This window comes from Streptomyces sp. NPDC048650 (genome assembly GCF_043199095.1).
Classification (GTDB): domain Bacteria; phylum Actinomycetota; class Actinomycetes; order Streptomycetales; family Streptomycetaceae; genus Streptomyces.
Genome location: NZ_JBICVM010000009.1, coordinates 282087 through 334209 on the forward strand (window position 1 = coordinate 282087; position 52123 = coordinate 334209).

General features: G+C 73.0%; 18 protein-coding genes. 14 read left to right on the plus strand and 4 right to left on the minus strand.

What is annotated here, in order from left to right; genetic code table 11:
- Positions 1–6: 6 nt before the first annotated feature.
- From ACGFML_RS25895 to ACGFML_RS25910, 4 genes are all read left to right on the plus strand, one after another.
- Positions 7–228 (plus strand): hypothetical protein, encoded by a 222-nt coding sequence (locus ACGFML_RS25895; protein ID WP_393547498.1) that lies wholly within the window; start codon positions 7–9, stop codon positions 226–228.
- 265 nt (positions 229–493) lie between these two features.
- Positions 494–874 carry a VOC family protein gene (locus tag ACGFML_RS25900; RefSeq protein ID WP_393547500.1) on the plus strand — a complete coding sequence of 127 codons (381 nt, stop codon included), beginning with the start codon at positions 494–496 and terminating at the stop codon, positions 872–874.
- A 423-nt stretch (positions 875–1297) separates the two neighbouring features.
- A complete protein-coding gene (locus tag ACGFML_RS25905) occupies positions 1298–1852 on the plus strand; it encodes a hypothetical protein (RefSeq protein ID WP_393547502.1) in 555 nt (184 codons plus the stop codon).
- Positions 1853–1871: 19 nt separating this feature from the next.
- Positions 1872–2846, plus strand: a complete 975-nt coding sequence (locus ACGFML_RS25910) for a ribosome-inactivating family protein (protein ID WP_393547504.1) — start codon at positions 1872–1874, stop codon at positions 2844–2846.
- Between the two features lie 140 nt (positions 2847–2986).
- Here the strand turns inward: ACGFML_RS25910 and ACGFML_RS25915 are convergent, their stop codons facing one another.
- Positions 2987–4390 carry a (2,3-dihydroxybenzoyl)adenylate synthase gene (locus tag ACGFML_RS25915; RefSeq protein WP_393547540.1) on the minus strand — a complete coding sequence of 468 codons (1404 nt, stop codon included), beginning with the start codon at positions 4388–4390 and terminating at the stop codon, positions 2987–2989.
- Positions 4391–4940: 550 nt separating this feature from the next.
- Positions 4941–5318: a VOC family protein gene (locus ACGFML_RS25920; RefSeq protein WP_393547506.1), complete on the minus strand. Its 378-nt coding sequence runs from the start codon at positions 5316–5318 to the stop codon at positions 4941–4943.
- A gap of 85 nt (positions 5319–5403) precedes the next feature.
- Between ACGFML_RS25920 and ACGFML_RS25925 the strand changes: the two genes are divergently transcribed.
- Positions 5404–5862 (plus strand): MarR family winged helix-turn-helix transcriptional regulator, encoded by a 459-nt coding sequence (locus ACGFML_RS25925; protein WP_393547508.1) that lies wholly within the window; start codon positions 5404–5406, stop codon positions 5860–5862.
- Between the two features lie 207 nt (positions 5863–6069).
- Complete coding sequence (locus ACGFML_RS25930; protein WP_393547542.1) at positions 6070–6279, plus strand: DUF1330 domain-containing protein; 210 nt, start codon at positions 6070–6072, stop codon at positions 6277–6279.
- A 69-nt stretch (positions 6280–6348) separates the two neighbouring features.
- Here the strand turns inward: ACGFML_RS25930 and ACGFML_RS25935 are convergent, their stop codons facing one another.
- Both ACGFML_RS25935 and ACGFML_RS25940 read right to left on the minus strand, forming a co-directional pair.
- Positions 6349–8169, minus strand: a complete 1821-nt coding sequence (locus ACGFML_RS25935) for an ABC transporter ATP-binding protein (protein WP_393547510.1) — start codon at positions 8167–8169, stop codon at positions 6349–6351.
- The gene (locus ACGFML_RS25940; protein ID WP_393547512.1) at positions 8147–9955 is read right to left on the minus strand and encodes an ABC transporter ATP-binding protein; all 1809 of its coding nucleotides are present in this window, start codon (positions 9953–9955) and stop codon (positions 8147–8149) included. Before ACGFML_RS25940 ends, ACGFML_RS25935 begins: the two co-directional genes overlap by 23 nt.
- Before the next feature lie 397 nt (positions 9956–10352).
- Here ACGFML_RS25940 and ACGFML_RS25945 point away from each other — a divergent pair, with 397 nt between their 5' ends.
- The 8 genes from ACGFML_RS25945 to ACGFML_RS25980 form a co-directional block, all read left to right on the plus strand.
- Positions 10353–11384 (plus strand): GDP-mannose 4,6-dehydratase, encoded by a 1032-nt coding sequence (locus ACGFML_RS25945; protein ID WP_393547514.1) that lies wholly within the window; start codon positions 10353–10355, stop codon positions 11382–11384.
- Between the two features lie 212 nt (positions 11385–11596).
- On the plus strand, positions 11597–12352 hold the full coding sequence (locus tag ACGFML_RS25950; RefSeq protein WP_393547516.1) for a thioesterase II family protein: 756 nt from the start codon (positions 11597–11599) through the stop codon (positions 12350–12352).
- A gap of 148 nt (positions 12353–12500) precedes the next feature.
- Positions 12501–15392 (plus strand): AAA family ATPase, encoded by a 2892-nt coding sequence (locus tag ACGFML_RS25955; RefSeq protein WP_393547518.1) that lies wholly within the window; start codon positions 12501–12503, stop codon positions 15390–15392.
- Positions 15393–15406: 14 nt separating this feature from the next.
- Positions 15407–18226, plus strand: a complete 2820-nt coding sequence (locus ACGFML_RS25960; RefSeq protein WP_393547520.1) for an AAA family ATPase — start codon at positions 15407–15409, stop codon at positions 18224–18226.
- Complete coding sequence (locus ACGFML_RS25965; RefSeq protein ID WP_393547522.1) at positions 18216–20975, plus strand: ATP-binding protein; 2760 nt, start codon at positions 18216–18218, stop codon at positions 20973–20975. The genes ACGFML_RS25960 and ACGFML_RS25965 overlap by 11 nt, the downstream gene beginning before the upstream one ends.
- A 549-nt stretch (positions 20976–21524) precedes the next feature.
- Positions 21525–22154, plus strand: a complete 630-nt coding sequence (locus tag ACGFML_RS25970) for a LuxR C-terminal-related transcriptional regulator (protein WP_393547524.1) — start codon at positions 21525–21527, stop codon at positions 22152–22154.
- Between the two features lie 364 nt (positions 22155–22518).
- Positions 22519–51066 carry a type I polyketide synthase gene (locus ACGFML_RS25975; RefSeq protein WP_393547525.1) on the plus strand — a complete coding sequence of 9516 codons (28548 nt, stop codon included), beginning with the start codon at positions 22519–22521 and terminating at the stop codon, positions 51064–51066.
- A gap of 11 nt (positions 51067–51077) precedes the next feature.
- Positions 51078–52123 (plus strand): beta-ketoacyl synthase N-terminal-like domain-containing protein (locus ACGFML_RS25980; protein WP_393547527.1); only part of this gene is annotated, 1046 nt, incomplete at its 3' end.

Genomic DNA, 52123 nt, shown 5'->3' on the forward strand with positions numbered 1-52123 from the left:
CACATCATGACCAAATCACTGAAAGCCGGACGAGATGACTCCTGGGAAGGTGTCGTCATCGATAAGTCCCGAGGCATGCTCGACGGCTCGAACATGTACCACTTCGTCGAAGTTCGCCTTGCCGACGGCGAATCCGCGAAGGCCCGGATCGGCCGCCAGCTCTGGAAGTCGATCGCGGTCGGCGACCGGATCGTCAAGGTGCCGGGCGCCGACCCGGCCAAGGGGTAGCCCTCCGACCAAGCCGGCCGCCGCCTGCGGCGCAGCCGCAACGGCGGCCGGCTTGGTCGGCTTCGACCTGCAGACCTGCAGACCTGCAGACCTGCAGACCTACAAGCAACGAACACTGTTGGACGCTGCATCAACCGACTCAATCCGTGGCGCAACCTGGCCAGGCGAACCGACAAACAGTCGCGGGATCGTTTTCACTGCTGGGAGCCCATGAGGTTCGTGGGTGGCCTCCCCGGCACTTCCCAGGCTGAAAGCAGGTTTCGTCATGGCATGTCGTATCAGTGAGCTCGTGCTCGGTTGCCGGGACCCCGAGGTGCTGGCGCGGTTCTGGTGCGAGGTCCTGGACTTCGTCGTGCTCGATCGCGAGGACGACGGCACGCTGGAGATCGGGCCGCGCGAAGGGTTCGGCGGTCCGCAGCCGACGATCATCCTCAGTCGCAGGGATGAGCCGGAGAAGGGGAAGTCCCGGCTGCACATCGACGTCAACGCCACCGACCGCGATCAGGACGCCGAGCTCGAACGCCTTCTGAAGCTCGGTGCCCGCCCGGCCGACATCGGCCAGACGGGGGAGGAGCAGTGGCACGTCCTGGCCGACCCCGAAGGCAATGAGTTCTGCCTCCTCAAGGCCCGCCTCAACCCACTTTGATGCTCATCGGTCACACCTCGGTACCAGGTCCCAGGGGCTGCCTCGAAGTCCCGTGTGACGGGCGTGTCGTGATCGTGAAGTGAGGAGCGAAGTAAGTGAGGTCTCCCGTAGAGGTTCGCCGACCGAGAAGAACCTGAACACCGGAGACCTCGTGGCCACCCGGCCTCGCGCTTTCGATGAGACGGGCTGTCCGGCGGACGGGCAGCCCAGCGAACAGTGCCTCTGGTCAGCGGGCATGAGGATTGTCGAGGCCGTCGTCCCGCTTCGGCCTGATGCCTCGCATTCGTGAAGGCTCGCGTTGAGTGGTCGTCAAGGGAACGTTGATGGCGGTTCCCTAGCGTTTCTGGTGCATCGATCCGCGATCAACACCGAGGTGGCGTACGCATGCTGTTCCCCACGCGAGGCAAAGGCACGATCTCTTCCTTGTACGCCGGGGTGAACTCGCCCCGGCGGCGGACCGCGGTCATGGCCGGGGTGCTCGTGAGTGTGTCCGTGGTGGCGCTGGGGACGGCTTCCGCGGCGTCGCAGGGGTCGGGGGAGTCGGCGAAGACCGCTGTGCAGGCGGCTCCGGCGACCGACTCGGCGCGTGAGCACTGGCAGCCGCCGAAGGTCCGGAGCGAGGGCCCCGAGGACCCGAAGCCAGGGCAGATCAACACCGACTACCTGATCAGTGAGGTGTCCCCGGCGCAGTTCAGGGGCTATTGGTACCAGTCGCACATCAAGGGGGTCAGTGTCACGTGGGTGGCGCCCTCGGGACGGGATCCGTACAACGGCTGGGACTGGATCGAGATCCAGGACAGCAACGGCAAGCGCGTCACGTGGGACTGGGCCTGTGGCAACGCCAACTGCGGCGCGTACGGCTCGACCCTGATCGATGCGAACCTGACAAAGGGCGCGGAGTACAAGGCCCTCTACTACAGCGACGGGGGCCGCGTCACCAAGGGCACCCTGCAGGCCGAGTTCGCGTTCTGGGCCTGACATGGGAGACACAGCAGAGATGACGCGAAGGGTTGACCGGGCCGAACGGTCCGAACGCGGGCCGATCCGACGGCGGTTGGTCAGCGCGGCTGTGGTGATTTCGGTGCTGGCGGGCACGCTGGGCGCGGGAGAGGCGGTCACCTACGGGGCACCGGCCCGGCCCGGACAGGACCGGAGCGCCCAAGCCCGGCCCCAGGAGCAGGCGCAGCCGGGGGCGGTGACGGACGACGAGGATTTCGCCGACCTCTATACCCGTACGGTCGCGAACGTCCGCAGCGCGATGCTGGGAGAGCAGAGCGTCCGGCGACCCGGTGCCGGCCACCTGATCCAGAACCCGGACCCCGACGCCTTCCAGTCGGTCTACATCGGACGGTTCACCGAGGACGAGTTCATCCTGGGCGGCATGGTCCGAGCAGTCTTCCGCCGGTCCGACAGCTATCTGCTGGGGTTCTACGTGGAGAACCGGGACGCGAGCAGCCGGGTCTTCTACACGTTCACCGAGCAGGTGAACGGCCGCACGAGGGACATGATCCCGGGCAACGTGTACCCGGGCGTCCGCAGGGAGCACTTCGGCTGGGGCGTCACCTACCAGGGTCTCCCCGCCACCACCATCAGCCGAAGCCGCCTGCGGGAGGCGGTGCGCGCCATCTACCATCACGACCCGAACACGAGCACCCACACGCTGGAGGCCGGAGTCCAGGCGCTGGCCGTGTCCCTGGCCGAAGGGGCGAGGTTCCAGGCGATTCCCGCGCAGATCGCCCAGGCGATCCGTGGCAGGACGTCCTGGGTCGTGGGCAGCCACGCGGACGAGATCAGGAACTGGGACCAGCGGTCCAGGGTCGTCTTCCAGGCACGCGCCACCGACCCGAGCGGTTATGGCGAGGTGTGGCAGCAGCGCCGTGCATACGACTGGAATGGCGCCCGTGTGCTGCTGACCGCGCTGGATCTGGCCCGCCGGCTCTACCTGATCAAGCCGCCGACGAGGAAGGGCTGACCTGCACGGCACCACACGCGGCGCTCGCCGGGAGCGGCTGCCGCCGTGCTCCACCGCGTGTCGGAGGATGCACTGCTGCCACTGCTGCCACGCGACGTTCCCGGCGGTGATGGTGAAGGCCCGCGGCCGGCCCTGCCCCGTCACAGGCCGGATGGATCTTCTGGGTCGGCCGGCCGCGGGACGTCGTTGAGGCTGCCGGTCACCATCAGGTTGCCGTCCGGTGTACGCCGCGCGAGGTTGCCGGTGCGGAAGTAGCCGTCGGTGGTGAAGGAGCGTGCGTTGTGGTCGGGCGCCCGGTAGTAGCCACGCAGGGTATAGGGACCGCGGGCGAGGAGTTCGCCGGACTCCCCGTCGGGCACGTTCTTGCCGTCGGCGTCGACGATGCGGATTTCGTCGTCGGGCGAGAGCGGGCGGCCCTGCGTGCTGAGCACGGTCTCGTCCGGATCGGCGGGCCGGGTGAGGGTGAGCGGCCCTTCGGGTATGGCGAAGACCTGCTGCAGGCGACAGCCCAATTCGGGGCCTATCCGTTGGGCGGTCGCCCGGTGCAAGGGCGCGCCGCCGATCTGCACGAGGCGCAGACTGCTCAAGTCGGCCTGCAAGTCGGCCGGCGAGTCGGTCTGGGCCGTGGGAAGTGCGTCGAGCCAGAGCTGGGCGGCGGCGGGTGCCAACGACGTGATGGTGACCTGCTCTCGTCCGATGGCCGCAAGGCATTCGGCGGGTTCCGGGTTCTCGGTCAGGACGACGGTGCCGCCGACGGAGAGGGTGCCGACGATGCCGGGGCAGCCGAAGGTGACGTTGGAGTCGGCGGGCAGCGCGGCGAGATACACGTCGTTCTCGGTGAGCGACACCAGCTCGGCGGCGGCTTGCGCCTGGTAGGCGTAGTCGTTGTGGGTGCGTGGAATGAGCCTGGGTGCCGCGGTGGTGCCACCGGAGGGCAGGAAGAACGCCACCTGGTCGGCGCTCCGCGCAGGCATCGGCCCGGGCGGGGCGTCGATGGAGCTCAGCGGGAAGTAGTGGCAGCCCGACCGGTCCGTCGAAAGGCCGCCGTACGGGGACACGGCGTCCGGCGCCTCAAAGGTGAACACCCGCCGCAGGAAAGGCCCTTGGGTTGCGATGTCCGCGGCCATCGCTGTGTGGTCGAAGCCCTGGTATGTCGAGGGGCCGACATAGCCTGTGGCCTCGGTGACCCGTACGAGGTGGGACACCTCGAACGCGCGGTGCGAGACCGGGCAGAACACGGGGACCGCGCCGAGGCGCATCAGCGCGAACACGGTGATGACGAACTCGGGAACGTTCGGTAGCTGGACGACGACCCGTTGTCCCGGCCTCAGGCCGCGCAGCCGGAATCCGGCGGCCATGCGGTCGACGCGCCGGCTCAGGGCCGCGTAGGTGATGCGGGTGCCGCCGTGCACGAGCGCGGTCCGCTGTCCGTATTGCAGGGCCCAGCCGCGCAGCAGGTTGTCCAGCGTATTGCCACGCCAGTGCCCGGCCGCCCAATAGCGGTCGACGAACTCCTCGGGCCAGGACGTGCAGCCGTCGAGCATGGATGCCACTCGCTTCCTTCCGTACCTGTCTCTGAACCGGCAGCTGACCGATGCCCGCTGCCGGGTCGCAGGGCCCATCCCGGTCGATGTCGCGTCCCGACCCCATATCGCCCCCTTCTCGACGCCGGGGCAGCACCGCCGTTTGACCTGGTCAAGCCAATCTGTCGACACCCGTCATACGCAATGTGCTTTCCCGACCATGCGCGCTGAACTCCCTTAGCAGAAGGCCCAATGAACGCCGCTGAACAGGAGGAAGGGTTCGGGAACGTCGCCTGTTCCTCCTCTTTCGATGGGATGTGGAGGCAGGAGGTCGGGCGATGTCGGACGACGTACGGTCACGCCCCACTGCGTGTGCGCAACAGGAGGGCGGCCCGGCTGCGGCAGGGCGCCCAGTGGTTGCTGATGATGCGGGCGAGGCGGTCGTGTCGGCGGCATCCGTGCCGATGACGCCCAGGCCGCTGCTTCGTACGGGGAGCGGAAGCGCACCGGCCGCAGTCCCGGGTACGCCGAGGCGAGGGCCGCCCCGGCCTGCGCCTCACCGGGCCCGCGGTCAGCTCCCGTGCGCGGTGATGGCGTAGCCCTCGGGGCCGAGGAAGGTGAACATCCTGCCGAACGGGCCGTCCTCCGGTGCCTTGACGATGGGGGTCCCGGCGGCCTGGAGGCGGTCATGGAGCCCCTGGGCGTCGTTGGTCCTGAACCACAGGGCGACGCCGAGGCCGGGCCGCTCCACGCTGTCGAGGTCGACGCCCGGCAGGGGCTCGCGGACGGCGAACGCGACCGGCTCGGTGATGAACACCACGGCGCCGGGGGGTGAGGCGGGGGCCCGGCGCAGCCCGAGCTGCGTCTCGAAGAAGGCGGCGGCCGTGTCGACGTCACGCACCTGCAGTGCGACGAAGTCGGGCCCGGTGACGGAGACGGCGGTGGTCATGGGGTGCTCCTCAAACGTGCTCGATGTCAGGACTTTGACATGGGTGACGGTAGGCACCCCCGCTCGCCTATGTCAAACTCCTGACATGAGTGAGCGAGCAACGACCGACCCGATCCCGGCCGGCGACGTGACCGAGCGGCTGGGGTACCGCCTCAAACGCGCCGCGGCAGCCCTGCGGGGCGCGATGGACGGGGCCCTGCGCGAGTACGGACTGACCGTGCCGCAATACGCCTGCCTCGAACTCCTCGACCAGCGACCCGGGCTGTCCAACGCCGAACTGGCCCGCGGCGCCTTCGTCACCCGGCAGTCCATGAACGTCGTCCTGCGCGGACTGCAGGACGCCGGCCTGATCATCCGCGCGACCAGCACCGACCATGGCCGCGCCCTGCCCGCCCACCTCACCGAGGAGGGCCACCGCCGCCTCGCCGCGGCACGCTCTGCCGTCTACGCCATCGACCAGCGGATGACCGACGCCGTCCCGCCGAAACGCCTCGCCACCCTTCTCGCCGACCTGGACCGCATGACGGAGACATTCGGTGGGTGAACCGGTCCGCGCTCGATGAGCGGGCGCCGTAGCAGGGCAGCGGTGGTCAATGGCCTCTACCGTGACCTCCGTACACCCGGTGCCCAAAGGAACGGGGAACCCATGCCCGCTTATGTCATCGTCAACGTCGATGTGCTCGACGAGGAGGCCGGACCGGCCTATGCCTCCATGTCCCAGAAGTCCGTCCTCGGCTACGGCGGCCGTTAGCTGGTCGCGGGCTCCACGCCCAAGCCCGTCGAAGGAACCTGGGACTCCTCCCGGTTCGTGGTCATCGAGTTTCCCGACATGGACCGGATCCGGGAGTGGTACGACTCCCCCGAGTACCGGCGGGCCCGGGAGATACGAGAGGGCAAGGCTCGGGTGGGGATGCTGTTCGTCGAGGGCGCGCCGCCCGAGGGCTTCTCCCTCCCCGCCTAGGTGTGCTGTTCCGGCACGTCGGTGCGGTGGACAAAGAGGGGTGCCGGGAAAGGCTCGCCGTGCCCCCGGTCAGCGGGGTGCGGCAGCCTCCCGTTCGGTGGCCTCCGGTCCGGTGGCGCCCACTGCCGAGTGCAGCCGGGCGTAGGCCCCCTTGGCGGCGATGAGCTGGTCGTGGGTGCCGCGCTCGACGATGCGGCCGCTTTCCATGACGAGGATGAGGTCGGCGTCGCGGATGGTGGAAAGCCGGTGGGCGATGACGAAGCTGGTGCGGCCCGCGCGCAGCGAGTGCATCGCGCGCTGGATGAGGGCCTCCGTGCGGGTGTCGACGGAGCTGGTCGCCTCGTCGAGGAGCAGGATCGAGGGCCGGGTCAGGAAGGCGCGGGCGATGGTGAGGAGTTGCTTCTCGCCCGCGCTGACGTTGGCCGACTCCTCGTCCAGGACCGTGTCGTAGCCGTCGGGCAGGGTGCGGATGAAGTGGTCGGCACAGGTGGCGCGCGCGGCGGCGACGATGTCCTCGCGGGTGGCGTCGGGGCGTCCGTAGGCGATGTTCTCGGCGATGGTGCCGGAGAAGAGCCAGGCGTCCTGGAGCACCAGGCCGATGTGGGAGCGCAGCTCTTCGCGGGTCAGGGTTTTGATGTCGATGCCGTCCAGGAGGATGGTCCCCTCGTCGGTTTCGTAGAACCGCATGAGGAGGTTGCCCAGAGTGGTCTTTCCCGCGCCGGTCGGACCGACGACGGCCACGGTCCGACCGGGCTCGACGGTGAGGGAGAGGTCCTCGATGAGGGGCGTGCCGGGGGAGTAGCGGAAGCAGACTCTCTCGAACCGGACGTGTCCGCGGCCCTTTCGGAGCCGCGCGGGGCGGTCCGGGGCGGGGGACTGTTCGTCGGCGTCCAGGAGTTCGTGGATCCGCGTCGCCGAGGCGAGGGCGGACAGAAGGCGGGCGGCGATGCCGGCGACCTCGACGATCGGCTGACTGAACTGCCGGGAGTAGAGGATGAACGCCTGGACGTCGCCGATGGACAGGGCTCCGCTGACGACGCGCAGCGCGCCGACGACCGCCACGACGATGTAGCCGAGGTGGGAGACGAACATCATCGACGGCTCGATGGCGCCGGAGACGAACTGGGCCCGCGCTCCGGCGTGGTACAGGGCTTGGTTGTGCTCGTCGAAGGCCCGCTCGGCCTGTTCGCGCCGCCCGAAGCCCTTGACCAGCGAGTGCCCGGTGTAGACCTCCTCGACATGGGCGCTGAGCTCTCCGGTGGCGGACCACTGCTGGGTGAACCGCGGCTGTGCGCGCCTGCTGATCCGGGCGGCGAGCACGGCCGACACCGGAACGCAGGTCAGCATGATCAGCGCCAGCAGCGGAGAGATGACGAACATCGACACCAGCATGGTCAGCACGGAGAACACCGCTGTGATCAGCTGGCTGAGGGTCTGCTGGAGGGTCTGCTGGAGGTTGTCGACGTCATTGGTCACCCGACTGAGCACGTCGCCCGCCGGGTGGCTGTCGAAGTACCGCATCGGCAGGCGGGCGAGCTTGGCCTCCACGGACCGGCGCAGTGTGAAGACCACACGCTGGACGACGGACGCCACCAGCCACCCCTGGAGGAGGGTGAGGAAGGAGGCGGCGCCGAAGAGCGCAAGCGCGACCAGCAGTACCCGGGCGATTCCGTCGAAGTCGGCTCCCCCGGATCCGGGCGCGTGCCGGACGCCGTCGAAAACGAGGTCCGTGGCCCTGCCCAGGAGCATCGGGCCCGCCGCGTTGAGCGCGACGCCACCGATGCCGAGGAGGATCGCCACGGTCACCGCGACACGGTGCGGGCGCAGTAGTTCCAGCGTACGGCGGACGGTCGTGCGCCGCCCGCGGCTAGTGCTGTTCTCCGCGACCATGGACGGCCTCCTGACGGGTCGTTGCGGCTGCGGCGTCCGGGGCGGAGCCGCCGTAGTGGCCGGTGGTCGCGGTGAGTTGGGAACGGGCGATCTCCTGATACGTGGTACTGGTACCGAGCAGTTCCTCGTGCGTTCCGGTGGCGACCACCCGCCCCGCGTCCAGGACCACGATGCGCTGCGCATGCCGGACGGTGCTGACGCGCTGGGCGACGGTGAGAACCGTCGCCCGGGAGAGCTCCGGCTCCAGGGCGGCCCGCAGCGCGGCGTCCGTGGCGTAGTCCAGCGCGGAGAAGCAGTCGTCGAAGAGATAGATGTCCGGCCGGCGCAGCAGGGTGCGGGCGATCGCCAGCCGCTGCCGCTGTCCGCCGGACACATTGGTGCCGCCCTGGGTGATGGGCGAGTTCAGCCCCTCGGGCATGCGCTGGACGAAGTCGCGGGCCTGGGCGATGTCCAGCACGCGCCAGAGCTCGTCGTCACCGGCGTCCGGGTCGCCGAAGCGCAGATTGCCGGCGACGGTGCCGGAGAAGAGGTACGGCCGCTGCGGTACGAAGCCGACGGTACGGCGCAGCACCGCCGGGTCCAGGGTGCGGACGTCGACGCCGCCCACGTGGACGGAGCCGCCGGTGGCGTCGAAGTGCCGCAGTACGAGATTGAGCAGGGTGGTCTTGCCGCTGCCGGTGCTGCCGAGGATCGCCACCGTCTCGCCGGGCCGGACGCTCAGATCGATCCCGCTCAGCACCGGCTCCTTAGCTCCCGGATAACGGAACTCGGTGCCGCGCAGGGTCAGTTCACCGGCCTTGGGTACGGCGCGTACGGGCTCGGGCGGCGCCGCTACGCTCGGCTCGGTCGCCAGCACCTGTTGGATGCGCTCGGCGGAGACCCTCGCCCGCGGCATCGCCAGACACACGAGGGTGACCATCACCACCGACATCAGGACCAATGACAGGTAGCTCAGAAACGCACTGAGCGCGCCGAACGGCATCGATCCGGCCTCGATACGGTGGGCTCCGAGCCACAGCACGGCCACCATGAAGGCGTTCAGGGCCAACAGCACGACGGGAACGATGGTGGCCAGCAGCCGGCCGACACGCAGCGAGATGTCACGCAATTCGGAATTGATGCGGCCGAATCGCGTGCCTTCGTGGGTGTCGCGCACAAAAGCACGTACGACGCGGACTCCGGTAATGCGTTCGCGTAGCAGCCCGTTGATGCGGTCCAGGTATTTCTGCATACGGGCATAGAACGGATCGGTGCGGCTCAGAATGAGTCCGAAGGACATTCCGAGGACCACCACCAGTGCCACCAGGAGCAGGGCGAGCTGAATGTCCTGCTGGAGTGCGAGCGCGACGCTCCCCACGCACATCAGGGGCGCCGATACGGCGACACCGAACGCGGAGAGCGCCAGCATCTGCACCTGCTGCACATCGTTGACGGTCCGCGTCATCAGTGACGGAGTGCCGAACTGCCCGACCTCGCGGGCCGAGAAGTCCAGCACCCGGCGGAAGACGGCCGAGCGCATGTCGCGGCCCATCACCATGGCCGTGCGGGCCCCCAGTGACACCGCGCCCACGGACGCCCCGAACTGGAGGAGCGCGAGGGCCAGCATGGCCGGACCGGTCCGGGTGATGTAGCCGCTGTCGGCCTTGACCACGCCGTTGTCGATGATCGCGGCGCCCAGTGTGGGCAGTGCCAACGTGGCCAGGATCTGCACCAGTTGCAGCAGCCCCAGCAGCGCGACGGAGCGCCGGTGGGGCCGCAGGTGGATTCGCAGAAGTCTGAGCAGCACCGGATGTCGCTCCAGGAGATGGGCAGGCCCGGTCGGCAGCGGGGAAGTGAGCGCCGGCCGGGCCCGGAGGGGCTCACCCCGACAGTGCAGCGCACCGCACACCGGAAAATCCCTAGTGTCCCGCCGGCAGGGGTGCGGTGGCCGTACCGGATCCGGCGGCGGCAGGTGTTTTCAACAAGCAGGAAGGGCGCGGTGGTGGGGACTCGGGAATTCCCTAGTGTGCCCGGAATTCCTTGACGTCGCGACCGGCCGCTTGGGAGCGTGCGATTACCCAGCGTCCGGTCCGCGGCGTTTTCGATGCCCTTCGTTCGCCGAGCGGCCGAGTAGCCAAGAGGTCAAGTAGCCAATACGGCTGTGCGTTTGGGCGGCCTGTTCTATGCGAAGGAGAGGACTGAAAATGTCCAAGCGTGCGCTGATCACAGGAATTACCGGGCAGGACGGCTCCTATCTGGCCGAGCACCTGCTCTCGGAGGGATACCAGGTATGGGGTCTGATGCGGGGCCAGGCGAACCCCCGCAAGTCGCGGGTCAGCCGGCTCGTGTCCGAACTGTCCTTCGTCGACGGCGACTTGATGGATCAGGCCAGCCTGGTCTCCGCTGTCGACAAGGTGCAGCCCGATGAGATCTACAACCTCGGTGCGATCTCCTTCGTCCCGATGTCCTGGCAGCAGGCCGAGCTCGTCACCGAGATCAACGGCATGGGCGTCCTGCGTATGCTCGAGGCGATCCGCATGGTCAGCGGCCTGAACGGCTCGCGCAGCGGTGGCAGTGGCCAGATGCGCTTCTATCAGGCGTCCTCGTCGGAGATGTTCGGCAAGGTCGCCGAGACGCCGCAGTGCGAGACCACCATCTTCCGGCCGCGCAGCCCCTACGGCGTGGCGAAGACCTATGGGCACTTCATCACCCGCAACTACCGCGAGTCCTTCGGCATGTACGCGGTCTCCGGCATGCTGTTCAACCACGAATCACCGCGCCGCGGCACGGAGTTCGTGACCCGGAAGATCTCCCTCGCGGTGGCCCGCATCAAGCTCGGCCACCAGGACAAGCTGTCCCTGGGCAACCTCGACGCCGTACGCGACTGGGGCTTTGCCGGCGACTACGTCCGTGCCATGAACCTGATGCTCCAGCAGGACGAGCCGGGCGACTATGTGATCGGCACCGGCCAGATGCACTCGGTCCGCGACGCCGTCCGCATCGCCTTCGATCACGTGGGCCTGAACTGGGAGGACTACGTCAGCATCGACCCCTCGCTGGTGCGCCCGGCCGAGGTGGAGATCTTGTGCGCGGACGCCGAGCGCGCCCGCGCCCAGCTGGGTTGGAAACCCAGCGTCGGCTTCCCCGAGCTGATGCGCATGATGGTCGACTCCGACCTGCGCCAGACGTCCCGCGAGCGGGAGTACGGGGACCTGCTGCTGGACGCCAGCTGGTAGCCGGACACACGGGATACCCCGGCGGGCGGATTCGGGCGTATCCCGTACGGCTCCGGCACGGCGGGTGCGCTGTCACCCGGAGCACGGACACTAGGTGATTTCCCCCCTTCCTCCTTGTGGAATGGGGGTGTGGACCAACAGGGGCCCGGTGATCGGCCGCCGCATCCCGGCGGACCGGTCCCGTGCCATCGCGAGGAGGAGGAACGGGCACCATGACGACGAACGCGGTGGAAGGGCTCTGGGCCCGGTGCTACCACCCGGCGCCGGAGCGCCCGCGCCAGCTCGTCTGCTTTCCGCACGCGGGCGGTTCCGCCTCCTTCTTCCACCCCGTGTCGGCGCAGCTGTCGTCCGTGGCGGAGGTGCTGTCGGTGCAGTACCCCGGCCGCCAGGACCGGCGCACCGAGACCAGCCCCGGCGACATCGGGACCATGGCCGATCAGGTGTACGCGGCGCTCCGGGACCGGCTCATGTCGCGACCGACGGCGTTCTTCGGGCACAGCATGGGCGCGATGGTCGCGTTCGAGGTGGCCCGGCGGCTGGAGGCCGACGGTGGCGAGCTGACGCACCTCTTCGCCTCGGCGCGGCGCGCGCCCTCGCGTTACCGCACGGAGAGCGTGCACCGGCGCGACGACGACGGGATCGTCGCCGAGCTGAAGCTGCTCTCCGGTACGGACGCCTCGCTGCTGGGCGACGAGGAGCTGCTGCGCATGGTCCTCCCGGCGATCCGCAGCGACTACACCGCGGTGGAGACCTACCGTTGCGACCCCGGGGCGGCGGTCAACGCGCCGATCACCGCGTTGACCGGTGACAGCGACCCCAAGACCACGCTGGAGGAGGCCGGGGACTGGCGCGCGCACACCACGGGCGCCTTCGACCTCCGGGTCTACCCGGGCGGTCACTTCTACCTCAGCTCCCAGGCTCCCGCCGTCCTTGCGCTGCTGCGCGGACACCTCACCTCTGGCCAATAGTTCACGCACTGAGGTGCAGCTTTCGATCACGTAGCTTGTTCGATCGTGTACTGTAAGACACGTCGGTCATCACCCTTTAGAGTGATTTACGACACGATATGGTGACGTTCCGTCACCTCTGTTGTATGTCCGAGGTGCGAGGAGCTCTATGGTGCGAGATCGGAGCGTCACTTCCTTCTCGAACAGCACCTTGGTCGGCCGGACCGACGACATGGATACGCTCAACCGCCTCGCCCACGCGGCGCGTTGGGGGCATACGGCCTCGGCGGTCGTGACCGGCCCGACCGGAATGGGCAAGTCCACCCTGCTGCGTGCCTTCCTCGACGGGGGCGCCTGCCGGCACGCGACGGTTCTGCACGGCCTCTGCGAGGAGGGTTCCTCGGGCGACCCCTTGAGCGGTGTGCGCGGCCTGCTGGGCCCCACCGTGCAGGGCGCTTCCCTCGAAGGCGGCGCCCTCCTCGCCCTCACCCCCGGCGCGCTGGCCGGTGAGCCGCCGCACGCCCGCGCCGTCCAGCGCGCGTTCCACGGCCTGTACCGCCTCGCGGCGAACGAGCTGAGCCGCCGCCCGCTCGTCCTCGCGCTGGACGACGTCCACCACTGCGACGAACTCTCCCTGCGCTGGCTGGACTTCCTGCTGCGCCGGGCCGACGGCCTCCCCCTGCTCATCGTCCTCACCCAGCAGACCGAGGCCGCCGCCCACGCTCGCGGCGCCCCGGCCCACCGCGCCCTTGCGGACCTCACCGCCGGCCGCCGCACCACGACGCTGCGCCTGCGACCGCTGGCCGAGAAGGATGTCGCCGAGGCCGTACGGCAGTTCCTCCCGGCACCCGCCACCCCCGCCTTCGCCATCCGCGCCTGGTCCGTGACGGGCGGCAACCCCCGCCTCCTGGGCCGCCTGCTGCGCGCGCTGCGGGCCGAGGGCGCCGGTTCGGGCGTGGGCGACGCCGACCGGATCGCCGAGACCGGCGGCCGCGTCCTGGCCGCCTGGGCGCGCGAACTCCTGGACCGTCGGCCGTCCTGGGTCGGCGAGGTCGCGCGGGCGGTGGCGGTGCTCGGTGAGCGGGGCGCCGACCACGTCGGCTCCCTGGCCGCCGTCCCCGCCGATGTCGTCGAGGACGCACTGACGGTGCTGCGCGAGGCCGGACTGCTGACGTCCGGCGGCGGACACCTGGCGGACGGCGCGGTGCGCGCGGCGGTGCTGGCACCGCTGGACGGCCGGGCGCTGTCCGGCCTGCGCACGCGGGCGGCCCTGATCCTGAGCGACGCGGGGCGGCCCGCCGAAGAGGTCGCCGACCACCTCCTGCCGCTGCCCTCGATATCCGAACCATGGATGCCCGGCGTCCTGCTGGAGGCCGCCGTCCTGGCGGAGGCGCGCGGCGCCCCGGAGACCGCGGCCCGCTACCTGTACCGGTTACTGGAAGTGGACCCCGACAGCGTGGAGGTCCGCGTCCGGCTGGCCGGGGCACTGGCCGAGACCGACCCGGCCGAGGCCATCGGCCTGCTCCGCGGAGCGCTGGAGCCCAGCGTCGACATCCGCACCCGGGCGAGGATCGCCGCGCAGTTCGGGACGACCTGCCTGGCCGCGCGCGAGAACTCCGCCGCCCTGGGCATGCTCGAAGGCGTCCTGGACGCCCTCGACGCCGAACTCGGCCCCGACCCCCTGCCCGCCGACCGGGAACTGCGCACGCTCGTCGAGTCGGTGCTGATGATCGTCGGCTCACACAGCCGCAGCACGATCGCCGCGACACGCAAGCGGGCCGCGGCGATGACCGTGCCCGCGGGCGACACTCCCGCCCAGTGCCAGAAGCTGGCGGCGACGGCCGTACTGACGGCACTCGACGGCCAGGCCCCCGAACCGGCGGTGGAGTACGCCTTGCGCGCGGCCCGCTCCCACCAACTTCCCCTGAAGAGCTTGTCCCTGATCAACTCCGCCTTCGTCCTGGACCTCGCCGACCGCACCGAGGACGCGATGGCCGCGTTGGACCGTCTCCTGCGCCACGGCCGGGAGAACTCCGCCCTACGCACCTACACCCTGGCCCTGTCCATCCGCGCCCTGCACCTGCACGGCCTGGGCGCACTCCCGGAGGCGCTCGCGGACGCCGGGACGGCGGTGCGGATCTGCGGTGCGGAACGATGGGGCGAGATGATGGTTCTGCCGCGCCTGGCCCTGGCGGGCGTACTGGTGGACCGGGGCGAGCCCGCGCGTGCCGAGGAGCTGCTGACCGGCACCGCACCCGCCTGGCGCGACCAGTACGTGTGGACCTACCACCGTTACCTCATGGCCCACGGCCGTTCCCGCCACGCCTTGGGGGACGCGGAGGGCGCACTGGCGCTGTTCCGCGAGTGCGGCAGGTCACTGGAGGAGGCCGAAGTGCGCCACGCGGCATACCTGCCCTGGTGGGCGGAGGCGGCCTGCGTGCTCGCGGAACTGGGCCGCGCCGAGGAGGCCCAGGAGCCCGCCGCGCACGGCACGCGGCTCGCGCGGCGCTGGGGCACCCCACGCGTCCTCGGCCTGGCCGCCCTGGCCCGCGGCGTGGCCACCCCCGGCGAGAGGGGCGTGGAGCTACTGGGCGAGGCGGTACGGGAACTGTCCGCCTCGCCGGCCCGCGTCGAACACGCCCGCGCCGAACTCGTCCTGGGACAGGCTCTGTTGGCGTCCGGCGAGCTACGCGCTGCGCGCGAGCACCTGCGCGCGGCGGCCGACCTCGCCCAGCGGTGCGGCGCCCTCGCGCTGAGCCAGAAGGCGCGGGGCGCCCTGTTGGCGGCGGGCGGCCGCATGCGGAAGATGACCGCCTCGCCCCTGGACCTGCTCACCAGCATGGAACGCAAGGTCGCCGGCCTGGCCGCCGGCGGCGCCAAGAACCGCTCGATCGCACAGTCGCTGTACGTCACCGTGCGCACCGTCGAGACGCATCTGACAAGCGTGTACCGCAAGTTGGACATATCCGATCGCGCCCAGCTCGCCCCGGTTCTCCGCTCCCCGGGCGTCTACGCGGAACGGGTGCCGCAGGAGGCGTCGCGGCGGCGCGGACAGCGCTGACGGCGGCCGGGGTGATGTCTGTGACAGGGCTGACGGACCAGCAGCTATACGCTGGGTTTATACGGGCGGGGCGTCGGCGCACCGACCCGGCCCTGCTCGAACGCGAGCCGGAGCAAGCGCAGTTGAGGCAGGTGGTGACCGCACTCGGCGAAGGCCGCCCCGCCGTCGTCTCCGTGACCGGCCGCCCCGGCTTCGGCCACAACGCCCTGCTGCGCTGGACCGCCCGCCTCGCAGAGGAGCGCTCGATACGCGTTCTGCGCGTCAGCGGCTCCCTGGCCGAACGCGACCTGCGCCACGGAGTCGTGGCCCAACTCCTCACCCCGCTGGGCGAGCTGGCCGAGCGCTCCCTGCGGGCCCTGCGCGGGCAGCGCGAGCCGGACGGCCTGCCGGGCCTGCCCGAACTCCTGCACACCACCCGCCGCACACCCACGCTCGTGACGGTGGAGGACGCGCAGTGGCTGGACGCGGCCTCCCTGCACTGGCTGCAGGCCCTGGTGCGCCGGCTGTCCACGGGCATCCCCCTCGCCCTGCTCATCGGTCGCACCGGCCTGGACCCGCACGGCCCCGAATGGCTGGCCGACGCCGCCCCCTCCGCGCGGCTGACCCGCCATCTCACCGTCCGGCCGCTGAGCCCTCGCGCGGTCGCCGACCTCGCCGAGCAGATCTGCGGCACCCCCTGCGACGAGGGGTTCGCCACCGCGGCCACCGAGGCGTCGCACGGCAGTCCCGCCATCCTGCACGCGGCCCTGCACTGCTTCACCGAGGCCGGCCACCGGCCGACCGCCGACCGCGTCCCGCAGCTGCGCGCCCTGGTCACCGGCATCATCGGCGACCGCGTGGGGCGCGCCCTGCGGGGGCTGTCCGACGAGGCCACCGCCGTCCTGCGCGCGCTGGCCGTCAGCGGCGACCTGCTGAACTTCCCCCTGAACTGCTCCCTGGCCGGGCTGCGCACCGTACGCGAATCCCGGTTGCGCGAGGCGCTGGAAGTGGCCGGCTTCACCACCCCCGACGGCTCCTACGAGCGCATCCGTATGCCCGTCGCCAGGGAGCGCATCCTGGAGGACACGCCCGCTGCCGAACGCGCCGCCCTGCATGCCCGCGCCGCCCACCTCGCCTACCGGGCCGTGGCCGACGACGAGGACATCGCCCGCCTCCTCCTCCAGGCACCGCCCATCGGGGAACCCTGGGCGGTCCACGCCCTGTGCGGCAGCTTCGGTGCCGCCCTGCGCCGCGGCGACCTCGCCCGCGCCACCACCTACCTGGATCGCGCCCTCGACGAGCCCCAAGCCCCCCTGCAGCGCGCACGCATCAGCCTCGACCTGGCCGGCGCCCAGGCCGTGGCCGCCCCCGAAGCCGGCGACCGCAGGCTCGCCACCCTCATCCACACGCCGGGCGAGGGCGAGCCATGGGCCCGACTGCGCGTCCGGGCCCTGGACATGCTCCTGGCCCGCGGCGACGACTCCTGGGGCCGCCGAGCCGCCGCCCAGGCCCTCGCCACCGCCCACGGCAGCGAGCGCGACGACCTCATCGCGCTGTACTGGTACGCCGCCGAGGCCGGGCCCGACGCCACCGATGTCCCCGTCCCCGGCGTCCCCGCCCTGTCCGAACGCCCGCTCGCCCCCGCCCAGGCCGGCATCCGTGCCTGGCAGCTCGCCGCGCGCGGCCGGGACCGCACAACGGCCGCGGAACTGGCCCGCCGCGCCCTGGAAGCGGGCAACGCCGCACCCGTGATGCCCCGCCTGGCCGCCGCCAAGGCACTGTGGCTCACCGACGCCGCCACCGAAGCCGAGGACCACCTCGCCGCGATGGTCGCCGAACTGCGCCGTCGCCACAGCCCCGCCCCTCTCGCCCGCGCCCTGCTCCTGTCCGCCGAACTGCACGTGCGCGGCGGCCGCCTGGACGCCGCCGAACGCGTCGTGGAGGACGCCCAACGGGCACTGCCCGCCGCTGCCTGGCACCCCTTGGCCGCCCCGCACCTCGTGACCATCCGCACCTTCATCGCCCTGGAGACCCGCCGCGGCGACGAGGCCCGTGCCCTGCTCGACACTCCCATGCCGCCGGGCATCGAACACGGCGTCCGCTGGTCCTACCTCCTGTACGCCCGCGCCCGCGTGGCCGCCGACGAAGGACGCTGGGCCGAGGCCCTCGAACTGTTCAAGGAGTGTGGACGCTGGCGGCTGCGGCAACAATGGGCCAACCCCATCATGCTGCCCTGGCGTTCCATGGCCGCCCGAGCCTGTCTCACCCTCGGCGACAAGGAACAGGCCCAGCGCCTGATCCGCGAGGAACTCACCCTCGCCCGCCACTGGGGCGCCCCCAGCGCAATGGGCCTGGCCCACCTGTGCGCCGGATCACTCGACCACCGGGAGTCGCCCGCCGACGCCGGTGCGTCCCTCCACGCGCCGCGCCGGCTGCCCACCCGGCTCGCCTACGCCGAGGTCCTGGCCGAACTCGCCGGCGAGGAAGTCACCAAGGGCGACCACGCCACCGCGACCCGCCTGCTGACCGAACTGTCCCGCCTCACCGTCACCCCGGCCGACAGCCGCCTGGCCGAACGCGTACGGCGGCTCACCGCCCGGTTGGAACAGCCCGCCACCCCCGACGACCCCACCGTCCCCGAGGAGTGGGCCGCCCTGTCGCCCGCCGAGCGGCAGACCGCCGAACTGGCGCGCCGCGGCCTGAGCAACCGAGAGATCGCCGAACAGCTCGGGGTGAGCCGGCGCACCGTCGAGCTCCGGCTGAGCGGTACGTACAAGAAGCTGGGCATCACCTCACGCAAGGAACTCCCCGCGCGGAGTCGTCCGACGGAAAGGGACGTAACCGATGGTGTATGAGCGGGAATCCGAACTGGCACGCATCGACACCGCAGTACGTCAGGCACAGGACGGTCGTTCCTCCGCCCTGCTGTTCACCGGCCCTGTGGGCATCGGCCGATCCACACTCCTCCAGGAGGCCGGAGCGCATTCGCCCGATGGTTTACGGGTCCTACGGGCCAACGCCGCAGCCATGGAGCAGGACTTCGCCTTCGGCATCGTCCACCAGCTCCTCGTCCCCCTCCTGGCCGGTGACCCCGACGACCAGGAGGCGGGAGATCCCGCCCGACCGCTCCCCACCTGCCGCCTCCCCGTCCCCGACGACCAGGACGCCCCCGTCTCCGAATCCGTCCTGCACGGCCTGCGGTCCCTGCTGGCCGAAGCCTGCACCACCGGCCCCGTACTCATCCTCGTCGACGACCTGCAGTGGGCCGACCTCCCCTCCCTGAGCTGGCTCGCCTACCTGGCCCGGCGCCCGCACGGGCTGCGTGCCGCCCTTGTGTGCACCCTGCGCGACGGCGACCCCCGCGCCCAGCACCCGCTCGTCCGCGACCTCGCGGACGCCGCCGACATCCTGCGTCCCGCCCCGCTCTCGCTCGACAGCACCCGGGCCCTGATCCATCACCACCTGGGCGAACCCGCCGACGACAGCTACGCCCACGCCTGCCACGACACCTGCGCAGGCAATCCCCTCTTCCTCCAGTCCGTCCTGCGCGACCTTGCCCAGAGCGGGCACCGCCCCATCGCCGAAAACGTCCACCAGGTCCGCGCGCAGCGCCCTGCCCAGCTCCGCGACCGCCTGGCCGGCTGCCTGTACGCCCAGCCCGGCCCCGTACGCGATCTGGCCGCGGCCATCGCCGCCTTCGGCGACCACTGCGAGCCCGAGCTCGTCCAGCGCCACGCGCGACTGGACGTCATCGGCCACCAGCAGGCCCTGCGCACCCTGCACCACCTCGGTCTGCTCGCCCCCCACGACACCCCGCGCTTCCTTCACCGCGTCGTCCGCGACGCCGTCGAATCCACCCTCACCGTCGCCGAACGCGAACGCTCCCGATACGCCGCGGCCGAACTCCTCCACCAGACCGGCCGCCCCGCCGAACACGTCGCGGACCTGCTGATGGCCGTCACCGCCACCCACCGCCCGTGGGCCGTGGGGATACTGCGGACGGCCGCGGAAGCCGCGCTGCGCCGCGGCGTGCCGAGCACCGCCGCCCGCTACCTGCAACGCGCCCTGCTGGAGAGCACCGCGGGCGACGTCGAGCGCGCCCGCCTGCTGATCGAGCTGGCCGGCGCCGAACGCGGCATCGACCCCGCCGCCTGCGAACGCCACATCAGCCAGGCCGTCCGCCTGCTGCCATCGGCTACCGACCGAGCCGCCGCCACCTTGCGCATCCCACCCAATTTCCTGGGCCAGGCACGCCCCTCGGCGGTGGACCTGCTGCGCCGCGTCTCCGAAGACCTCGGCTCCATGGCGCCGCACCAGGGACGTGCCCGCGACATCGCGCTGCGCCTGGAAGCGCGCCTGTGGCACGCCGGGCACGAGAACCCGACGGAGCTGACCGGTGCGGTGGACCGCCTGCGTGCACTGGGCACCCCGCCCCCCATGGACACCGGCGGCGCCCGCGAACTGGCGGCCGTGCTGACCAACGCGGCGGTTCTCTCGAGTGCTCTGTCGGCAGCGGACGTGGCGACCCTGGCCCAACAGCTCCTGGAACGCGAGCCGGTGACCGGCGCGCGCGCCTGCACCGCACTCCCGCTGGTCGTGGTGGCCCTGTACGCCGCCGACACCGTGCAGGGCATCACCACCCGCCTGTCCTGCGAGCAGCACCGCGACCGCCCGCACGCGGTGGTGCACGCCGAGAACGCCCTGATCCAGCTCGCCCGCGGCCGCCTGACCCAGGCCCGCGAACAGGCCGACCGGGCCGCCGAACTGGCCGACGCGGACTGGCGCGAGCCCACCGCCGCCGTCCGGGCCGCGGTGGCCATGGAAACCGGCGACATCCAGCTGATGGAGAGACTCGTCGACGACGCCGGGCAGCGCTGGCCGGACAGCCTCGCCCTGACGGCCATGCTGCAACTCCTCAAAGCCTCGCTCGACGCCCGCCGCGGCCGCGGCGTCCACGCCCTGGAATCCGCCTTGGCCTGCGGCCGCCAACTGGAGGCGGTCGGCTGGCGCAACTCCGCCCTCTTCCCCTGGCGGCCCCGCGCCATCGTCCTCCACCACCGGCTGGGCCAGCCCGGCCCGGCGCTGGCCCTGGCGGAGGAAGAGCTGGCCTGGGCGCGGCAGTGGGCGGCCCCCGCCGCCCTCGGCCGCGCGCTGCGCCTGAAGGCCCTCCTGTCCGGCGCAGGGGGTGTCCCCGCCCTGCGTGAGTCCGCCGAGGTCCTCCGCACGTCCGCCGGCACGCTCGAACTGGCCCGGACACTCCTGCAGCTGGGTCGCACCCTGGAGGGCGGCAAGGAGTCGAAGGCGGTGCTGCGCGAGGCCGCCGATCTCGCCACCGCCAGCGGCGCCCCCTGGCTGACCGAACGCGCCCACGCGGCCCTGGGAACCGCCGCTCCGAGCGCGGAGGTATCGCTCACCCACAGCGAGCGCAACGTCCTCTCGCTGGTGGGTCGGGGCCTTACCAATCAGGAAATCGCCGGCGAACTCGGGGTGAGCACCCGTGCGGTGGAGAAGCATCTGACGGCGTGTTACCGGAAGTTGGGTGTTTCGGGACGACGCGAGTTGCTGGCAGGCCGAAGCGCGGGCGGGATGCTCGTTTCGCGCTGAGTGTGCCGTGGTGAATGCCCGTTACCTTGCGGCTTACCGGAGTGTTCGGGCGAGGTCAAAAGGGCAGCGGTGCGGGGTGTTCGGGTGACCGAAAGGGCAACGGCGCAGGGTGTTCGGTAGGGCCGAAAGGGCAACGTCGCAGGGTGTTCGGTGGGACCGAAAGGGCAATGGCGTGGGGGACGTTCGGGGGGACCGAAAGGGTGGTGCGGGACCGTACCAAGCGGGGGCGCGACCACAGGTTTAGCGGTGGGGGCCGGGTGAGCGTTGACGCTTGTCCGGATCGCTCCTTAGTGTCGATTGTGTCGGGGGGAACGGAATTCCTTCCCGACTGTCGCCGGGCCCCCTCGGTCCGCCCGGCCCGCTTCGTTCTCCGGATTTCTCTCTCGCTCGATCTCTTTATTGCCTTTGCCGACGGGGGTTGGAAAGGATGTCGGTCCCTTGATGTTTTCTGCTCTGGTGGATGCTCCGCAGTTCTCGACAGGCCCGAGTACGGCCGGCGTGGCGGGACGGCGCGGAGAGCGGCCGCCGTCCGACCGGCCGGGCGTGTGCATGGCCTTATTGGACTCCGAATTGACGATTCGTCAGGCCAACCAGGACTTCTTTCGTCACTTCGCCACCCCCGCCGCGGCCTCCGTCGACGTACTCGCCGCTCCTCCGTCCGAATCCGCCACCACGGCACCCGACGTCTGCGGGCGCAAGTTCCGCGATCTGGTGCACCCCAGTGTGCGGCAGCCGCTCATGGGGCAGTTCGAGCGCCTGCTGAAGGGCCGCCGCGACCGGTTCGCCGCGCACGTGGTGGCGCTGCGGCCGGCAGGTGACGTGTTCACCGGCAGCCTCGCGGCCACCGCCGTGAGCGGCGCCGCCCCCGACCCGGCCTCGGTTCTCGTCGTGATGCGGTCGGGGGAGAGCGAGGAGGACGACGCGGTGGTGGCGCCGCGCAAGAAATTGCTCAGCGAGATCGACGCGCGCATTCTGGAGGGGATCGCAGCGGGTCTGTCCACCATTCCGCTGGCGTCCCGGCTGTATCTCAGCCGGCAGGGCGTGGAGTATCACGTCACCGGACTGCTGCGGAAACTGAAGGTCCCCAACCGCGCGGCCCTGGTCTCCCGCGCGTACGCGATGGGGGTGCTGACGGTGGGGACCTGGCCGCCCCGTGTCATCGAGGACTTCATCAAGTAGCACAGCATTCCCGTGGTCCGCCGGGGGCACCGGCGCGGACGCGCGTTCCAGGGCCCGGCCCGGGGACCCTGGACCGATCCGAAAGAGAGCCCAGGAGACACAAGGCGCCGGGGGTGCCGCAGACACTCTGCGGCGCCCCCGGCGCCTTCGCGTGCGGCCGGCCCCGAGGTCCGCCCGACACTAGGGAATTCCATGGCCGTGCGTGTCGAGACTGGGCGTGTGGCGTGCGGGAAGTCGAGCTGCCTCGGCAGGGCACGCAGATAACTCAGTTGCTGTGGAACAGCCGTCCCCAGTGCCGGATGCCCACATCGAAATCCTCTGCTGTCCACCGTTCTTGAGATGGGTTGGGTCGAACGTGGCGAACATGGACCAGGAACAGAAGCTCCGCGACTACCTGAAGCGGGCCAGCGCCGATCTGCGGCGCTCGCGGCAGCGGGTGGGCGAGCTGGAGGCGACTGCCCGCGAGCCGATCGCGATCGTGGGCATGAGCTGCCGCTTCCCGGGAGGCGTGAGCAGCCCCGAGGAGCTCTGGTCCCTGCTCGTCGCCGACGGGGACGGCATCACGGCATCCCCCGCCGACCGTGGCTGGGAGCTGTCGGCGGACGACGCGGGGGAGTTCTCCGGCGGATTCCTGCACGACGCGGCCGAGTTCGACGCCTCCTTCTTCGGGATCTCGCCCCGTGAGGCGCTCGCCATGGACCCGCAGCAGCGACTGCTGCTGGAGTCCTCCTGGGAAGCCTTCGAGCGGGCCGGCATCGACCCGGCGGCGGTCCGGGGCTCCAGGACGGGCATGTTCGTCGGAGCGATGCCCCAGGAATACCGGGTGGGCCCGGACGACGACGTGCAGGGCTTCGGCCTGACCGGCGCCGCCACCAGCGTCCTCTCGGGCCGGCTCGCGTACTTCTTCGGGGCCGTGGGTCCGGCGGTCACCGTGGACACCGCCTGCTCGTCCTCCCTCGTGTCCCTGCACCTGGCCGCGCACTCCCTGCGCCAGGGCGAGTGCTCCCTGGCGCTGGCCGCCGGCGTCACCGTGATGTCCAGCCCCACCACCTTCGTGGAGTTCAGCCGCCAGGGCGGGCTCTCCGCCGACGGGCGCTGCCGCTCCTTCGCCGATTCCGCCGACGGCACCGGCTGGGCCGAGGGCGTGGGCGTCCTGGTCCTGGAACGCCTCTCGGAGGCCCGCCGCAACGGCCACGAGATCCTCGCCGTCATCCGGGGCTCCGCCGTCAACCAGGACGGCGCCTCCAACGGGCTGACCGCGCCCAACGGCCCCTCACAGCAGCGGGTCATCGAGCAGGCGCTGGTCAGCGCGCGGCTCTCGGCCGACGAGATCGACGCCGTCGAGGCGCACGGCACCGGCACCACCCTGGGCGACCCGGTCGAGGCCCAGGCGCTGCTGGCGACCTACGGGCAGGGCCGCGACGCCGACCGCCCGCTGCTGCTGGGCTCCGTCAAATCCAACCTCGGCCACACCCAGGCGGCGGCCGGCATGGCCGGCGTCATCAAGATGGTGCTGGCCATGCGGCACGGTCTGCTCCCGCGCACCCTCCATGTGGATGCGCCGTCCTCGCACGTCGACTGGACGCAGGGGGCCGTACGCCTGCTCACCGAGCAGGCCCCCTGGCCCCAGGGCGAACGGCCGCGCCGGGCCGGCGTCTCCTCGTTCGGGCTCAGCGGCACCAACGCGCACACGATCCTGGAGGAAGCCCCGGCCGCCCCGGCACCCGAGGCCGGCCAGGAGGGCACGGAGCGGCCGGCCTCGAAGGCCGCGGCGGCGGGCGCCGTCCCGTGGCTCGTCTCAGGGCGCACCCGCGAGGCGTTGCGCGCCCAGGCGGCGCGGCTGCTCGACCACCTCGCGTCCCACCCCCATCTCGCGCCCGTGGACGTGGCCCACTCCCTGGCCACGGCACGCTCCGGCCTGGAGCACCGCGCCGCGTTCACCGCGGCCGACCTGGACCGGGCCCGCGCCGCCCTTACCGCGCTCGCCGACGGCGCGCCGGCCCCGGGCCTGGTGCAGGACACCGCCAGGACGCGGTCCAAGCTCGCCTTCCTCTTCGCCGGACAGGGTTCCCAGCGGCCGGGCATGGGGCGTGAACTGGCCGCCCGCTTCCCCGTCTTCGCCACCGCCCTCGACGAGGTCCTCACCCACCTCGACCAGGGTCTCGAACGGCCCCTGAAAGACGTGCTGTTCGCCGCCGAGGGCACGCCCGAGGCCGCCCTGCTCAACGAGACCGGCTACGCCCAGCCCGCGCTGTTCGCGATCGAGGTCGCGCTGTACCGGCTCGCCGAGTCCTTCGGCATCAAGCCGGACTTCCTCGCCGGGCACTCCATCGGCGAGATCGCCGCGGCACACGTGGCCGGTGTCTTCTCCATGGCCGACGCCGCGGCCCTGGTGTGCGCCCGTGGCCGCCTCATGCAGGCGCTGCCCGAAGGCGGCGCCATGGTCTCCCTCGAAGCGACCGAGGAGGAGGTGCGGCCCCTGCTGGAGGACCGGCAGGACCGCCTCTCGATCGCCGCGGTCAACGGCCCCGCCGCCGTCGTGGTCGCCGGCCGGGCCGACGAGGTCACCGTCACCGCCGAGCACTTCGCCGCACTGGGGCGCAGGACCAAGCGGCTGCGTGTCTCGCACGCGTTCCACTCCCCGCTCATGGAGCCCATGCTGGAGGAGTTCCGTACGGTCGCCTCCCGGCTCACACCGCAGGCGCCCGTGCTCCCGGTGGTCTCCGGCCTGACCGGCACCCTCGCCACGGTGGAGCAGCTGACCTCCCCCGACTACTGGGTGGACCACGCCCGGCACGCCGTACGGTTCGCCGACGCCCTCGCCTGGCTCGACGGCCACGGCGCCGCCACCTTCCTGGAGCTGGGCCCCGACGGCGTCCTGTCCGCCATGGCCCAGACCTGCCTGGACGCGGCCGGCACCGCCGACGGTGCCGACGCCGTCGGCGCCGCTGACGGTGTTTCCGCGACGCTCGCTGTGCTGCGGCCGGGCCGCCCCGAGGCCGATACCCTCACCGCCGCGCTGGCGGGTCTGCACACCCGCGGTGTGGCCGTCCAGTGGGAGCCCTACTTCCAGGGCACCGGTGCACGACGCGCCGACCTGCCCACCTACGCCTTCCAGCGCCGCCGCTACTGGCCCAAGAGCGTGCCCGCGACCGGCGGTGACGTGCGCGCCGCCGGCCTGGGCGCGGCGCACCACCCGCTGCTGACCGCTGCCGTGTCGGTCGCCAATTCCGACGGCTTGCTGTTGACCGGCCGGCTGTCGCAGCGCACCCACCCCTGGCTCGCCGACCACGCCGTGCGCGGCACCGTGCTGCTGCCGGGCACCGCCTTCCTGGAGCTGGCCGTGCGCGCCGGGGACGAGGCCGGCTGCGGCCGGGTGGAGGAACTCACCCTGGCCGCCCCGCTGGTGCTGCCCGAGGAGGGCGGCGTCCAGGTGCAGGTGTGGGTGGGCAGCCCGGACGAGTCGGGCCGTCGCGCCGTGAGCGTCCACTCCCGCCCCGACGGGCCGGAGGAACTCCCCTGGACCCAGCACGCCGTCGGCACCCTCGTCGCCGACGAGCACCGCGTCGGCTTCGACGCCACCGTCTGGCCACCTGCCGACGCGCGCCGGCTGGACCTCGACGGCTTCTACGACCGCATGGCCGACACCGGCTTCGGATACGGCCCCCTGTTCCAGGGCCTGCGCGCCGCCTGGCGCAGCGGCGACGACGTCTACGCCGAGGTGACGCTGCCGGAGACGGGCGGCGCCGACGCCGCTTCGGCCACCTCGTTCGGGATCCACCCGGCCCTTCTGGACGCCGCACTGCACGCCGCCGCCTTCCTCGACCTGGGCGAGCACGCCCGCGGCGGCCTGCCCTTCGCGTGGCAGGACGTGACCCTGCACGCGAGCGGGGCGAGCACGGTCCGCGTGAAGCTGACCCCGGCCGACGACGACGCGGTGGCGATCGCCGTTGCCGACACCACTGGCGCCCCCGTCGCCTCCATCGGCTCGCTGGTCCTGCGCACCATGCCCGACGAGCAGCTGAACCCCACCAACTCCCTTGCCCGTGACGCCCTGTTCGAGCTGCGCTGGACCGAACCGCGCCAGGCCGCACAGGAGGCGCCCGCCCAAGTCGCCGTCCTCGGCCCGGACCTCTTCGGCCTGGAGCGGGCCCTCTCGTCGCCGGACCTCACGGTCACCGCGCTGTCCGGCGCGGACGCCGCCGCCCAGGTCCCCGAGATGGTCCTCGCTCCCGTCGCCGGTTCCGCCGACGACGAGGTCGTCACCTCCGTGCACGCCCGCACCGCCCACGTCCTGGAGCGCCTGCGTACCTGGCTGGCGGACGAGCGCTGCGCCGCGTCCCGGCTGGTCTTCGTCACCCGTGGCGCGGTCGCCACCGACGGCCTGCAGGCGCCGGACCCGGTGGCCGCCGCCGTCTGGGGCCTGGTGCGGGCCGCCCAGAGCGAACACCCCGGCCGCTTCGGACTGTTGGACCTCGACCCCGACACCGCCGAGTCCGCCGCGGAGCCGCTCACGCGGGCCCTGGCCCTCGACGAGCCGCAGATCGCCGTCCGTGGCGCCGCCGTGCTCGCCGCGCGGCTCGCCCGCGCCCAGGCGTCGCCGACCGGAGCGGAGTGGGACCCCGAGGGCACCGTGGTCCTCACCGGGGCCACCGGTGGCCTGGGCCGCACACTGGCCCGGCACCTGGTCGCCGAGCGCGGCGTACGGCACCTGCTGCTCGCCGGCCGCCGCGGCGCCGACGCCGACGGCGCCGGGGAACTCGTGGCCGAACTGGTCGGACACGGCGCGCAGGTGGCCCTCACGGCCTGCGACCTGGCCGACCGGGCCGCCGTACAGCGGCTGCTGGCCGGGGTGCCCGCCGAGCATCCCGTCACCGCCGTCGTGCACTGCGCCGGCGTCCTCGACGACGGCGTGATCGAGTCGCTCACCCCCGAGCGGATCAGCGCCGTCCTGCGACCCAAGGCCGACGCCGTCTGGCACCTCCACGAGGCCACCCGGGACCTGGACCTGGCCGCCTTCGTCGTCTTCTCCTCCCTCTCCGGCACCGTGGGCGCGGCGGGACAGGGCAACTACGCCGCCGCCAACGCCTTCCTCGACGCGCTCGCCCAACTGCGGCGCTTCCAGGGGCTGCCGGGGCAGTCCCTGGCCTGGGGCCCGTGGGCGCCCACCGCCGGAATGACCGGCGGCCTGACGGACGAGGACCTCGACCGCCTGGCCCGTATGGGCACGCCCGCGCTCACCGAGGAACAGGGCATCGCCCTCTTCGACGCGGCCACCGCCACGGACGCCGCCGTCCTGCTGCCGACCCGGTTCGACCTGTCCGTCCTGCGCGTCCAGGGCGAGATACCGCCGCTGTGGAGTGGCCTGATCCGCACCCCGGCCCGCCGCGCGGTGGTCTCGGGCTCGGAGGCCGCCGTCACCCTCGTACAGAAGCTGTCGCCGCTGGCGGAGACCGATCGCCGCGAGGTCGTGCTCGACCTCGTGGCCGGCCAAGTGGCCGCCGTACTCGGGCACTCCAGCACCGCGGACATCGACGCGCGGCGCCCGCTGCGGGAGCTGGGCTTCGACTCGCTGACCGCCGTCGAACTGCGCAACCGGCTCAGCGCGGCCACCGGCCTGCGCACCGCCGCGACGGTCATCTTCGACTACCCGACCGTGGACGCTCTCGCCGCACACCTCCTCGCCGGACTCATGGGCTCCGAGGCCGCCGCCGCGGCCGGTGCCCCCCCGGCCGCCGGCACCGCCACCAGCGACGACCCCATCGTCATCGTCGGCATGGGCTGCCGCTACCCGGGCGGCGTCGCCTCGCCCGAGGACCTGTGGCGGCTGGTCAGCGAGGGCACCGACGCCATCTCGGGCCTGCCCACCGACCGGGGCTGGGACCTGGACGCGCTCTACGACCCGGACCCGGACCGCACCGGCACCTCCTACTCCCGCTTCGGCGGCTTCCTGCACACCGCCGCCGACTTCGACCCCGCCTTCTTCGGCATGAGCCCCCGCGAGGCCCTGGCCACCGACTCCCAGCAGCGGCTGCTCCTCGAAGCGTCCTGGGAGGCCATCGAGCGGGCGGGCATCGACCCGGTGTCCCTGCGCGGCAGCCAGACCGGCGTCTTCGCGGGCGTGATGTACAACGACTACGCCACGGCTCTCTCCGGCGGGCAGTTCGAGGGCCACCAGGGCAGCGGCACCGCCCCGAGCGTCGCCTCCGGACGCATCTCCTACACTCTCGGGCTCGAAGGCCCCGCCGTCACCGTCGACACCGCGTGCTCGTCCTCGCTCGTCGCCATGCACTGGGCGATGCAGGCACTGCGCGCGGGGGAGTGCTCGCTCGCGCTGGCCGGCGGCGTCACGGTCATGTCGACGCCGGGCGCCCTCATCGAGTTCTCCCGCCAGCGCGGACTCTCCCAGGACGGTCGCTGCAAGGCGTTCTCCGACGGCGCCGACGGCGTCGGCTGGGCCGAGGGCGTGGGCGTGCTCGTCCTGGAACGGCTCTCCGATGCCCGCCGCAACGGGCACCGGGTCCTGGCCGTCGTACGCGGCTCCGCCGTCAACCAGGACGGCGCCTCCAACGGCCTCACCGCCCCCAACGGCCCCTCCCAGCAACGGGTGATCCGGCAGGCGCTGGCCGCCGCCGGTCTGTCCGCCACGGACGTCGACGCGGTGGAGGGCCACGGCACCGGCACCACCCTCGGTGACCCCATCGAGGCCCAGGCCCTGCTCGCCGCCTACGGCCAGGACCGCGACGCGCAGAGCCCGCTGCTGCTCGGTTCCGTGAAGTCCAACATCGGCCACACCCAGGCCGCGGCCGGTGTCGCCGGCGTCATCAAGATGGTCATGGCCATGCGCCACGGCACGCTGCCCCGCACCCTGCACGCCGACGAGCCGTCCTCGCACGTGGAGTGGGACTCCGGAGCGGTGCGCCTGCTCACCGAGGAGACGCCCTGGCCGCAGTCCGACCGGCCGCGCCGCGCCGCCGTCTCCTCCTTCGGTTTCAGCGGTACGAACGCGCACCTCATCGTCGAGGAGCCGACGGCCGCTCCCGACCCGCGCGAACAGCCGGCGCTCACCCCGGCCGTCGTGCCCTGGACGCTGTCGGGCAGGAGCCGGGCGGCGCTGCGGGACCAGGCCGCCCGCCTGCGGTCCTTCCTCGACGAGCGCCCCGCCCTCGACCCGGCCGACGTGGCGCTCTCCCTCGCCACCACCCGCTCGGCCTTCGACCAGCGCGCCGTCGTCACCGGTGACCGCGACGAACTGCTGGCCGCGCTGGCCCACCTGGCCGCCGACCGCCCCGCCGCCGCGCTCACCGAGGGCGAGATCGGCGGGACCAGGAAGCTGGCCGTGCTGTTTGCCGGCCAGGGCAGCCAGCGCCCCGGCGCGGGCCGTGAACTCGCCGCCCGCTTCCCCGCGTTCGCCCAGGCACTCGACGAGGTGACCGCGGCCCTCGACCCGCACCTGGACCGTCCCCTCAAGGACATCCTGTTCGCCCCGGAGGACAGTCCCGAGGCGGCGCTGCTGGAGCGCACCGAGTGGACCCAGCCCGCCTTGTTCGCCATCGAGGTCGCGCTCCACCGGCTGCTGTGCACCTGGGGGATACGCCCCGACGTCCTGCTGGGCCACTCGGTCGGAGAGATCGCCGCCGCGCACGTCGCGGGCGTCCTCTCGCTCCCCGACGCGGCCCGCCTGGTCACCGCGCGGGGCCGGCTGATGCAGGCACTGCCCGCCGGCGGCGCCATGATCTCCCTGGAGGCCACCGAGGACGAGGCCGCACCGCTGCTCGCCGGGCGCGAGCACGAGGTGTCCCTCGCCGCCGTCAACGGCCCCCGCGCCGTCGTCGTCGCCGGAGACCTGGCCGCGGCCGAGGAGATCGCCGCCCACTTCGCCGCACAGGGCCGCAAGACCAAGCGCCTGAAGGTCAGCCACGCCTTCCATTCGCCGCTCATGGAGCCCGCCCTCGACGCCCTGCGCGAGGTCGCCGCACAGCTCACCTACGGCGCGCCGGAGAAGACCGTCATCTCCGGCCTCACCGGACGGCCCGCCACCGACGACGAACTGCGCTCCCCGGAATACTGGGTCGCGCACGCGCGCGGCACCGTCCGCTTCGCCGACACCGTGCGTGCCGCGCAAGCGTGCGGCGCCGGCACCTTCCTCGAACTCGGCCCCGACAGCGCGCTGTCGGCCCCCGCCCAGGACACCCTGGGCGAGGACACGGACGCGGACTTCGTCGCGCTGCTGCGCGCCGGGCGCGGCGAGGAACGCTGCGCGGCCACCGCCCTGGCCCGCCTGCACGTACGCGGCACGGCCGTCGACTGGCCCGCATACCTCGCCGGCACCGGGGCACGCACGGTCGACCTGCCCACCTACGCCTTCCAGCACGAGCGCTACTGGCCCGAGCCGGCCTCGGCCGGTCTCGCGCAGGCCGCCGCCGACCCCGCGGACGCCGAGCTGTGGGGCGCCGTCGAACGCGGCGACGCCGCGGAGCTTGCCGCGCTCCTGGGGCTGCGCGACGAACAGCACGCCTCCCTGTACGCGCTGCTGCCCGCACTGTCGTCCTGGCGACAGCACCGGCAGGAGAAGGCGCTGCTGGACTCCACCCGCTACCGCGTCGCCTGGCGGCCCGTGAAGGCGAGCGCCGCGCCCGTACTCGAAGGCACCTGGCTGCTCGTCACCGCCGACGGCATCGACAGCGCCGAGATCCTTGACGCACTGCGCGGCCACGGCGCCCAGTTCGAGCCCCTCGTCCTGGACGCCGCCTGCCTCGACCGCGCCCACCTCGCCGACCGGCTCGCCGCCGTACGCGATCAGGACCGGCCCCTGACCGGCGTGCTGTCCCTGCTCCCGTTGGCCGACCGGCCCGGGACCGAGGCCGGCGCCCAGCCGCCCACCGGGCTCGCGCTGAGCCTCGTCCTGACCCAGGCGCTCGCCGACACCGACCTCGCCGCACCGCTGTGGACCCTGACCCGCGGCGCCGTCACCACCGGCTCCGGCGATCCGCTCACCAACCCGCTCCAGGCGGCGGTCTGGGGCCTGGGCCGGGTCGCCGCCCTGGAGCACCCGCAGCTGTGGCGCGGCCTGATCGACCTGCCGCCCGCCCTCGACGCGCCCACCACCCAACACCTCGTCAGCGCCCTCGCGGCACAGGACGGCGAGGACCAGATCGCCATCCGCGCCACCGCGGCTCTCGGCCGGCGCCTGGTCCGCCACCCGCAGGCCGAACTGCCCCCGGCCGACGCGTTCACCGCGCGCGGCACCGTGCTCGTCACCGGCGGCACCGGAGCGCTCGGCGCCGAGGTCGCGCGCTGGCTCGCCCGCAGCGGCGCCGACCACCTCCTGCTCACCAGCCGCCGCGGCCCCGACGCCCCCGGCGCCAGTGAACTGGCCGCAGAAATTGAGGAGTTGGGCGCCCGCGTCACCCTCGCAGCCTGCGACACCGCCGACCGCGCCGCACTCGCCGCGCTGCTGGACTCCGTACCGGACGAGCACCCGCTGACCGGCGTCGTGCACGCGGCCGGTGTCGGCCAGGCGACCGCGCTCGCCGACACCCCGCTGGCGGACGCCGCACAGGCGATGGCCGCCAAGCTGCTCGGCGCGGCCCATCTCGACAGCCTCCTGGACGGCCACGACCTGGACTTCTTCATGCTGGTCTCCTCGATCGCCGGAGTGTGGGGCAGTGCGGGACAGAGCGCCTACGGCGCCGCCAACGCCTACCTCGACGCCCTCGCCGAGCACCGCGCGGCCCGCGGCCTGCCCGCCACCTCCGTCGCCTGGGGCCCCTGGGCCGAGGCCGGCATGGCCACCCACGAGGCCGTCACCGACGAACTGCACAAGCGCGGGCTGCGCTTCCTGACGCCCGCGACCGCCCTCGCCGAACTGCGGCGCGCCGTCGTCCACAAGGACGTCACCGTCACGGTCGCCGACATCGACTGGGAGCGCTACCACCCCGTCTTCACCTCCACCCGCCGCAGCGCCCTCTTCGACGAACTGGCCGAGGTCCAGGCCCTCGTACGCGCCGAGGGCGTGAGCGCCGCGCCCGAATTCGCCGCGCGCCTGCGGGGCCTGGACGAGGACGAGCAGCAGCGGCTGCTGGCCGACCTGGTGCGGGCCGAGGCGGCCATCGCCCTCGGCCACGACTCCGCGGACGCCATCTCGGAGCGGCGCGCCTTCCGTGACGCCGGCTTCGACTCGCTGACCGCCGTGGAGCTGCGCAAGCGGCTGGCCGCCCTCACCGGCCTGGCCCTGCCCGCCACCCTCGTCTTCGACTACCCGACTCCCGCCACCCTCGCCCGCCACCTGCGCGAGGAACTTCTGGGCACCGGCGGCGACCCGGCCGCTCCCGCGGCCGCGGCGGCATCATCGGGCCGCTTCGACGAGCCCATCGCCATCGTCGGCATGAGCTGCCGCTTCCCCGGCGGCGTCCGCTCCCCGCAGCAGTTCTGGGAGCTGGTCTCCCAAGGCGTCGACGCGATCACCGACTTCCCCGTCAACCGCGGCTGGGACACCGGCCTCCACCACCCCGACCCGGACAACCCCGGCACGACGTACTCCAGCCAGGGCGGATTCCTGCACGACGCGGGCGAGTTCGACGCCTCCTTCTTCGGCATCTCGCCACGCGAGGCACTGTCGATGGACCCCCAGCAGCGACTGCTGCTGGAGACCACCTGGGAGGCGTTCGAGTACGCCGGTATCGACCCCACCACCGTCCACGCCACCCCGACCGGCACCTTCATCGGCTCCACCTACCAGGAGTACGGGTTCGGCGTCGAGGACGGCTCCGCCGGCCACCTGGTGACCGGCACCAGCCCCAGCGTGCTCTCCGGCCGCCTGGCCTACCTCTTCGGCCTCGAAGGACCGGCGGTCACCGTCGACACCGCCTGCTCCTCGTCCCTGGTCGCCCTGCACCTGGCCTGCCAGTCGCTGCGCAACGGCGAGAGCTCCCTCGCGCTCGCCGGCGGCGCGACCGTGATGACCAACCCCAACCCGTTCGTCGCCTTCAGCCGGCAGCGGGCCCTGGCCGGCGACGGCCGCTGCAAGGCGTTCTCCGACGGCGCCGACGGCATGACCCTCGCCGAAGGCGTCGGCATCCTCGTCCTGGAGCGCCTCTCGGACGCCCAGCGCAACGGCCACGAGATCCTCGCCGTCGTCCGCGGTTCCGCCATCAACCAGGACGGCGCCTCCAACGGCCTGTCCGCCCCCAACGGCCCCTCCCAGCAGCGCGTCATCCGCCAGGCCCTGGCCAACTCGGGGCTCGCCCCGGCGGACATCGACGCCGTCGAGGCCCACGGCACCGGCACCGCCCTCGGCGACCCCATCGAGGCCCAGGCCCTGCTCGCCGCCTACGGCCAGGACCGCGCGCCGGACAACCCGCTGCTGCTGGGCTCCGTGAAGTCCAACATCGGCCACACCCAGTCGGCGGCCGGCGTCGCCGGCGTCATCAAGATGGTGCTGGCCCTGCGCCAGGGAGAGCTGCCGCGCACCCTGCACGCGGACACCCCCTCCAGCCACATCGACTGGACGCCCGGCACCCTCGCCCTGCTGAACCGACCCGCCCACTGGCCCGAGGGCGAGCACCCGCGCCGCTGCGCGGTCTCCTCCTTCGGCATCAGCGGGACCAACGCCCATACCATCCTCGAAGAGGCCCCCCGCCCGAACGAGGCGACCCCCGCGCCGTCGGCGCCCCCGGCCGGTGACGCCCTCCCCTGGGTGCTGTCCGCCCGGACCCCGGGTGCGCTGCGCGCCCAGGCGGCCCACCTCGCCGCCCACCTCGACGGCGAGCAGGCACCCGGTGCGCTGGACGTCGCCCACAGCCTGGTGGCCTCGCGCACCCTCTTCGACCACCGCGCCGTCGTCGTCGGCACCGACGACCGGACCCGCCGGACAGCCCTGAACGCCCTCGCCACCGGCGGCTCCGCCCCCGGCGTCGTCCAGGGCACGGCCGACACCGACGGCAAGACCGTCTTCGTCTTCCCCGGCCAGGGCTCCCAGTGGGTCGGCATGGGAGCGCGGCTCCTCGAGGAGTCCCCGGTCTTCGCCGAGCGCCTGACCGAATGCGCCACCGCCCTCTCGGAGTTCGTCGACTGGTCCCTGCTCGACGTGCTGCGACAGACGGAAGGCGCGCCGACCCTGGACCGCGTCGACGTCGTCCAGCCCGCCTCCTTCGCCGTCATGGTGTCGCTGGCCGCGCTGTGGTCCTCCCACGGCATCACCCCCGACGCCGTGGTCGGCCACTCCCAGGGTGAGATCGCCGCGGCCGCCGTCGCCGGAGCGCTCTCCCTGGAGGACGCGGCCCGCGTCGTCGCGCTGCGCAGCCAGGCCATCGCCCGCGGGCTGGCCGGATCCGGCGGCATGCTGTCGGTTCCGCTGCCCGTCGCCGACGTCGAACAGCGCCTCGCCGGGACCGCCGGGTACCACGACCTGTCGATCGCCGCCGTCAACGGCCCCCGGTCCGTCGTCGTCTCCGGTGCCGTCGCGCCGCTGGACGCCCTGCAGGCCGAGCTGGTCGGCGAGGACATCCGCGCCAAGCGCATCGCCGTGGACTACGCCTCGCACTCCGCGCAGGTCGAGAGGGTGCGGGACGAACTGCACAGCGTCCTCGCACCGGTGCGCCCGCGCGTCGCGCAGGTGCCCTTCTTCTCGACGGTGACCGGCGACTGGCTGGACACGACCGTCATGGACGCCGACTACTGGTACACCAACCTGCGGCAGACCGTCCGCTTCCGGCCCGCCATCGGCGAACTCCTGGCCCAGGGCCACCACTTCTTCATCGAGGTCAGCTCCCACCCGGTACTCGCCATGGGTATCCAGGCGACCGCCGAGGAAGCCGGCGGCGCGGCCGTGGTGCTCGGCACGCTCCGGCGCGACGCGGGTGGTACCGACCGCTTCCTGACGTCCCTCGCCGAGGCCTTCGTACGGGGTGCGAGCGCCGACTGGGCCGGTGTCCTCGCCGACACCGGCGCCCGCCGCGTGCCGCTGCCCACGTACGCCTTCCAGCGCGAGCACCTGTGGGCGATCCCGGACCGGTCCCAGGACCGGCCCGCAGCGGACCCCGCGGACGCGGAGTTCTGGACGGCGGTCGAGGAGGAGGACGTCGAAGCGCTCGCCTCCAGCCTGCGCCTGGACCGCACCTCCCTGGCCCCGGTCCTCCCGGCCCTCTCGCACTGGCGCAAGCGCCGCCGCGACCTGTCCACGGTGGACTCCTGGCGTTACCACGCCACGTGGAAGCCGCTGACCGGTCTGCCCACGGCGGCCCTGACGGGCACCTGGCTCGTCGTCGCCCCCGAGGGGGCCGACACCGACGCCCTCACCGGTGTCCTCGCCGCCCACGGCGCCCACCCGCGCACCCTCGTCCTGGACGACGCCTGCGCCGACCGCGCGACCCTGGCCGCGCACCTGACCGACCTCGGCGACGCGGCGGACCTCGCGGGCGTGGTGTCCCTGCTGGCCGCGGCCGAGGGGACGAGCGCCACGCATCCGGCGCTCACCCGCGGGCTCGCCCTGACCCTCGCGCTCGTCCAGGCACTCGGCGACGCCGGAGTCGACGCACCCCTGTGGTGCCTGACCCAGGGAGCCGTCTCCACCGGCCGCGCGGATCGGCTGACCCACCCCGACCAGGCCCAGATCCTCGGCCTCGGCTGGACCGCGGCGCTCGAACACCCGCAGCGCTGGGGCGGCCTGGTCGATCTGCCCGAGCGGCTCGACCAGCGGGCCGGAGAGCGGCTCGCCGCCGTCCTGACCGGCCGCAGTGGCGAGGACCAACTCGCCCTGCGCGCCTCGGGTGTCCTCGCCCGCCGCGTCGTCCGCGCCGCCGGTGCCACCCCGGCCCCGGCACACCCCTGGACGCCGAGGGGCACCACCCTCGTCACCGGCGGCACCGGCACCCTCGCCCCGCACCTGGCCCGCTGGCTCGCCCAGCAGGGCGCCGAGCACATCGTGCTGACCAGCCGCCGCGGCCCGGCAGCGCCCGGCGCCGACGAACTCGTCCAGGAACTGGCCGAGTCCGGCTGCGAGGCCGGCGCCGTCGCCTGCGACCTGACCGACCGCGACGCGGTCGCCCGGATGCTCGCCGACCTCGCGGCCGAGGGCCGTACCGTACGTACCGTCGTCCACACCGCCGTCACCATCGAGCTCGCGACGCTGGACGAGACGACTCCCGACGACTTCGCGAAGGTCATGGACGCCAAGGTCACCGGCGCCCGGCACCTGGACGAACTCCTCGGCGACGACCTCGACGCCTTCGTCCTGTACTCCTCCACCGCCGGAATGTGGGGCAGCGGCGCCCACGCCGCCTACGTCGCCGGCAACGCCTATCTGAACGCCCTGGCCGAACACCGCCGCGCCCGCGGCGCCCACGCCACCGCCGTCTCCTGGGGCATCTGGGCCGACGACCTCAAGCTCGGCCGCGTCGACCCCGGCCAGATCCGCCGCAGCGGACTGGTCTTCATGGACCCCCAGCTGGCCCTCACCGGCCTGCGGAAGGCCCTCGACGACGACGAGACGGTCCTGGCCGTCGCGGACGTGGACTGGGAGCGCTACTACCCCGTCTTCACCGCCGCCCGGCCCACGCCGCTCTTCGAGGACCTGCCCGAAGTCCAGCGGCTCGACGAGAACACCACCAACGTCGCGGACTCCGGAAGCGAGTTCGCCACCCGGCTCCTCGGGTTGGCCGCTGCCGAGCAGGACCGCCTGCTGCTGGACCTGGTCCGCACCGAGGCGGCCACCGCACTCGGTCACGCCTCACCCGATGTGCTCTCCGAACAACGCGCCTTCCGCGACGTCGGCTTCGACTCGCTGACCGCCGTCGACCTGCGCAACCGGATCGCCACCGTGACCGGGCTCGCCCTGCCGAGCACCATGGTCTTCGACTACCCCAACCCGCTCGCACTCGTCGCCTTCCTGCGCGAGTCCGTCGTCGGGTCCAACACCGGCACCACCGTCACCACCACGAACACCGCCGTCGCCGACGACGAGCCCATCGCCATCATCGGCATGAGCTGCCGCTACCCCGGTGGCGTCGGCTCGCCGGAGGACCTGTGGCGCCTGGTCGCCGAGGGCGGCGACGCCACCGGCGAGTTCCCCACCGACCGCGGCTGGGACGCCGAGGGGCTCTACGACCCCGACCCCAACCGGACCGGACACACCTACTCGACCCGGGGCGGTTTCCTCCACGACGCCGCCGACTTCGACGCCTCCTTCTTCGGCATCTCGCCCCGCGAGGCCCTGGCCATGGACCCCCAGCAGCGGCTGCTGCTGGAGACCTCCTGGGAGGCGATGGAGCGCGCCGGGATCGACCCCGCCACCCTGCGCGGCAGCAGCACCGGCACGTTCATCGGCGCCAGCTACCAGGACTACGGAGCCTCCGGCGCGAGCCCGGAGGGCGCCGAGGGACATCTGATCACCGGCACCATCTCCAGCGTCCTGTCCGGCCGGCTCTCCTACACCTACGGCTTCGAGGGCCCGGCCGTCTCCCTCGACACCGCCTGCTCCTCGTCCCTGGTCGCCCTGCACCTGGCCTGCCAGTCGCTGCGCAACGGCGAGAGCTCCCTGGCCGTCGCGGGCGGCGTCAGCATCATGTCCACGCCCGGCGCGTTCGTCGGCTTCAGCCGGCAGCGCGCGATGGCGGCCGACGGCCGCTGCAAGGCGTACTCCGACCAGGCCGACGGCATGAGCCTGGCCGAGGGCGTCGGCCTCCTCCTCGTCGAGCGGCTCTCCGACGCACGCCGCAACGGGCACCAGGTCCTGGCCGTCATCCGGGGCTCCGCGGTCAACCAGGACGGCGCCTCCAACGGACTGACCGCGCCCAACGGCCCGTCCCAGCAGCGCGTCATCCGCCAGGCCCTGGCCAACGCCAACGTGGACCCCGACGGCATCGACGTCATCGACGGACACGGCACCGGCACCGCCCTCGGCGACCCCATCGAGGCGCAGGCCCTGCTGGCCACCTACGGCCAGAGCCGCGACCCGGAACACCCGCTGCTGCTGGGCTCGGTCAAGTCCAACATCGGCCACACCCAGATGGCGTCCGGCGTCGCCAGCGTCATCAAGATGGTCATGGCCATGCGCCACGCCACCGTGCCGCGGAGCCTGCACATCGACCGGCCCTCCTCGCACGTCGACTGGACCTCCGGCGCCATCCAGCTGCTCACCGAGCCGCTCGTCTGGCCGAGCACCGGACACCCGCGCCGCGCGGGCGTCTCCTCCTTCGGACTCAGTGGCACCAACGTCCACACCATCCTCGAACAGGCCCCGGAGGACCGGTCCGAGGCCGACGAGGCGGGCCCCGCCACCGCACCGGCCCGCCCGGCCGACCCCACCCCCGTACCCCTGGTCCTGTCCGGACGCACCGAAGCGGGCCTGCGCGCCCAGGCCGGACGGCTCCTGACCCACCTTGCCGACCACCCCCACCTCCCGCTCACCGACCTGGCCTTCTCCCTCGCCGCCTCCCGGGCCGCCCTGGAGCACCGCGCGGCCGTCGTCACCGACGACCCCGACGTCCTCACCCGCGCCCTGACCGCGCTGCGCGACGCGACCCCCGACGGCGGACTGCTCACCGGCCGCCCGGACGGCGGCCGGCTGGCGTTCCTCTTCACCGGCCAGGGCAGCCAGCGCCCCGGAATGGGCCGCGAGCTCTACGACCGCCATCCGGTCTACGCCCAGGCACTGGACGCCGTCCTGGCCCGCTTCGACCTCGAACTCGACCGCCCGCTGCGGGAGATCCTCTTCGCCGACCCCGGCACCCCCGAGGCCGCGCTGCTGGACGACACCGGCTACACCCAGCCCGCCCTCTTCGCCCTCGAAGTGGCGCTGTTCCGGCTCGCCGAGTCCTGGGGCCTGCGCCCCGACTACGTCGCGGGCCACTCCATCGGCGAGTTCGCCGCCGCGCACGCCGCCGGAGTCCTCTCCCTGGAGGACGCCTGCACCCTGGTCGCCGCCCGCGGCCGGCTGATGGCCGCTCTGCCCTCGGGCGGCGCCATGGCCTCCGTCCAGGCCACCGAGGACGAGGTGGCCGCCGCGCTCGCCCCGTACGAGGGACGGGCCTCGGTCGCCGCCGTCAACGCCCCGGCATCCCTGGTGGTCTCGGGCGACGAGGACGCGGTCCTCGCCGTGGCGGCCCACTTCCAGAAGCTCGGCCGCCGCACCAAGCGACTGCGCGTCAGCCACGCCTTCCACTCGCCGCACATGGACCCGATGCTGGCGGACTTCGCCCGCGTCGTCGGCTCCGTCACCTGCCACGCACCCACCGTGCCGCTGGTGTCCACCGTCACCGGCGGACTCCTGACGCACGAAGAGCTCGACGCGCCGGAGTACTGGACCGGACAGGTCCGCGGCACCGTCCGCTTCGCGGACGCCGTACGGTTCCTCACCGACCACGGTGCGACGACCTTCTTCGAGCTCGGCCCGGACGCCGTACTCAGCGGCACGGTGCGCGAGAGCCTCGGTGAACATGCCGATGCCCATACGGCCACCGCCGTCCCGGCACTGCGCCGCGACCGGCCCGAGGCCTCCGCGCTCACCACGGCACTGGCCCGGCTGCACCTCCATGGGGTACCGGTCGACTGGGACACCGTGTTCGCGGGCAGCGGCGCCCGCCGCGTGGACCTGCCCACCTACCCCTTCCAGCGCGAGCGGTTCTGGCCCGAGGCGGCCGGCGAAGCCGCCGCACCCGCACACCCCGCCGACGCGGCGGACGCAGAGTTCTGGTCGGCCGTCGAGCGCGCGGACCTCGAGTCCCTGGGTTCCTCGCTGGACCTGGACGACGACACGCTCACCGCCGTGGTGCCCGCCCTCTCCTCCTGGCGGCGCAAGAGCCGGGAGCGTTCCACCGTCGACGGCTGGCGCTACCGGGCCACCTGGAAGCCCCTCACCGGCACGACCGGTGGCGGACGCCCGACCGGGACCTGGCTGGTGCTCGCCCCGGCCGACGGCGAGCGGGCCTGGCTCGACTCCGTCGCCGGCGCCCTGGGCACCGACTCCGTACGGGTCGAGGTCACCGCCCCGCAGCGCCGGGACCTGGCCGACCGGCTGGGTGAACTGGTCGCCGAACACGGTGAGTTCGCAGGTGTCCTGTCGCTGCTGGCGACGGCCGGTGAAGGAGCCGATGACGCAGCGACCGAGGGCCTGCTGCTGACGGCGACCGCCGTCCAGGCCCTGGGCGACGCGGGCATCGAGGCCCCGCTGTGGTGCGTGACGCGCACCGCCGTGGCCGTGGACCGGGCCGAACACCCGGCCCGGCCCACCCAGTCCGCCGTCTGGGGCCTGGGCAGAGTGGCCGCACTGGAGCACCCGGAGCGCTGGGGCGGCCTCATCGACCTCCCCGACGAGCTCGACGGGACCGCCCTGCGCCGCCTGGCCGCCGTCCTCGCCGACAGCGGTGGCGAGGACCAGCTCGCCATACGCACCACCGCGACCTTCGTCCGTCGCCTGGCACACCACCGAGCCGCACCGGCCCCCGAGGCGGCCGCGTTCCCCGAGTTCCGCCCCACCGGCACCGTGCTCGTCACCGGCGGCACCGGCGCCCTCGGCGGCCACGTCGCCCGATGGCTGGCCGACGCGGGCGCCCAGCACCTGCTGCTGGTCAGTCGCCGGGGCGCCGACGCCCCCGGCGCCGGTGAACTGGCCGCGCAGATCGAGGACGCGGGCGCACAGGTCACCATCGCGGCGTGCGACACGGCCGACCGTGCCGCGCTCAACGCCGTACTGGCCGCCTCGATCCCCGACGAGCACCCGCTCACCGCGGTGTTCCACACCGCCGGCACCGTCGACGACGGCACCCTGGACACGCTCACTCCCGAGCAGTTCGCCTCCGTCCTGCGGGCCAAGGTCAGCGCCACCCTCAATCTGCACGAGGCGACCCGCGGCCAGAACCTGACCGCCTTCGTGCTCTTCTCCTCCGTTGCCGGCACCTTCGGCGCACCCGGACAGGGCAACTACGCCGCCGCCAACGCCTTCCTGGACGCCTTCGCCGAACACCGCCGCGCCCACGGCCTGCCCGCGACCTCGCTGGCCTGGGGCCCCTGGGCCGAGACCGGAATGGCGGCCGACGGCACCGGCATCCAGGACCGCGTCCGCCGCGGCGGCTTCACCCCCATGGCGCCCCCACTCGCCCTCACCGCCCTGCGGCAGGCGATCGAGCACGATGCCACGACGCTGACGCTCGCGGACATCGACTGGCAGCGATACGCGGACGTGTTCGCCGTGACGCGCCCCAGCCCCTTCATCGGCGACCTGCCCGAACTGCAACGGGCCACGCGGCCCGCCGGGACACCGGAAGCCGCCCTGGGGGCACCCGCTCTGCGCCAGCGCCTCGCCGGGCTCTCCCCGGCCGCGCGCCCGCGCTTCGTCCTGGATCTGGTACGCACCCAGGTGGCGGCGGTCCTCGGACACACCGGCACCACGGCCATCGGCGCCGAACGCGCCTTCAGCGACCTCGGGTTCGACTCGCTGACCACCGTCGAACTGCGGAACATCCTCATGGCCACCACCGGCCTGAAGCTGCCCGCGACCCTCGTCTACGACCACCCGACCCCGACCGCCCTCGCCGACTTCCTGCTCGCCGAACTCCTGGGCGCCCTGCCCGAGTCCGGCACCGGCACCCCGGCCCTCACCGGCCGCACCGCGGACGACGACCCCATCGCCATCGTCGGCCTGAACTGCCGCTTCCCCGGCGGCGTACGGTCCCCCGAGGACCTCTGGCAGCTGCTGAGCCGTGGCGAGGACGCGATCGGCGGGTTCCCCGCGGACCGCGGCTGGGACCTCGACGCCCTCGCCCGCGGCGCCTCCGCCACCCTCGAGGGCGGATTCCTCGACGGCGTCGGCCTCTTCGACGCCCCCTTCTTCGGCATCGCGCCCCGCGAGGCGCTGGCCATGGACCCCCAGCAGCGGCTGCTGCTGGAGACCTCCTGGGAGGCGTTCGAGCGCGCCGGAATCGACGCGACCACCCTGCGCGGCAGCCGCACCGGCGTCTTCGTCGGCACCAACGGCCAGGACTACGCCACGCTCCTGCGCCAGGGCACCGCCGACGTACGCGGCCATGTCGCCACCGGCAACACCGCCAGCGTCATGTCCGGCCGCCTCTCCTACGCCTTTGGCCTGGAGGGCCCGGCCGTCACCGTCGACACCGCCTGCTCGTCCGCCCTGGTCGCCCTGCACATGGCCGCCAACGCCCTGCGCAACGGCGAGTGCACCCTCGCACTGGCCGGCGGCGTCTCGGTCATGTCCAGCCCCGACTCCTTCACCGAGTTCACGGTCCAGGGCGGGCTGGCCCCCGACGGACGGTGCAAGCCGTTCGCCGACGCGGCCGACGGGACGAGCTGGTCCGAGGGCGTGGGCGTCCTCCTCCTGGAACGCCTCTCCGACGCGCGCCGCAACGGCCACGACGTATGGGGCATAGTGCGCGGCACCGCCGTCAACCAGGACGGCGCGTCCAACGGACTGACCGCGCCCAGCGGACGGGCCCAGCAGCGCGCCATCCGCCAGGCCCTCGCCGACGCCGACCTCGCCCCCGCCGACGTCGATGTCGTCGAGGCCCACGGCACCGGCACCACCCTCGGCGACCCCATCGAGGCACACGCCCTCATCGCCGCCTACGGACCGGACCGGCAGCGCCCGCTGCTGCTCGGCGCCGTCAAGTCGAACCTGGGCCACACCCAGGCCGCCGCCGGAGTCGCCGGCACCATCAAGGTGCTCCTGGCGATGCGCCACGGCGTCCTGCCCGAGACCCTGCACCTCGACTCCCCGTCCTCGCACGTCGACTGGACGGACGGCACGGTCTCGCTCATCACCGAGCGGCAGACCTGGCCCGAGACCGGGCACGCCCGGCGGGCCGGCGTCTCCGCCTTCGGCGTCAGCGGCACCAACGCGCACGTCATCATCGAGCAGGCGCCGGACGCCGAGGAGCCGGTGGCACCGGAGCCCACCACGGTGCCGGGCATCGTGCCCTGGCCGGTGTCGGGCAAGTCCGAGGCCGCGCTGGCGGCACAGATCGAGCAGGTCTCGGCGCTGAGCGGCCCGTCACCGGTCGACGTGGGCCACTCCCTCGCCACCGGCAGGGCGTCGTTCGCCCACCGTGCGGTCCTCGCGGCTGACGGAGAGGGCGTACGGGAACTCGCACGCGGCGTCGCCCAGGAAGCCGACGGAAAGCTCGCGGTGTTGTTCTCGGGTCAGGGTGCGCAGCGAGTGGGGATGGGTCGGGAGTTGTACGGCCGGTTCCCGGTGTTCGCCGAGGCGTTGGATGCGGTGCTGGCGCACTTCGATGCCGGGTTGCGGGATGTGATCTTCGGTGATGCGGAGGGCCTGGACGAGACCGGGTTCACTCAGCCGGCGCTGTTCGCCGTCGAGGTGGCGCTGTTCCGGCTGGTGGAGTCCCTGGGTGTGCGGCCCGACTTCGTGGCCGGGCATTCGATCGGCGAGATCGCGGCGGCGCAGGTGGCCGGGGTGTTCTCGCTGGCGGACGCGTGTGCGCTGGTGGCGGCTCGGGCGCGGCTGATGCAGGCCCTCCCGGCCGGTGGCGCGATGGTGGCCGTCCAGGCCGCCGAGGATGAGGTCAGGCCGCGTCTGGTGGACGGTGTCTCGATCGCTGCGGTCAACGGTCCGGAGTCGGTGGTGATCGCGGGAGAGGAGTCCCCTGTTCTGCGGGTCGCCGGAGAGCTGGCGGCCGAGGGGCGCAAAACCCAGCGCCTGTCGGTGAGCCACGCCTTCCACTCGCCGTTGATGGAGCCGATGCTGGAGGAGTTCCGGCGGGTGGCCGAGGGGCTGTCGTACGAGGCTCCGCAGGTCCCGATCGTCTCGAACGTGACGGGGCGGTCGGCCGCCGCGGAGCTGGTGTGCTCGCCCGATTATTGGGTGCGGCATGTGCGGGAGACCGTGCGGTTCGCCGATGGCGTGCGGGCGCTCGAGGCCGAAGGCGCTTCGGTCTTCCTGGAGTTGGGTCCCGATGGCGTGCTGACGGCGATGGCCCAGCACACCCTGGACGGCACCGCGACCGCCGTTCCGGCCCTGCGCAAGGACCGGCCCGAGGAGACCGCCCTGCTCACCGCCCTGGCCCACCTGCACGTCGCGGGCGTCGGGGTGGACTGGAGCGCATGGTTCGCCGGTGCCGGCGCCCGCCGAGTCGACCTGCCCACCTACCCCTTCCAGCAGGAGTGGTACTGGCCGGACGCGGCGCCCGCAGGACACCTGCAGGACGGCCCGCAGGATCCCGTGGACGCGGAGTTCTGGGACGCGGTGGAGCGCGAGGACCTCTCGTCGCTCTCGGACAGCCTCGCACTGGACGACGCCGCGCTGTCGGCGCTCGTCCCCGCCCTGTCCGCCTGGCGCCGCAAGCGCGTCGAGCGCTCGACCGTCGACGGCTGGCGCTACCACGTCACCTTCAAGCCGCTGACCGGCACCGCGCCCGGCACCCTCGCCGGACCGTGGCTGGCGCTCGTCCCGACGGGCGGCGCCGACGACGAGTGGACCGCCGCCGTACTCGCGGCCCTCGGCGAGTCCGCCGTCACCGTCGAAGCCGACCCGACCGACCGTGTCGCGCTCACCGGACTGCTCGCCGAACTCGGCTCCCGGGAAGGTGAGTTCACGGGAGTGGTCTCCCTGCTCGCGGCCTCGTATGCGGACGCCCTCCCCGCCGGACCGGCATGGCCGGACGAGGCGGTGGCGGCACTGGCGGACGCCGGAATCGACGCCCCGCTGTGGTGCGTCACCCGCGACGCGGTGTCGGTGGGCCGCTCGGAGACCGAGGTCGGCGTCGCCCAGGCGGCGGTGTGGGGGATCGGCAGGGTCACGGCCCTGGACCACCCGGACCGCTGGGGCGGCCTGGTCGACATACCGCAGGTGCTCGACCGGCGCTCGGCCGAAAGGCTCCGCGCCGTACTGTCCGGCACCGGCGACGAGGACCAGGTGGCGCTGCGACCCTCCGGCGTCTTCGGGCGACGGCTGGTGCGCGCCACGGACGACACCCCCGTGACCCCGTGGCAGCCGACCGGCACGGTCCTCATCGTCGGCCCGGCGTCCGGAACCGGCGGACACTGCGCCCGCTGGCTCGCCGAACAGGGCGCCCGGCACCTGGTGCTGGCCGACCCCGCCGCATCCGACACGGCGTGGCTGCGCGACGAACTCGACGCCCTGGGCGTGCCGTTGACGGTGCTCGACTGCGCACCGAACGACGGCGAGGCGCTGCTGACCGCACTCGCCGCGCTCCCGGCGCAGGAGCCGCTGACCGCCGTGGTCTTCAGCGACGGGCCGTCCGACGCCGACGGAGCCGCCACTGCCTTGGCCACGCTGCGCGCCGATGTGGAGAGCCTGGCGGCCGTGGCCGAGGTGGCGGCCGTCGACCGCCCCCTGGACGCGTTCGTCCTCTTCTCCTCGATCGCCGGGTCCTGGGGTGCCGGAGGCCGGGGCATCGAGGCGGCGGCAGGAGCCCAACTCGAAGCCCTGGCACGCCGGTTGCGCACCCGCGGACTGCCGGCCACGGTGGTTTCTTGGGGCGGCTGGGCGGACACCGTCTCCGACGGTCTGACCGCCCACCTGAGGGCCAACGGGCTGCCCGCGATGGACCCCGCGCGGGCCCTCGCCGCGCTCGCCCGCTCCCTCGGAACCGACGCCCCCGCGGTGACGGTCGCCGACGTACGGTGGGACCGGTTCGCGCCCGCCTTCACCCGCAATCGGCGCAGCGCCCTCTTCGCGGAACTACCCGAAGCCCGTGCGGCGTTGGCCGACCCGGGAGGCGCCGTTCCGGGCACGACGGGTAGCGCGACCGGCCTGCGGGCCGAACTCGCCACCCGCCCGAACGCGGAACGCACCGAGGTCGTGCTGGCCCTGGTCCGTGCCCAGGTGGCCGCGGTGCTCGGGTTCGCGGACGCCGAGGCCGTACCCTCCGGCCAGGCGTTCAAGGACCTCGGCTTCGACTCGCTGACCGCGGTCGACCTGCGCAATCAGCTCGCCACCGCGACGGGCCTGACCCTGCCGGCCACCCTCGTCTTCGACTACCCCACGGCCGACGCGCTCGCCGCATACCTGCGGGCCGAACTCCTGGGCGAGGACGCGCAGGAACTCCCCGCGGCGGCGCGGGCGAAGGGCGCCGGCACCGCCGAGGACCCGGTCGTCATCGTCGGCATGAGCTGCCGCTACCCCGGCGGGATCCGCTCGCCCGAGGACCTGTGGCAGCTGGTGATGGGCGAGACGGACGCCATCGGCGGCTTCCCCGCGGATCGCGGCTGGGACCTGGACCGGCTGCTGCACGGCGACCGGGACGGCGGCGGTCGGACCGTCGCCAGGGAAGGCGGATTCCTCTACGACGTGGCGGACTTCGATCCCGGATTCTTCGGGATCTCGCCGCGCGAGGCGATGGTGATGGACCCGCAGCAGCGCATCCTCCTGGAAGCCACCTGGGAGGCGCTGGAGCGCACCGGTGTCGACCCGGCCGGGCTGCGCGGCGGTGACACGGGCGTGTTCATCGGCGGCGGCTCGGGCGACTACCGGCCCGAAGCGGGCCAGTTGGGCCACGCACAGACCGCGCAGTCGGCGAGCCTGCTCTCCGGCCGGGTGGCCTACCACTTCGGCCTGGAAGGTCCCACCGTCAGCGTCGACACGGCCTGCTCGTCATCCCTGGTGGCCCTCCACCTGGCCGCCCAGGCACTGCGCAACGGCGAATGCTCCATCGCCCTGACCGGCGGCGTGACGGTGATGTCCAGCCCGGTGAACTTCGTCGAGTTCGGGGAGATGGGCGCCCTCGCGCCCGATGGCCGCTGCCGGGCCTTCGCCGACTCCGCGGGCGGCACCGGCTGGTCGGAGGGCGTCGGCGTCCTCGTCCTGGAACGGCTCTCGGACGCCCGCCGCAACGGGCACGAGATCCTCGCCGTCCTGCGCGGCTCGGCCGTCAACCAGGACGGCGCCAGCAACGGCATCACCGCGCCCAACGGCCCCTCGCAGCGCCGTGTGATCCAGCGGGCGCTGGCCAACGCGGGGCTGGCGCCGGCCGACGTGGACGCGGTGGAGGCGCACGGCACGGGCACCACCCTGGGGGACCCCATCGAGGCGCAGGCGCTGCTGGCCACGTACGGACAGGACCGCGAACGGCCCCTGATGCTGGGGTCGTTGAAGTCCAACATCGGCCATACCCAGGCCGCCGCCGGTGTCGCCGGCGTGATCAAGATGGTGCAGGCCATGCGCCACGGCATGCTGCCCAGGACCCTGCACGTCGACCAGCCCTCGGCCCATGTCGACTGGAGTGCCGGCGCGGTCGAGCTGCTGACGGACGCGGCCGACTGGCGGCGGCCGGGCCGACCCCGGCGGGCCGGCATCTCCGCCTTCGGCGCCAGCGGTACCAACTCCCACGTGATCATCGAGCAGTTCGAGCAGTTCGAGCAGTTCGAGCAGCCCGAGCAGTTCGAGCAGCCCGAGCAGTTCGAGCAGCCCGAGCCGCCTGCCGGAACCGCACCCGCGGGGGAGACCCACGGCCCGCTGCCGGTGCCCGTATCGGCGGCCGCGCCGGAAGCACTGCGGGCCCAGGCCCGGCAGCTGCACGCCTACGTGGCCGCCCGGCCCGAACTCACCACCGCCGACCTCGCCCGGTCGTTGGGCACCACCCGCTCGGTCTTCGCGCACCGCGCCGCCGTCCTCGCCGGCGATCGCGACGACCTGCTCGGCGCCCTGGCCGCGCTCGCTGAGGGCCGCACCTCGCCGCAGGTCGTACAGGCAGCGGCAGCGGCCCGCCGTGGCAAGCTCGCGGTGCTGTTCTCCGGCCAGGGCACACAGCGCCTGGGCATGGGGCGGGAGCTGTACACCCGCTTCCCGGCGTTCGCCGAGGCATTCGACGCGGTGACCGCGCACCTGGACGCCGACCTGGAACGCCCTCTGCGGGACGTCGTGTTCGACGACGCGGAGCGGCTCAACGAGACCGGCTTCACCCAGCCCGCGCTGTTCGCCATCGAGGTGGCACTGTTCCGCCTGGTCGAGTCCTGGGGCATCCGCCCGGACTTCGTCGCCGGGCACTCGATCGGTGAGATCGCGGCGGCACACGTGGCCGGGGTCTTCTCCCTGCCGGACGCCTGCAAGGTCGTGGCCGCACGGGCCCGGCTGATGAACGCCCTGCCGACCGGCGGCGCCATGGTCGCCGTCCAGGCCACCGAGGAGGAGGCGACGGCGCTGCTGACCGAGGGAGTGTCGATCGCCGCGGTCAACGGGCCGCGGTCGACGGTCCTCTCCGGCGACGAGGCCGCCGTCCTGGGCATTGCGGGGAAGTTCACCGCCGATGGGCGCAAGACTAGGCGTTTGCGGGTCAGCCATGCGTTTCACTCCCTGCACATGGACGCCATTCTTGAGGACTTCCGACGGGTCACCCGGAGCGTGGACTATCACGCCCCGCAGATCCCGCTCGTGTCCCATGTGACCGGCGAGGCAGCGACCGAAGCGCAGGTGTGCTCCCCGGACTACTGGGTGCGCCACGTCCGCGAAGCCGTCCGTTTCGGCGACGGTGTCCGCACTCTCATCGAGCGCGGCGTGACCGCCTTCCTGGAGCTCGGCCCCGACGGAGCGCTGTGCGCCATGGCCCAGGAGACCCTGGACACCCTGCCCTCGCAGGCGATCACGGTACCGGCGCTGCGCGGGGACCGCGGCGAACAGGAGGCCATGGTCACCGCCCTCGCCCGGCTGTACGTCGACGGAGTCGGCCCGGACTGGGACGCCCTGCTCGAAGGGGCTGCCGGCGAGCCCCGCCGCACCGACCTGCCCACCTACCCCTTCCAGCACCAGCGGTACTGGCCGGCCAACCAGCCGGCCACCGACCCCGCCGCACCGGGCGGCGAGGACGACGGCTTCTGGTCGGCGGTGCGCGAGGCCGACTTCGCCTCGCTGGAGACGACACTGCATGTCGACGGCGACGCACTGGCCAAGGTGCTGCCCGCGCTCGCGGACTGGCGTCGCAGGCGTGGCGAGGAGAGCACCGTCGACGGCTGGCGGCAGCACATCACCTGGCAGCCGCTGACCCCGCAGCCGGCCCGCACTCCGGCAGGCACCTGGCTGGCCGTACTCCCGACCGGACACACCGACGACCCGTGGGCCGCCGACGCCGTCGCCGCCCTGGGCCCGGACACCGTATGCCTGGAGGCGCCCGGCCCCGACCGCGCGGCGCTCGCCGCACGGCTGCGCCGACTGGCCGCCGACGGGCACGAGTTCAGCGGAGTGGTGTCCCTGCTCGCCCTCGCCGCCGCTCCCCGGCAGGGTGCGGACGCGCCCGAGGGGCTGGCCCTGACCACCGCCCTGATCCAGGCGCTCGGCGACGCGGACCTCGCCGCACCCCTGTGGTGCGTCACCCGCGGCGCGGTCGCCGCCGCGCCCTCCGAGCCGGTACCCGGGCTCGCCCAGGCCGCCGTATGGGGGCTGGGACGGGTCGCCGCCCTGGAGCACCCGCAGCGCTGGGGCGGTCTGATCGATCTGCCCGACACCCTCGACGAGCGGTCCACGGTCCGCTTCGCCGAAACCCTCGCAGCCCCCGGCGGCGAGGACCAGATCGCGATCCGGCCCGCGGCCGCCCTGGGCCGCCGGCTGGTACCCGTCCCGGCCGGGCGCGGCACTCGGGAGTGGAACCCCACCGGCACCGTCCTGATCACCGGCGGCACCGGAGCGCTGGGCGCCCACGTCGCCCGCCGCCTCGCCGAGGCGGGCGCCCGGCACCTGCTGCTCCTCAGCCGCCGGGGCGCCGACGCCCCCGGCGCGGACGGACTGCGGGCCGAACTCACCGCACTGGGCGCCGAGGTCACCGTCACCGCCTGCGACGTCGCCGACCGCGACGCGCTCGGCAAGGCCCTCGCCGGGATTCCCGACGGGGCACCCCTGACCGGCGTGATCCACACGGCGGGCGTCCTGGACGACGGTGTCCTCGACGGCCTCACCCCGGACCGCTACGAGGCCGTCTTCCGCGCCAAGGCCGCCTCGGCCCTGGCCCTGCACGACCTCACCCGGGACCTGGACCTGGCCGTGTTCGCCCTGTTCTCCTCGTCCTCCGGAGTGGTCGGCAACGCCGGCCAGGCCAACTACGCCGCCGCCAACGCCTTCCTGGACGCCCTCGCCGAACAGCGCCGGGCCCAGGGCCTGGCCGCGACCTCGATCGCCTGGGGCGTGTGGGGCGGCGGCGGAATGGCCGACGGCCACCGGGCGGCCGACGTGGCCCAGCGCATCGGAATCCGCCCGCTGGACCCGGACCTCGCCGTCGTGGCGCTGCGCCGGGCCGTGATGGACGGGCGGCCCACCGAAGTCGTCGCCGACATCGAACGCGACCGGTTCGTCCGCTCCTTCATCGCCGTACGGCCCAGCCCGCTCCTCGGCGAGCCGGCCGTCGCCGAGCACGGCGCGGCGGGGGTCAGCGGCGAGGAGACCACCGGCGACGCGCTGCGCGAGAAGCTGACGGGCCTGCCGCCCGCCAAGCGGTCCGAAGCCGTACTGGACCTGGTCCGCACCCGGGCCGCGGCCGTACTGGGACACCCCACGGCCGACGCCGTGGGCGCCGACCGGGCGTTCCGCGACCTCGGCTTCGACTCCCTCAGCGCCGTCGAACTGCGCAACCGGCTCGGCGCCGCGACCGGACTGACCCTGACCGCCACGCTCGTCTTCGACCACCCCAACCCCGCCGACCTGGCACACCACATCCTGAGCCTGCTCGTCCCCGACGAGGAGCCGGGGCAGGGGGCCGGCGACGGCGACCTGGACTCCTCCGGCATCAGGGCCCTGCTCGCCTCCGTCCCCATGAGTCGCCTGCGCGAGATCGGCGTACTCGAACCCCTGATGAAGCTCGCCGCCGAGCAGAGTGCGGCGTCCCACGGCGAGGCCGTCGCCACCACGGCGGCAGACGCCTTCGACGACTCGATCGACGCGATGGACGTCGCCGACCTGGTGCAGGCGGCACTCGACGGCAATTCCTCCCACGAGCGCTGAAAGAGCGGACCATGACCACATCCAGTGAAAGCGTCGTCGCGGCCCTCCGCGCCTCGTTGAAGGAAGCCGAGCACCTGCGCCGACAGAACCACAAGCTCGTCGCCGCGGCCACGGAACCGATCGCGATCGTCGCGATGAGCTGCCGCTACCCCGGTGGCGTGCACTCGCCCGAGGACCTGTGGGAGCTCCTGACCGCGGGCAAGGACGCGATCGGCGCGTTCCCCACGGACCGCGGCTGGGACCTGGACGCCCTGCGGGACGCCGGGGTCGACCAGCGCGGCAACGCCGTCAGCCAGGAGGGCGGCTTCCTCGACGGTGCGGGCGACTTCGACGCGGACTTCTTCGGGATCTCGCCGCGTGAATCCGTCACCATGGATCCACAGCAGCGGCTCCTGCTGGAGACCTCCTGGGAGGCGATCGAGCGGGCCGGCATCGACCCGGTGTCCCTGCGCGGCAGCCGTACCGGCGTGTTCGTCGGCACCAACGGCCAGGACTACGCCTATCTGCTGGTGGGCTCCCTGGCCGATGCCACCGGCGACATCGGCACCGGAATCGCCGCCAGCGCCACCTCCGGTCGGCTGTCCTACACGCTGGGCCTGGAAGGCCCGGCGGTGACGGTCGACACGGCCTGCTCCTCGTCGCTCGTGGCCCTGCACACGGCGACCCACGCCCTGAGGGCCGGTGAGTGCTCACTCGCCCTGGTCGGCGGCGTGAACGTCATGTCGTCCCCCGGTTCCCTGATGGAGTTCAGCCGGCAGGGCGGCCTTGCGGCGGACGGGCGGTGCAAGGCGTTCGCCGACGCGGCCGACGGCACCGGCTGGTCGGAAGGCGTAGGCATCCTCCTCGTCGAGCGCCTGAGCGATGCCCGCCGCAACGGGCACCCCGTTCTCGCCGTCGTCCGGGGCTCGGCCGTCAACCAGGACGGTGCCTCCAACGGTTTCACCGCGCCCAGCGGGCCGTCGCAGCAGCGGGTGATCCGGCAGGCCCTGGCCGGCGCCGGGCTGTCGGCCGGTGATGTGGACGTGGTGGAGGCGCACGGTACGGGTACGTCGCTCGG

Bases quoted from the DNA above. Each gene is read 5' to 3' on its own strand.
- ACGFML_RS25950 (WP_393547516.1), top strand. From the start codon at position 11,597: ATGACGACGAACGCGGTGGAAGGGCTCTGGGCCCGGTGCTACCACCCG.
- ACGFML_RS25910 (WP_393547504.1), top strand. From the start codon at position 1,872: ATGACGCGAAGGGTTGACCGGGCCGAACGGTCCGAACGCGGGCCGATC.
- ACGFML_RS25955 (WP_393547518.1), top strand. From the start codon at position 12,501: ATGGTGCGAGATCGGAGCGTCACTTCCTTCTCGAACAGCACCTTGGTC.
- ACGFML_RS25970 (WP_393547524.1), top strand. From the start codon at position 21,525: ATGGCCTTATTGGACTCCGAATTGACGATTCGTCAGGCCAACCAGGAC.
- ACGFML_RS25915 (WP_393547540.1), bottom strand. From the start codon at position 4,390: ATGCTCGACGGCTGCACGTCCTGGCCCGAGGAGTTCGTCGACCGCTAT.
- ACGFML_RS25975 (WP_393547525.1), top strand. From the start codon at position 22,519: ATGGACCAGGAACAGAAGCTCCGCGACTACCTGAAGCGGGCCAGCGCC.
- ACGFML_RS25965 (WP_393547522.1), top strand. From the start codon at position 18,216: ATGGTGTATGAGCGGGAATCCGAACTGGCACGCATCGACACCGCAGTA.
- ACGFML_RS25920 (WP_393547506.1), bottom strand. From the start codon at position 5,318: ATGACCACCGCCGTCTCCGTCACCGGGCCCGACTTCGTCGCACTGCAG.
- ACGFML_RS25925 (WP_393547508.1), top strand. From the start codon at position 5,404: ATGAGTGAGCGAGCAACGACCGACCCGATCCCGGCCGGCGACGTGACC.
- ACGFML_RS25895 (WP_393547498.1), top strand. From the start codon at position 7: ATGACCAAATCACTGAAAGCCGGACGAGATGACTCCTGGGAAGGTGTC.
- ACGFML_RS25900 (WP_393547500.1), top strand. From the start codon at position 494: ATGGCATGTCGTATCAGTGAGCTCGTGCTCGGTTGCCGGGACCCCGAG.
- ACGFML_RS25945 (WP_393547514.1), top strand. From the start codon at position 10,353: ATGTCCAAGCGTGCGCTGATCACAGGAATTACCGGGCAGGACGGCTCC.
- ACGFML_RS25960 (WP_393547520.1), top strand. From the start codon at position 15,407: ATGTCTGTGACAGGGCTGACGGACCAGCAGCTATACGCTGGGTTTATA.
- ACGFML_RS25935 (WP_393547510.1), bottom strand. From the start codon at position 8,169: ATGGTCGCGGAGAACAGCACTAGCCGCGGGCGGCGCACGACCGTCCGC.